At 73.0% G+C, this 57,671-nt stretch carries 48 protein-coding genes (1 of these 48 running past the window's edge); 20 read left to right on the top strand and 28 right to left on the bottom strand.

Annotation, left to right across the window (positions count from 1 at the left end):
- A protein-coding gene (locus ACQP12_RS33095) for a D-alanine--D-alanine ligase family protein (protein ID WP_433284039.1) crosses the window boundary here: on the bottom strand, positions 1–602 show its 5' portion. Its footprint begins 397 nt before the window's first position; the window shows 602 of its 999 coding nt (coding positions 1–602); it begins with the start codon at positions 600–602; its stop codon lies off the left edge, out of view.
- A gap of 7 nt (positions 603–609) precedes the next feature.
- The gene (locus ACQP12_RS33090; RefSeq protein WP_355054527.1) at positions 610–1,923 is read right to left on the bottom strand and encodes a PLP-dependent aminotransferase family protein; all 1,314 of its coding nucleotides are present in this window, start codon (positions 1,921–1,923) and stop codon (positions 610–612) included.
- A 294-nt stretch (positions 1,924–2,217) separates the two neighbouring features.
- Between ACQP12_RS33090 and ACQP12_RS33085 the strand changes: the two genes are divergently transcribed.
- Positions 2,218–2,883 (top strand): GNAT family N-acetyltransferase, encoded by a 666-nt coding sequence (locus tag ACQP12_RS33085; protein ID WP_357944161.1) that lies wholly within the window; start codon positions 2,218–2,220, stop codon positions 2,881–2,883.
- Between the two features lie 12 nt (positions 2,884–2,895).
- Here the strand turns inward: ACQP12_RS33085 and ACQP12_RS33080 are convergent, their stop codons facing one another.
- From ACQP12_RS33080 to murJ, 7 genes are all read right to left on the bottom strand, one after another.
- Positions 2,896–4,056, bottom strand: coding sequence for an N-acetylmuramoyl-L-alanine amidase (locus tag ACQP12_RS33080; RefSeq protein ID WP_433284036.1), 1,161 nt, complete (start codon positions 4,054–4,056; stop codon positions 2,896–2,898).
- Between the two features lie 188 nt (positions 4,057–4,244).
- A complete protein-coding gene (gene trxA / locus ACQP12_RS33075) occupies positions 4,245–4,568 on the bottom strand; it encodes a thioredoxin (RefSeq protein ID WP_073836974.1) in 324 nt (107 codons plus the stop codon).
- Between the two features lie 38 nt (positions 4,569–4,606).
- Positions 4,607–5,560: a thioredoxin-disulfide reductase gene (trxB, locus tag ACQP12_RS33070; RefSeq protein WP_433284034.1), complete on the bottom strand. Its 954-nt coding sequence runs from the start codon at positions 5,558–5,560 to the stop codon at positions 4,607–4,609.
- Positions 5,561–5,737: 177 nt separating this feature from the next.
- Positions 5,738–6,709: a hypothetical protein gene (locus ACQP12_RS33065; protein WP_433284032.1), complete on the bottom strand. Its 972-nt coding sequence runs from the start codon at positions 6,707–6,709 to the stop codon at positions 5,738–5,740.
- Positions 6,706–7,437 (bottom strand): RNA polymerase sigma factor SigM, encoded by a 732-nt coding sequence (gene sigM, locus ACQP12_RS33060; protein ID WP_433284030.1) that lies wholly within the window; start codon positions 7,435–7,437, stop codon positions 6,706–6,708. Before sigM ends, ACQP12_RS33065 begins: the two co-directional genes overlap by 4 nt.
- A gap of 43 nt (positions 7,438–7,480) precedes the next feature.
- The gene (locus ACQP12_RS33055; protein ID WP_357944175.1) at positions 7,481–9,094 is read right to left on the bottom strand and encodes a protein kinase family protein; all 1,614 of its coding nucleotides are present in this window, start codon (positions 9,092–9,094) and stop codon (positions 7,481–7,483) included.
- A gap of 430 nt (positions 9,095–9,524) precedes the next feature.
- The gene (murJ, locus tag ACQP12_RS33050) at positions 9,525–11,264 is read right to left on the bottom strand and encodes a murein biosynthesis integral membrane protein MurJ (protein WP_357944178.1); all 1,740 of its coding nucleotides are present in this window, start codon (positions 11,262–11,264) and stop codon (positions 9,525–9,527) included.
- 131 nt (positions 11,265–11,395) lie between these two features.
- Here murJ and ACQP12_RS33045 point away from each other — a divergent pair, with 131 nt between their 5' ends.
- Together ACQP12_RS33045 and ACQP12_RS33040 are read left to right on the top strand one after the other, a co-directional pair.
- The gene (locus ACQP12_RS33045) at positions 11,396–12,856 is read left to right on the top strand and encodes a CCA tRNA nucleotidyltransferase (protein WP_433284027.1); all 1,461 of its coding nucleotides are present in this window, start codon (positions 11,396–11,398) and stop codon (positions 12,854–12,856) included.
- A gap of 167 nt (positions 12,857–13,023) precedes the next feature.
- Positions 13,024–15,066, top strand: coding sequence for a S8 family serine peptidase (locus tag ACQP12_RS33040; protein ID WP_433284025.1), 2,043 nt, complete (start codon positions 13,024–13,026; stop codon positions 15,064–15,066).
- Between the two features lie 66 nt (positions 15,067–15,132).
- Here ACQP12_RS33040 and ACQP12_RS33035 read toward each other — a convergent pair whose 3' ends face one another.
- The 4 genes from ACQP12_RS33035 to ACQP12_RS33020 are packed head-to-tail and all read right to left on the bottom strand — an operon-like array spanning position 15,133 to position 18,824.
- Positions 15,133–16,638, bottom strand: a complete 1,506-nt coding sequence (locus ACQP12_RS33035; RefSeq protein WP_357944185.1) for a flotillin family protein — start codon at positions 16,636–16,638, stop codon at positions 15,133–15,135.
- 28 nt (positions 16,639–16,666) lie between these two features.
- A complete protein-coding gene (locus ACQP12_RS33030) occupies positions 16,667–17,209 on the bottom strand; it encodes a hypothetical protein (protein ID WP_433284023.1) in 543 nt (180 codons plus the stop codon).
- Between the two features lie 17 nt (positions 17,210–17,226).
- A complete protein-coding gene (locus tag ACQP12_RS33025; protein WP_433284021.1) occupies positions 17,227–18,318 on the bottom strand; it encodes a hypothetical protein in 1,092 nt (363 codons plus the stop codon).
- Positions 18,315–18,824 (bottom strand): SigE family RNA polymerase sigma factor, encoded by a 510-nt coding sequence (locus ACQP12_RS33020; RefSeq protein ID WP_433284019.1) that lies wholly within the window; start codon positions 18,822–18,824, stop codon positions 18,315–18,317. Before ACQP12_RS33020 ends, ACQP12_RS33025 begins: the two co-directional genes overlap by 4 nt.
- A gap of 70 nt (positions 18,825–18,894) precedes the next feature.
- Here ACQP12_RS33020 and ACQP12_RS33015 point away from each other — a divergent pair, with 70 nt between their 5' ends.
- Complete coding sequence (locus tag ACQP12_RS33015; RefSeq protein ID WP_357944195.1) at positions 18,895–19,374, top strand: methylated-DNA--[protein]-cysteine S-methyltransferase; 480 nt, start codon at positions 18,895–18,897, stop codon at positions 19,372–19,374.
- Between the two features lie 63 nt (positions 19,375–19,437).
- Here the strand turns inward: ACQP12_RS33015 and ACQP12_RS33010 are convergent, their stop codons facing one another.
- Together ACQP12_RS33010 and ACQP12_RS33005 are read right to left on the bottom strand one after the other, a co-directional pair.
- The gene (locus ACQP12_RS33010) at positions 19,438–20,517 is read right to left on the bottom strand and encodes an inositol-3-phosphate synthase (protein WP_357944603.1); all 1,080 of its coding nucleotides are present in this window, start codon (positions 20,515–20,517) and stop codon (positions 19,438–19,440) included.
- A 23-nt stretch (positions 20,518–20,540) separates the two neighbouring features.
- Positions 20,541–21,179 (bottom strand): PadR family transcriptional regulator, encoded by a 639-nt coding sequence (locus ACQP12_RS33005; RefSeq protein ID WP_357944197.1) that lies wholly within the window; start codon positions 21,177–21,179, stop codon positions 20,541–20,543.
- Between the two features lie 174 nt (positions 21,180–21,353).
- Here ACQP12_RS33005 and ACQP12_RS33000 point away from each other — a divergent pair, with 174 nt between their 5' ends.
- From ACQP12_RS33000 to ACQP12_RS32990, 3 genes are all read left to right on the top strand, one after another.
- A complete protein-coding gene (locus tag ACQP12_RS33000) occupies positions 21,354–21,800 on the top strand; it encodes a DUF5318 domain-containing protein (protein ID WP_433284016.1) in 447 nt (148 codons plus the stop codon).
- Between the two features lie 194 nt (positions 21,801–21,994).
- Positions 21,995–24,796 carry a transglycosylase domain-containing protein gene (locus tag ACQP12_RS32995; protein WP_433284014.1) on the top strand — a complete coding sequence of 934 codons (2,802 nt, stop codon included), beginning with the start codon at positions 21,995–21,997 and terminating at the stop codon, positions 24,794–24,796.
- Between the two features lie 122 nt (positions 24,797–24,918).
- Positions 24,919–26,478, top strand: a complete 1,560-nt coding sequence (locus ACQP12_RS32990; RefSeq protein WP_433284012.1) for a glycosyltransferase family 87 protein — start codon at positions 24,919–24,921, stop codon at positions 26,476–26,478.
- Between the two features lie 4 nt (positions 26,479–26,482).
- Here ACQP12_RS32990 and ACQP12_RS32985 read toward each other — a convergent pair whose 3' ends face one another.
- Together ACQP12_RS32985 and ACQP12_RS32980 are read right to left on the bottom strand one after the other, a co-directional pair.
- Positions 26,483–28,807, bottom strand: coding sequence for an ArnT family glycosyltransferase (locus tag ACQP12_RS32985; protein WP_433284010.1), 2,325 nt, complete (start codon positions 28,805–28,807; stop codon positions 26,483–26,485).
- A complete protein-coding gene (locus ACQP12_RS32980) occupies positions 28,804–29,586 on the bottom strand; it encodes a deoxyribonuclease IV (protein WP_433284008.1) in 783 nt (260 codons plus the stop codon). Before ACQP12_RS32980 ends, ACQP12_RS32985 begins: the two co-directional genes overlap by 4 nt.
- A 643-nt stretch (positions 29,587–30,229) precedes the next feature.
- On the opposite strand from ACQP12_RS32980, the gene rpsF reads away from it, so the two are divergent.
- The 4 genes from rpsF to rplI all read left to right on the top strand — a co-directional run bounded on the left by rpsF (position 30,230) and on the right by rplI (position 31,874).
- Positions 30,230–30,520: a 30S ribosomal protein S6 gene (rpsF, locus tag ACQP12_RS32975; RefSeq protein WP_046563719.1), complete on the top strand. Its 291-nt coding sequence runs from the start codon at positions 30,230–30,232 to the stop codon at positions 30,518–30,520.
- 81 nt (positions 30,521–30,601) lie between these two features.
- Complete coding sequence (locus ACQP12_RS32970; RefSeq protein ID WP_313723854.1) at positions 30,602–31,132, top strand: single-stranded DNA-binding protein; 531 nt, start codon at positions 30,602–30,604, stop codon at positions 31,130–31,132.
- Between the two features lie 41 nt (positions 31,133–31,173).
- Positions 31,174–31,413, top strand: coding sequence for a 30S ribosomal protein S18 (gene rpsR / locus ACQP12_RS32965; protein ID WP_007073789.1), 240 nt, complete (start codon positions 31,174–31,176; stop codon positions 31,411–31,413).
- Between the two features lie 14 nt (positions 31,414–31,427).
- On the top strand, positions 31,428–31,874 hold the full coding sequence (gene rplI, locus ACQP12_RS32960; RefSeq protein ID WP_357944216.1) for a 50S ribosomal protein L9: 447 nt from the start codon (positions 31,428–31,430) through the stop codon (positions 31,872–31,874).
- A gap of 84 nt (positions 31,875–31,958) precedes the next feature.
- On the opposite strand, the gene ACQP12_RS32955 is transcribed toward rplI, so the two are convergent.
- On the bottom strand, positions 31,959–33,578 hold the full coding sequence (locus ACQP12_RS32955; RefSeq protein WP_433284005.1) for a hypothetical protein: 1,620 nt from the start codon (positions 33,576–33,578) through the stop codon (positions 31,959–31,961).
- Between the two features lie 394 nt (positions 33,579–33,972).
- On the opposite strand from ACQP12_RS32955, the gene dnaB reads away from it, so the two are divergent.
- A complete protein-coding gene (dnaB, locus tag ACQP12_RS32950) occupies positions 33,973–35,376 on the top strand; it encodes a replicative DNA helicase (RefSeq protein WP_357944221.1) in 1,404 nt (467 codons plus the stop codon).
- Between the two features lie 18 nt (positions 35,377–35,394).
- Here dnaB and ACQP12_RS32945 read toward each other — a convergent pair whose 3' ends face one another.
- From ACQP12_RS32945 to ACQP12_RS32925, 5 genes are all read right to left on the bottom strand, one after another.
- A complete protein-coding gene (locus ACQP12_RS32945) occupies positions 35,395–36,078 on the bottom strand; it encodes a maleylpyruvate isomerase N-terminal domain-containing protein (RefSeq protein ID WP_433284003.1) in 684 nt (227 codons plus the stop codon).
- A gap of 83 nt (positions 36,079–36,161) precedes the next feature.
- A complete protein-coding gene (locus ACQP12_RS32940) occupies positions 36,162–36,539 on the bottom strand; it encodes a zf-TFIIB domain-containing protein (RefSeq protein ID WP_357944226.1) in 378 nt (125 codons plus the stop codon).
- A gap of 23 nt (positions 36,540–36,562) precedes the next feature.
- Positions 36,563–37,195: a phosphoribosyltransferase gene (locus tag ACQP12_RS32935; RefSeq protein WP_357944229.1), complete on the bottom strand. Its 633-nt coding sequence runs from the start codon at positions 37,193–37,195 to the stop codon at positions 36,563–36,565.
- Positions 37,192–38,547, bottom strand: coding sequence for a glycosyltransferase 87 family protein (locus tag ACQP12_RS32930; protein ID WP_433284000.1), 1,356 nt, complete (start codon positions 38,545–38,547; stop codon positions 37,192–37,194). The genes ACQP12_RS32935 and ACQP12_RS32930 overlap by 4 nt, the downstream gene beginning before the upstream one ends.
- 61 nt (positions 38,548–38,608) lie before the next feature.
- Entirely contained in the window at positions 38,609–41,125 is a 2,517-nt protein-coding gene (locus ACQP12_RS32925; protein ID WP_433283998.1) for a putative bifunctional diguanylate cyclase/phosphodiesterase, read from the bottom strand.
- A 538-nt stretch (positions 41,126–41,663) separates the two neighbouring features.
- Here ACQP12_RS32925 and ACQP12_RS32920 point away from each other — a divergent pair.
- From ACQP12_RS32920 to ACQP12_RS32900, 5 genes are all read left to right on the top strand, one after another.
- Positions 41,664–44,699, top strand: a complete 3,036-nt coding sequence (locus tag ACQP12_RS32920) for an AfsR/SARP family transcriptional regulator (protein ID WP_433283996.1) — start codon at positions 41,664–41,666, stop codon at positions 44,697–44,699.
- A 224-nt stretch (positions 44,700–44,923) separates the two neighbouring features.
- Positions 44,924–45,415 (top strand): cyclic pyranopterin monophosphate synthase MoaC, encoded by a 492-nt coding sequence (gene moaC / locus ACQP12_RS32915; protein WP_151464469.1) that lies wholly within the window; start codon positions 44,924–44,926, stop codon positions 45,413–45,415.
- The gene (locus tag ACQP12_RS32910) at positions 45,412–45,882 is read left to right on the top strand and encodes a MogA/MoaB family molybdenum cofactor biosynthesis protein (RefSeq protein ID WP_357944239.1); all 471 of its coding nucleotides are present in this window, start codon (positions 45,412–45,414) and stop codon (positions 45,880–45,882) included. Before moaC ends, ACQP12_RS32910 begins: the two co-directional genes overlap by 4 nt.
- Positions 45,883–45,919: 37 nt before the next feature.
- Positions 45,920–47,176, top strand: a complete 1,257-nt coding sequence (locus ACQP12_RS32905; RefSeq protein WP_433283993.1) for a molybdopterin molybdotransferase MoeA — start codon at positions 45,920–45,922, stop codon at positions 47,174–47,176.
- Positions 47,170–47,610, top strand: a complete 441-nt coding sequence (locus ACQP12_RS32900) for a molybdenum cofactor biosynthesis protein MoaE (RefSeq protein ID WP_433283989.1) — start codon at positions 47,170–47,172, stop codon at positions 47,608–47,610. Before ACQP12_RS32905 ends, ACQP12_RS32900 begins: the two co-directional genes overlap by 7 nt.
- 3 nt (positions 47,611–47,613) lie before the next feature.
- Here the strand turns inward: ACQP12_RS32900 and ACQP12_RS32895 are convergent, their stop codons facing one another.
- Both ACQP12_RS32895 and ACQP12_RS32890 read right to left on the bottom strand, forming a co-directional pair.
- Positions 47,614–49,050, bottom strand: coding sequence for a glycosyltransferase 87 family protein (locus ACQP12_RS32895; RefSeq protein ID WP_433283987.1), 1,437 nt, complete (start codon positions 49,048–49,050; stop codon positions 47,614–47,616).
- Between the two features lie 204 nt (positions 49,051–49,254).
- Positions 49,255–49,800, bottom strand: a complete 546-nt coding sequence (locus tag ACQP12_RS32890; protein WP_433283985.1) for a DoxX family protein — start codon at positions 49,798–49,800, stop codon at positions 49,255–49,257.
- Between the two features lie 135 nt (positions 49,801–49,935).
- On the opposite strand from ACQP12_RS32890, the gene ACQP12_RS32885 reads away from it, so the two are divergent.
- A complete protein-coding gene (locus ACQP12_RS32885) occupies positions 49,936–50,481 on the top strand; it encodes a GNAT family N-acetyltransferase (RefSeq protein ID WP_357944251.1) in 546 nt (181 codons plus the stop codon).
- A gap of 7 nt (positions 50,482–50,488) precedes the next feature.
- Here ACQP12_RS32885 and ACQP12_RS32880 read toward each other — a convergent pair whose 3' ends face one another.
- On the bottom strand, positions 50,489–51,724 hold the full coding sequence (locus tag ACQP12_RS32880; protein ID WP_357944253.1) for an ATP-binding protein: 1,236 nt from the start codon (positions 51,722–51,724) through the stop codon (positions 50,489–50,491).
- A gap of 135 nt (positions 51,725–51,859) precedes the next feature.
- The gene (locus ACQP12_RS32875; protein WP_357944256.1) at positions 51,860–52,615 is read right to left on the bottom strand and encodes an LppU/SCO3897 family protein; all 756 of its coding nucleotides are present in this window, start codon (positions 52,613–52,615) and stop codon (positions 51,860–51,862) included.
- A gap of 85 nt (positions 52,616–52,700) precedes the next feature.
- Here ACQP12_RS32875 and ACQP12_RS32870 point away from each other — a divergent pair, with 85 nt between their 5' ends.
- Complete coding sequence (locus ACQP12_RS32870; protein ID WP_433283982.1) at positions 52,701–53,708, top strand: EamA family transporter; 1,008 nt, start codon at positions 52,701–52,703, stop codon at positions 53,706–53,708.
- Between the two features lie 11 nt (positions 53,709–53,719).
- Positions 53,720–54,427: a prepilin peptidase gene (locus tag ACQP12_RS32865; protein ID WP_433283980.1), complete on the top strand. Its 708-nt coding sequence runs from the start codon at positions 53,720–53,722 to the stop codon at positions 54,425–54,427.
- Positions 54,428–54,442: 15 nt separating this feature from the next.
- On the opposite strand, the gene ACQP12_RS32860 is transcribed toward ACQP12_RS32865, so the two are convergent.
- Positions 54,443–57,634 carry a UvrD-helicase domain-containing protein gene (locus ACQP12_RS32860; RefSeq protein WP_433283978.1) on the bottom strand — a complete coding sequence of 1,064 codons (3,192 nt, stop codon included), beginning with the start codon at positions 57,632–57,634 and terminating at the stop codon, positions 54,443–54,445.
- Positions 57,635–57,671 lie beyond the last annotated feature (37 nt).

Here is a 57,671-nt window from a genome sequence, read left to right as displayed (position 1 = left end):
ACGTAGCGTTCCACCAGCGCCGTCTGGTCGTACGCGAAACAGCCGACCATGGCGGCCGGCAGCGACGTGGCGTCCCGGACCACGGCGGCGCCCAGTCCGGAGCCGCCCTGCGCGGGCTTGACCATCAGCGGCAGGCCCAGCCGGTCGACGATCCGGTCCAGGACGGCCACCGCGCCCAGTTCCGAGAAGCGGTCGTGCGGCAGCGCCACCCAGTCGGGCGTCGGGATGCCCGCCTCGCGCAGCACCGCCTTGGCCGAGGGCTTGTCCCAGGCGAGCCGGGACGCGCGGGCGTCGCAGCCGACGTAGGGCACGCCACAGAGGTCGAGCACACCCCGCAGGGAGCCGTCCTCGCCGGTGGCGCCGTGCAGGGCGATCACCACGGCGTCCGGCGGGTCGGCGGCCAGGGCGGGCAGCAGCGCCACGTCGGCGTCCCGCAGCTCGGCCTCCACGCCGACCGCGCGCAGCGCGTCGAGCACCCGCCGGCCGGACCGGAGCGAGACGTCCCGCTCGTAGGAGAGCCCGCCGGCGAGCACCAGCACGTGCAGCTCGTCGGTGGCGGCGGATCCGGTCACGGGAGTGTGCGCGGCAGGGCTGACGGACATGCGGGAATCATGCCAAGTCGGGACCGGGCGCGTCCGAGCCGCCCTGCCGGCGCCGCGGACCCGCCCCGCCGACCGCGCCGAAGACCTTGCGCATGGCGATCTCCTGCTCCATCACGCCGGCCAGCCGGCGGACGCCCTCGCGGATCCGCTCCGGCGGCGGGAAGGAGAAGTTGAGCCGCATGTTGCCGGCACCGGTCCCGTCGGCGTAGAACCCGGTGCCCGGCACGTAGGCGACCCGGGCGGCGACCGCCCGCGGCATCATCGCCTTGGAGTCGAGGCCGTCCGGCAGGGTCGCCCAGACGAAGAGACCGCCGGCCGGGGTGGTCCAGGTGGTGCCCTCCGGCATCAGGTCCGCGAGCGCGTCGAGCAGGGCGTCCCGGCGCTCACGGTAGACCTCGCGGTAGACCTTGAGCTGCTCCCGCCAGGGCATGGTGCCCAGGTAGGTCGAAACGGCGGCCTGCGCGTAGCCGCTGGGGCAGAGGATCTGCGCCTCGCTGGCGATGACCAGCTTGTCGCGGACCGCGTGCGGGGCGAGGATCCAGCCCACCCGCAGGCCGGGCGCGAAGGTCTTGGAGAAGGTGCTCAGGTAGAACACCCCGTCGCGCCGTCGGGCCCGCAGCGGCGCGGGCGCCTCGCCCTCGAAACCGAGCTGACCGTACGGGTCGTCCTCGACCACCAACAGCCCGGCGCGCTCGCAGATGTCGAGCACCCGCTCACGCCGCTCCTCGCTCAGCGTCACGCCGGTCGGGTTCTGGTAGGTCGGGATGGTGTAGAGGAACTTCACGCGCCGGCCGGCCCGGGCCAGGTCGGCGATGGCCGCCTCCAGCGCCTCCGGGATCAGCCCCTCGGCGTCCATCGGCACGTGCGCCACCTGGGCCTGGGCGGCCTGGAACACCCCGAGTGCGCCGACGTAGGTCGGGCCCTCGGCGAGCACCACGTCACCCGGGTCCAGGAAGAGCCGGGCCACCAGGTCGAGGGCCTGCTGCCCGCCGACGGTGACCACCACGTCCTCGGGCGAGGCGCCGCACGACGCGTCGATCCCCGACAGCGCCATCACCTCGCAGATCCGCTCGCGCAGCTCCGGGGTGCCCTGGCCGATGCCGTACTGCAGGGTGGTGGCGCCGTGTTCGGCGCCGAGCCGGCCGAGCATCTCGCCGACCGCGTCGAGCGGCAGCGCCGCGATGTAGGGCGCCCCACCGGCGAGCGAGACCACCTCCGGCCGGCTGGCCACCGCGAAGAGTGCCCGGATCTCGGAGGCCGTCATCCCCCGGACCCGCCGGGCGTACCGGTCGGTGTAGTCGTCGAGCGTCGTGCCGGTCATGACATCACCTCGATCGGGTGTCGGCGGGGCTGCCGCCCGGTGTGGTACCCGCGATGCCGGCAACCATGGCGGCGCGCGGAAGGCCGGTTGGTCGATCGTAGTCGGCGCCCGCCAGCACCGGGCCCACCGTGTGGGTACGTCCACATCCCGGACCGGCCCCTCTCCCCGGCTCGGGTGGGCGTTCGCGCGTCCTCTCCCGTAGCGTCGGGCGGGAGCGTACGATCGCTCGTCGGGGGCAGTAAGGCGGCGGGAGACCTCGGTGGTCTCCGCTCCGGGCCTATGGGTGGGGTGCTCATGTCGCGACGTCTGGTCAGTCTGACCCTGGACACGCTGGAGGACCTGCCCCGCTCCTGCCGGCAGTGCGTCTACTGGGAGCTCGACCCGGTCTCGGCCGAGCGCGCGTGCGCCGCCGGCGACCCGGGGCTGGAGAAGGAGGCCTGGGTCTCCCAGACGCTCCTGGAGTGGGGTTCCTGCGGCAAGCTCGCGTACGTGGACGGCATGCCCGCCGGTTTCGTCATGTACGCCCCGCCCGCGTACGTCCCGCGCTCGATGGCGTTTCCCACCTCGCCGGTCTCCGCGGACGCGGCGCTGCTGATGACCGCCAACGTGGTGTCGTCGTTCGCCGGGGGCGGCCTGGGCCGGATGCTGGTCCAGGGGGTGGCCCGGGATCTCACCAAGCGTGGGATCAAGGCGATCGAGGCGTTCGGCGACGCGAAGTTCGGCGACGACGGGGACAACCCGACCCGGGCCTGCCTCGCGCCGGCCGACTTCTTCCTCTCGGTGGGCTTCAAGACGGTCCGGCCGCACCCGCGCTACCCCCGGCTCCGCCTGGAACTGCGCACGGCGCTGAGCTGGAAGTCCGACGTCGAGTACGCGCTGGAGAAGCTCCTCGGCTCGATGAGCCCGGAGACGCTGCTCCGCCCGGTCCGCCCGGCTCCCGCCACCCGCTCGATGAGCTGAGGCCCGGGCGGCTCAGTCGACCACCGTGCCGGCGGCCACCACCGCCCGCAGCTCGCTCACGTCGATCGAGCCGGTGGGCACGTCCCGCTCGATCGGGTAGTACATCCGCTGCACGGCGGCGACGATCGCCTCGACCAGCCGGTCCCGGAACCGGGGGTCCACGAGCCGGTCGCGGTCGGCCGGTGAGGTCAGGTAGCCCACCTCGACCCGGACCGCGGGCATCCGGGTCAGGCGCAGCAGGTCCCAGGACTTGGCGTGGGTGCGGCAGTCCCGCAGCCCGGTGCGGGCCACGATCTCCCGCTGCACCAGCCCGGCCAGCCGCTCCCCGGTGGCGGAGGTGACGCCGTTGTCGGTGCCGTAGTGGTAGGTCGCCACCCCGTCGGCCGCCGGGTTGGCGTGCCCGTCGGTGTGCAGGGAGATGAAGACGTCGGCGCCGAGGGAGTTGGCCAGCTGGGCGCGGTCCGCGTCCGGCAGGCAGGTCCGTGGGGACGGGCCCCGGGTGAGCTGCACGCGTACGCCGGCCGCGGCGAGCCGCCCCTCCAGCCGGCTGGCCAGGTCGTGCACGAGGTCCGCCTCGGTCCAGCGCAGCGGGCCGTCGGGCACGACCACGCCCGGGTCGGTGCCGCCGTGCCCCGGGTCGATGACCACGGTCCGCCCGACCAGCGTCGGCCCGGCCTGCCGGATGGCGTCGGACTCGCGCAGCCACTGCGGCCGCCCGCCGACCACCTTCCGGCCGAGGCGGCGCAGCGCGTTGATGGTGTGCGGGCCGCACGTTCCGTCCGGTTTCAGCCCCATCTCCCGCTGGAACTGGGCGACGGCGCGGGAGGTGCGGATGCCGTAGATGGCGTCGGCGCGGCCCACGTCGTACCCCATCTCCAGGAGCCGTTCCTGGAGCGACCGGACGTCCTCGCCGATCAGCGGCTCGGGGACCGCGTGGTAGAGGGTGCGCGCGCCGAACCGCCAGCGGGCCGCGTCCAGCGCCCGCCAGGTCTCCGCGCCCACCCGCCCGTCCACGCTGAGGCCGCGGGACTGCTGGAACGCCCGGACGGCGCGCTCGGTCTCCGCGTCGAACTCCTCGCCTCCGCGGCCGGCCGGGAGCAACTCCAGGCCGGTGAGGACGGTGCGGATCTCGGCCACCGCGGGTCCCCGGTCACCGGGTCGGATCGGACGCACGACGACCCCCTCTGCACGGACGCTGGCTGGCCGGAGACTCCGACGGAGGTGCTTCCCCGCTGGGGACGCCTTACGGAGCGTACCGTGGCCGGTCACCGACGATCACGAATTCGCCACAGGTAAGGAACGCGGAACCCCCGTCACCCGGGATCGGGCGGACGGGGGTTCCGGCGGTGTCGGGCGTCGGCTCAGAGCGCCGACTCGATGAGCTTGACCAGCTCACCCTTGGGCTTGGCGCCGGCGATGGACTGCACCGGCTCGCCGTTCTTGAAGATGGTCAGGGTCGGCACGGACATCACCCGGTAGGTGCGCGCCGTCTCGGGGTTCTCGTCGATGTTGAGCTTGACGATGGTGACCTGGTCACCCATCTCGCCCGCGATCTCCTCCAGCAGCGGCGAGACCTTGCGGCACGGACCGCACCACTCCGCCCAGAAGTCGACCAGAACCGGCTTGTCGGACTTCAGCACGTCGCTCGCGAAGCTCGCGTCCGTGACCGCCTTGGTTGCTCCCACTATGAACCCCTCCTCCGGGACCTGTTCGTGAAAATCTTTCAGCCTTGCAGGGTGGCGATGAAGCGCTCGGCGTCCAGGGCGGCCGCACAGCCCGTGCCGGCCGCCGTGATGGCCTGCCGGTAGGTGTGGTCGACCACGTCACCGGCGGCGAAGACACCCGGGATGTTGGTCCGGGTGCTCGGCGCCTGCACCTTCACGTACCCCTCGTCGTCGAGGTCCACCTGGTCGCGGAAGAGCTCGCTGCGGGGGTCGTGACCGATCGCCACGAACACGCCGGTGACGTCGAGCACCTTGCTCTCACCGTTGTGCACGTTGCGCACCCGTACGCCGCTGACCTTGCCGTCGTCGCCGAGGATCTCCTCGATCACGCTGTTCCACTCGACCTTGATCTTCTCGTTGCCGAGGGCGCGAGCGGCCATGATCTTGCTGGCGCGGAACGAGTCGCGGCGGTGGATGATCGTCACCGACTCGGCGAACCGGGTGAGGAAGCTGGCCTCCTCCATGGCCGAGTCGCCGCCGCCGACCACCACGATGTGCTGGTTACGGAAGAAGAAGCCGTCACAGGTGGCGCAGGACGACACGCCGTGGCCCAGGTATTCCTGCTCGCCCGGCACACCCAGCGGGCGCCAGGCCGAGCCGGTGGAGAGGATGATCGCCTTGGCACGGTAGGCGGTCTCGCCCACCCAGACGGTGCTCACCGTGTTGGAGCCGACCTCGCCGGTGTCCTTCAGCTCGACCCGGGTCACGTCGTCGGTGAGGAACTCGGCGCCGAACCGCTCGGCCTGCTTGCGCATGTTGTCCATCAACTCGGGGCCGAGGATGCCGTCCGCGAAACCGGGGAAGTTCTCCACCTCGGTGGTGGTCATCAGCGCGCCGCCGGACTGCACGCCCTCGATGACCAGCGGCTTGAGGTTGGCGCGCGCGGCGTAGACCGCCGCCGTGTAGCCGGCCGGCCCGGAGCCGATGATGATCAGGTTGCGGACCTCGTCCACTGCCGTCTCCCGATGTGTGTGTTCGTCACCGGCGCGCACCGATGTCGATCCCGAGTGCCGACAGCTCAGCGACAGCGGCACCTGACTTGCAGAACGTCATCGTACGAAGCGGGGATTCCCGAGCCGGTCATCCGGTGGGTCACGTCACGTGGCAGACCCGCCCGGGTGACCGCGACCTCACCCTACCCGCGTGGTGAAGCGGGTGTCCGCGCCGGACCCGGGGACCCCGCACTCGGGTCCGCTCACCCAGGCCCACCGGGCGCCGCCCCCGTCCGTGAAGGTCACCACCAGCGCCGGGCTGCCCTGGAACCGGGCGTAATCGACCAGGTGGACGGTGAGCGGGCCGCCGCGGTGTTCCGCGCCGATCTCGGACAGGCAGGAGGCCAGCGCCTCGGGGCGGGCCAGCCGGTCCAGCCCGGCGGCCTCGAACACCCGCTGCCCCTCCGGTCCACCCCCGGAGTTCGCCTTGTCGCTCGCCGCCGCCGAGGGCCCGGCGACTCCGCCCGGGATCCGGGAGAGGGAGTCCGGGGTGTAGTCGGTGCCGCTGTGCAGGGCCGGACCGGTGGTCTGGAAGGGCCCGGCGGCCAGCGGAGCGGCCGCCTTGCCGTCGGCGCGGCTGCCCGCGCTGTCGGCCGCCCCGGTGATCCGGCCGGCGCCCGTGTCGACGAGGTGACCGATCCCGAACCCGACCGCGGTCACCGAGGCGGCGGCCAGCGCGACCGGTCCGGCGAGCCGCGTCCAGCGGCGGGCACGGCGCCCCGGCCCGGTGTTCCGGCCCGGCCGGCCCGTCCCGCCCGCCGGAAGGGTGCCCCGGCCGGGCTGTGCCGGCACGGCGGCCGGGGTCGAGGCCTGCTCGGGAGGGTCGGACGCCAGGTCGCCGGTGGGGGCCGGGCCGGCGCCGGCGAGCGCCGCCGTGATCCGGTCGGCCACGGCCTGCGGAAGCTCCGGGCCGGGCTCGGCGGCCCAGCCGGCCAGGTCCGCCTGGACGAGGTCGACGGCCCGGGCCAGGGCCTCGTACGCCTCGGTCCAGGCCGGGTCCCGCTCGACCAGCCGGGCGACGGTCGCCTGCTCCGGGGTGCCGTCCAGCGCCCCGCCGAGGTAGTCGGCGAGCAGGTCGTGGTCGACCTCGCTGAACTCCCGGGAAGTCACGTCTCCTCCTGGCTGGCATCCCGCCGGGACCGTCCCGACGTGGATCCGACGCCCTCGGGTGGCCGCGGGTTCCCACCGGTGACCCGCGGCACGTCCGCGACCTCGTCGGAGCCGGTCCGCAGATGCCCCAGGAGCACGGCCAGCCGGGCCCGACCCCGGGCGCACCGGCTCTTCACCGTCCCCTCGGCGACCTCGAGCATCCGGGCGACCTCGGCCACCGGATAGCCCTGCACGTCCACCAGGACCAGCGCCGCCCGCTGCTCGACCGGCAGCGCGGCGAGGGCCTGCCGGACCACCAGGGCGGTGTCGTGGTCCCGGGCCGGCGCGGCCGGCTCCACCCCGCCGGTGTGCCGGCCGGGCTCCCCGTCGGTGTGTACGCCGTCCGGCAGCGGGACCGTGGCGTGCGTCTGGCGCCGCCGGATCCGGTCCAGGCAGGCGTTGACCACGATCCGGTGCAGCCAGGTGGTGACCGCCGAGTCACCCCGGAACCGGGCCGCGGCGCGGTGCGCCGACAGCAGCGCGTCCTGCAGGGCGTCGGCGGCCTCCTCGCGGTCGCCGACCGTCCGCAGGGCCACCGCCCAGAGCCGGTCCCGGTGCCGGTGGAACAGCTCGGCGAAGGCGTCCCGGTCGCCGGCGACGTGCGCCCGCAGCAGGTCGAGGTCGGACACCCCGGCCGGCGGGCCGTCCCCGGTCGCCGGCTCGGGCGTACGCCCACCGCGACCCGCCATCACCACGTCCGGCGGAGGTGGTGCACCGGGTGCGGCGAACGGGTCACGAGCCCTCGACCGTCAGTTCCTGGACGCCGAGCTTCCAGCCGCCGCCGCTGTCCTTCGCGGGCAGCTCGGTGATCCAGAAGAGGAGGTACTGGTACTTCGCCTCCGGGTTGAACCCGTCGAAGACCATCGTGGTGCCGTCGTGGTCCTCGAACGGCTGCCCGATCCGCTCGGTGTAGGCCGCCACGAGATCCTTGTCGCCCGAGGAACTGGACGGGAACTCGCCCTTGCCCGCGCGCAGCTCGGCCGAGGCGCCGGTGGAGGACAGGGTGGCCTTGATCGACTTGACCGTGTGCGGGGCGCCGAGGTCGATCCAGATCCCCATGCCCTTCTTCAGACCGCCGAACTTGCCGTTGTTCCGGTAGCTGGCGGTCTCCCAGCCCTCGTTCGGGTCGCCGTCGATCACCTTCTCGGCGTTCCGCACCTCGGCGCGGTCCCGGCTCTCCGGGTCGATGATCCGGACGTCCTGGATGTTGAGCTTGCGGACCGGCGCGGCCGGAGCGGTGGTGCCGCCGGCGGGCGCGCTGCTGGACGGCTGCGCCACCGGCTCCTTGCCCGGGTCCTTGTCGTCGCCCAGGGCGCTGATCCCGATGAGCAGCCCGACCAGGGCCACCGCCAGCAGGGCGGCGATGCCCAGCGCGACCTTGCGGCCGCCGGCCGCGGCCAGCGGCGAGGGCTCGTCCTCGGTGTCGGCCGTGAAGCGCAGCGGACCGGCCTGCTGATCCAGGAAGTGCTCGTCGGCGGGGATGTCGAGCCGGTTCAGCTCGGCCGACAGGACGTCGGACGAGGGCGGGGCGATCTCCGAGTCGAGCAGGTCCATGGTGAGGTCGTCGAGGTACGCGGGCACCCCGGCGCGCACCTGCCGGGGCGCGGCGATGGCGCCGCCGGCGTCCCGGACGGCGTCGGGCAGGGCGGCGCGCCCGTGGCCGGCGGTGGCGCCGTGCAGCGGGGCCTCGCCGTGCGGCCAGTGGCCGGTCAGGGCGAAGTAGAGCACCCCGCCGACCGCCCGCAGGTCGTTCTCCTGGCTGTCCGCACCGTCGGTGCGCGCGTCGGCCAGCACCACGCGGCCGTCGTCGCTGATCATCACGGTGCCGGGGTGGACGTTGCCGTGCACCATGCCGGTGGCGTGCACGGCGGCGAGGGCGCTGGCGACGGCGCTGCCGATGGCCGTGGCCCGGGCCGGGTCCAGCGGACCGTCGGCGGTCACCATCTCGCGCAGCGACTGCCCGTCCACCCATTCGCGGACCACGTAGGCCCGGTCGGCCTCGTCGATCGCGTCGTAGACGCCGACCAGGTTGGGGTGGATCACCCGGCTGGCCGCGACGGCCGCCTGGAGCATCTCGGTGGCGGAGTCGCCACCCGGGTAGCGGAGGACCACCGCTACGGGACGGCGCAGCACGACGTCGACCCCGCGCCAGACCAGCCGGCCCGCGCTGTCGTTGTTGATGTGCTCGACCAGCTCGTACCGCTCGGCCAGGACTTCACCGACCGCGGGAGCACCGAAGGTCACGACCGGAGGAGAGGTCTCCTCCGCCTCCTGACCCTCGCCGACCTGGGTCACCCGTCCTCCCTCGGTGATCGTGTCGATCGATGGACCCGTGCTGCTGGGCATGTGGCTTCCCGCTCTGCCTTGGCTGGAACCGGCAGACCGGTGTCGACGCCCGCGTCGGCACCCGCCGTGCCCGTCGAGAGTGACCTTACCCGGGATGCCCGGTTCTCCGACATGTCATCTTCCCGCCGTAGCCGGTGGGACGCCAGTGACCGTGGGGATCGGTCGGGTGAACGGCCCGGCCGGGCCACGTCGCTGGGACACGCACGCTCAATCTAGATGTTGACGGCAAGTAGTCGGCGCAGGGGCGCACCGGTGTGGCGGCCTCCGTGACACCGGTGTGTTTCCCCTGCTCCCGCCGGTCACCCTCGGCCGTACGGTTGGTTGTCCACAGGCCGAGAGGCCCATTGGGCGGGGGAACCCTGAGTTATCCACAGCCGTATCCCCAGGCTGGTGATCGTCGTTCACCGTCCGTCATCGGTGCTGGTCGAGGTCACCGCCCGAGCCGGCGGCGGACCATCCCCACCACCTCGGTGATCTCGCCGATCCGCAACGCCATGGCCAGCCCGAGGTAGGTCACGCCGATCACCGCGCCGCCGATCACCAGTTGGACCGCGGCGGCCAGCCAGCTCAGGTGCGCCGGGTCGCCGGGAAGCAGCCGGACCACCAGCAGGCCGACCAGGGCCGCGCCCAGCGCGGCGATCACCACCCGGCCCATGGTCCGCATGATCCCGCCCAGCCCGATCCGGCCCACCCGGGGACGCAGCAGGAGCGCCGAGATCACCGCCGCCGCCACGTACGAGATCGCGTTGCCGAGCATCATGCCGGCCGCCGCGAAGGTGGCCGAGAAGGCGAGGAAGAGGCCGATCTGGAGGAGCACCCGCAGCGCCACGACCGGAATGTTGATCAGCGCCGGGGTCTTGGTGTCCGGCAGCGCGTAGAAGGCGAAGGTGAAGAGCTGGCTGATCGCGAACGGCACCAGGCCGATCGCCGCCACCAGCAGCACGGTCGAGGTGGCCACCGCGTTCTCGCCGGTGAAGGCGCCGTACCGGAAGATCACGACCGAGATGGGGCCGGCCAGCACCGCGTAGCAGACCGCGACGGGGGCGAGGACGGCGGTGACCATCCGGGTGCCGCGGGACAGGTCGGCGGTGACGTCGCGGAACCGGCCCTCGCCGGCGGCGGCGCTCATCCGGGGCATCAGCGCGGTGATGATCGAGACGGCGATGATGCCGTGCGCCATCATCAGCAGCAGGAAGACGTTGTTGTAGATCAGCAGGCCGGCGTTCTCCTTGCCGGCGGCCCGGGTGAGCAGGTTGACCACCACGAAGAGGCCGAGCTGGTTGACCCCGACGTAGCAGAACATCCAGGCCCCGAGCCGGGCCAGCTCGCGCAGGCCCAGCTCGCGGAAGTCGAACCGCCACTTCCACCGGAAGCCGACCTTGCGCAGCGCCGGCAGCAGGCCGGCGGCCTGCACCGCCACGCCGAGCAGCGTGCCGCCGCCGATCAGCAGGATCCGACCGGTGGTCATCTGGTCCGGCCGTAGCGCCTTGGCGCCGTGGACGCCGATGTAGAGGCCGAAGACGCCGATCACCACGAGGTTGTTCAGGATCGGCGCCCACATGGGTGCGGCGAAGTGCCCCCGGGTGTTCAGCACGGCGGCGATCAGCGCGCTCACGCCGGTGAAGAAGAGCATCGGCAGCATCAGGTAGGACAGGTCGTTGACCAGTCCCTTGTACGTGGCGTCCTTGCCGGCGGCGTAGATCGCGGTGAGCACCGGCGCGGAGACCACCGCCAGCAGCGCGGCGGCGGCCAACGTGAGCACCGCGAGGGTGAGCAGCCGCTGGGCGTACGCCTCGCCCCGGTCCGGGTCGAGCTTGCGGCGCCGGACCAGCACCGGGATCAGCACGCTGGTGAGCACGCCGCCGAGCAGGAACTCGTACACCTGGTTGGGCAGGAACTGGGCGGTGGTGTACACGTTGCCGACCGCGTTGCCGAGCGCGGCGCCGATCATCAGGTTGCGGATGAAGCCGGTGCCCCGGCTCACCAGGCTGCCGATCGCCATCACCGCGCTGTTCGCCGCGGCGCTGGTCTCCGCCACCACCTCCTGGGGCGGCGCGGTGGCCTCGACCCCCGGCTGGTTCAGCGGCTCCGCCGAGATGAAGGTGGCGCCGTCGTCCGGCGGCAGGCCGTCGCCGTGCGCGTTCGCGCTGCGGTAGAGCCCGCCGCTCATCTCCCAGCCTCCAAGGGGTACGCCAGAGCCGGCCTCGCTGGTCCCGCCCAACCGAAACCTTAGTCAACCCCGGCCCGTTACCCGCGCCCGGCGCAGGAGCCACGGCCCCGGCCCGATAGGCTGGCGATCCCATGTCCGAAGTCTCCGCCTCCCACGCCGCCGACCGCCGCGACCTGACCGCCGCGCAGCGCAACGCCGTCGCCGAACTGCTCCGCGTCTCGCCGGTCGCCGACGAGCTGGGCCGGCGTTTCGTCCAGGCCGGTCACGAGCTGCACCTGGTGGGCGGTTCGGTGCGGGACGCCCTGCTCGGCCGCCTCGGTGACGATCTGGACTTCTGCACCGACGCCCACCCGGACGAGACCATCCGGATCATCCGCGGCTGGGCCGAGTCGATCTGGGAGACCGGGCGGGAGTTCGGCACCATCGGCTGCCAGCGCGACGGGCTCCGGCTGGAGATCACCACCTTCCGCGCGGAGGCGTACGACCAGGTCAGCCGGAACCCCGTGGTCGAGTACGGCACGAACCTGGTCGACGACCTCAAGCGCCGGGACTTCACCGTCAACGCCATGGCGGTCAGCGTTCCCGAGCACCGGTTCACCGACCCGTACGGCGGCCTGGCCGACCTGGCCGCGAAGATCATCCGTACCCCCGGCACGCCGCAGGAGTCGTTCCGGGACGACCCGCTGCGGATGCTGCGCGCGGCCCGGTTCGCCGCCCAGCTGCGCTTCACGGTCCACCCGGACGTCCGCGCGGCGATGACCCGGATGGCCGCCGACCTGGACCGGATCACCGCCGAGCGGATCCGGGACGAGTTCACCAAGCTGCTCTGCGGCGCCGACCCGATCACCGGGTTGCGGCTGCTGGTCGACACCGGGCTGGCCGAGCGCTTCCTGCCGGAGCTGACCGGGCTCAAGCTGGAGATCGACGAGCACGCCCAGCACAAGGACGTCTACGAGCACACACTGACCGTGGTCGCCAACGCCATGTCGATGGAGGAGGACGGCTGCGACTTCGTGCTGCGGATGGCCGCGCTCATGCACGACGTCGGCAAGCCGGCCACCAAGGCGGTGGGCCCGGACGGCCGGGTCAGCTTCCACCACCACGAGGTGGTCGGCGCCCGGCTGACCAAGGCCCGGATGAAGGCCATGCGCTACCCCAAGGACGTGACGTCCCAGGTCGTCAAGCTGGTCGGCCTGCACCTGCGCTTCTACGGGTACGGCCGGGGCGAGTGGACCGACTCGGCGGTCCGGCGGTACGTCACCGACGCCGGTGACCTGCTGACCCGCCTGCACAAGCTGACCCGCTCCGACTGCACCACCCGCAACCGGCGCAAGGCGGCCCAGCTCGCCGCCGACTACGACGCGCTGGAGGAGCGGGTCGCCCGGATCGCCGCCGAGGAGGATCTGGCTCGGGTCCGTCCCGACCTCGACGGCAACGCGATCATGGAGTTGCTCGGCGTGCCGCCGGGGCCGGTCGTCGGGCGCGCCTGGCAACACCTCAAGGAGCTGCGGCTGGAGCGCGGCCCGCTGGAGCGGGACGAGGCCGAGGCCGAGCTGCTGCGCTGGGCCCGGGAGCAGGGCGTCCTCGGCTGAGGGCTGACGACGATACGCCGGCGTGTCGACCGAACGGTTGACGCGCGACGGTAGATGTCTCCCGCATGATGTTGGTCATCACCGGCCTCCCCGTTCGAGGGTGAGGCGGTTCTGATCGCATCCGCCCGTCCGGTCCGGACGGTCGCTGGACACGGGGAGAACTCTCAGTGAGACACCACGGCGCGCTGCGCCGCTCTGCCCTCGTGGGGCTCGCCCTCACCTCGGCAACCTCCATCATCTGCGCCGCCAGCGGCGGCCCCGCGCTCGCCGACCCGGCCGGCCCGAAGCGTGCTCCGGTCCGGGGCGCCGACGCGGCCGAGGCGGTCCCCGGCCGCTACATCGTCGTCCTGAAGGACGGCAGGGCCAGCGCCGCGAAGGTGCGGTCCGCCGCGTCGGCGCTCGCCGGTGAGCACGGCGGCACCGTCCGCCGGGTCTTCGGAAAGGCGCTGCACGGCTACTCCGCCAGCATGGACCGCCGGCAGGCCGAGCGCCTCGCCGCGGATCCGGATGTCGCGTACGTCCAGCAGGTGCAGCGCGCGTCGGCCACCGGCAGCCAGAGCGGCACGCCGTCCTGGGGCCTGGACCGGATCGACCAGACCACGGCGAAGGCCAACGGCGTCTACACCTACCCGGCGACCGGGGCCGGCGTGACCGCGTACGTCATCGACACCGGCATCGACATCACCCACCAGGACTTCGGCGGGCGGGCCAGCTACGGCTACGACGCCATCGAGAAGGACGACGTGGCCCAGGACTGCGACGGTCACGGCACGCACGTCGCCGGCACCATCGGCGGCACGAAGTACGGCGTGGCCAAGGACGTCAAGCTCGTCGCGGTCCGGGTGCTGGACTGCGAGGGCAGCGGTGACAGCGAGCAGGTGGTCGCCGGCATCGACTGGGTCACCGCGCACGCCACCGGGCCGGCCGTGGCCAACATGAGCCTCGGCTTCAGCGTCACCGACCAGGCCGTCAACGAGGCCGTCGCCGGCTCCATCGCCTCCGGCATCACGTACGCCGTGGCGGCCGGCAACAGTTGGCGGGACGCCTGCGGTGTCTCCCCGGCGAGCGTGCCGGCGGCCATCACGGTCGGCGCCACCGACCAGGTCGACTTCCGGGCCTGGTTCTCCAACTACGGCCCCTGCCTGGACACCTTCGCACCGGGCACCGGCATCGTCTCCGCCGCGATGGGCACCACCGACGGTTCGGTGGCGATGAACGGCACCTCGATGGCCTCCCCGCACGTGGCGGGCGCCGCCGCGCTGCTGCTCGAGGCGCATCCGACCTGGACCCCGCAGCAGGTGCGGGACGCCGTCGTCACCACCGGCGTGGGCGGCGCCGTGCACGACACCATGGGCTCGATCGACCGGCTCCTGCACGTCGGCACGGTCCCGACGGCCCGCGCCTCGTACGGGCTCAAGGCCCGGGTCAACGGCCGCTATGTGACCGCGGAGAGCGGCGGCACGAAGCCGCTGATCGCCCGGGGCACCACCATCGGGGCCTGGGAGAAGTACGACGTGGTCGACGCCGGCAGTGGCCTGGTCGGGCTGCGGGCGCGGGCCAACAACATGTTCGTGACCGCGGAGAGCGGCGGCGCGAAGCCGCTGATCGCCCGGTCCGCCTCGATCGGCGCCTGGGAGACGTTCCAGATCGTCGACAACACCGACGGCACGATCAGCCTGAAGGCGACCGTCAACGGCCGGTACGTCACCGCGCCGAGCACCACCTCCCCGCTGATCGCCAGCAAGACCGCCATCGGCACGGCGGAGAAGTTCGACTTCGACGCGCCGGCCCCGGTCGTCGGCATCAGGTCGCTGGCGAACAACAAGTTCGTGACCGCGGAGAGCGGCGGCGCCAAGCCGCTGATCGCCCGGTCCGCCAGCGTCGGGGCCTGGGAGAAGTTCGAGATCGTCAGCGCCGGCGACGGTTACGTCGGCATCCGGTCGCTGGCGAACAACAAGTTCGTCGTGGCGGAGAGCGCGGGCGCCAAGCCGCTGATCGCCCGGTCGGACTCGATCGGCGTCTGGGAGACGTTCGACTTCCTCGACTACAACCCGGACGGCTCGATCTACCTCCGGGCGGACATCGACGGGCAGGCGGTCACGGCTGGCAGCACCGGCGCCAGCGAACTCATCTCCAGCCGCACCATCGACTGGGACAGCGGGACCCTGGGTCTCGGCATCGGCGAGAAGTTCGTCGTCGCGGTCATCTGACCGTCCACATAACGGCGCCCGCCGGAGTCCCCAGCAGGGGAAACCGGCGGGCGCCGTCGTGTCAGGTCACGGGGTGACGGTGGTGCCGTCCACGGTGTTCTTGCCGTTCGTGTGCGCGCTGCCCAGCTTGGCGAGCAGCCCGGCCAGGTCGATGCCGGTGAGGTCGCTGCCGAGCTGGAGGCCCTGCGCCACGTTGCCGGCGACCGACTTGGTCAGCGACGACGCGCCGTCGGTGGAGATGACGGTCATCTTGTCGATCGCGCCGATCGGGGCGCTGGCCGCCTCGACCACCTGCGGCAGCACCTTGACCAGCAGGTCCAGCACCGCGGCCTCACCGTACGCGGCGAACGCCTCGGCCTTGCGCGCCATCGCGTCGGCCTCCGCCTGCCCCTTGGCCAGGATGGCCGCGGCCTCGGCCTGACCCTCGCGCTCGACGGCCTCGGCGATCGCGGAACGCCGGCGCTGCTCCGCCTCACCCTCCTTGGCGCCCTCGATGGCGTTCGCCTCGGCCAGCGCGGCCCGCCGGGCCCGCTCGCCCTCACCGGTGAGCCGGGCCTGCTCGGCGGCGGCCTGGGCGGCGGCGATGGTGGCCTGCCGCTGCGCGTCCGCGTTGAGCACCGCCGCGTTGCGGGCCGCCTCGGCCTCCTGCTCGACCTTGTAACGGGCCGCGTCCGCCGGCTTGCGCACCTCGGTGTCGAGCTGGCGCTGCTTCAGCTCGGCGTTGCGCTCGGCCACCTTCTGCTGCTCGGACAGGATCGCCTGGTCCCGCTCGGCCTGGGCGAGGGGGCCGGCCGCCGCCGACTTCGCCTTGGCCGCGTCGATCTCGGCCTGGATGGCGGCCTGCTTGAGCGACAGGTTCCGGTTCGCCTCGGCGATCGCCTCCTCGGCGAGCAGCCGCTCCTGCTCGGCCTGCTGCCGGGCCCGCGCCTCGGCGATGGCCGCGTCCTTGAGCACCCGGGCCGCCTCGGGCCGGCCGAGGTCGGCCAGGTAGGACCCCTCGGCCAGGATGTCCTGGAGCTGGAAGGTGTCCAGCACCAGGCCCTGGTTGGTCATCGAGTGCTCGGCCTCCTCGGCGACCGCGCTGGCGAACGCGGCCCGGTCCCGGATGACCTCCTCGACGGTGAGCCGGCCGACGATCGAGCGCAGCGCGCCGGCCAGCACCTCCCGGGTGAAGTCCTCGATCTCGTCCTGCTGGTGCAGGAACCGCTGGGCGGCCGCGCGGATGGCGTCCTCGGTGCCGCCGACCTTGACGATGGCCACGCCGTGCAGGTCGGTGCGGATGCCCTGCTTGCTCACCGCGCCCTTGATGCCGACGTCGATCCGCCGGCTCGACAGGTCGAGGGACTGGAGCTTCTGCACGACCGGCAGCACGAAGACCGAGGCGCCGAGCACGACCTTCTGGCCCGACATGTCGGTGGACCGGATGCCGTCGGCGGACTGGGTGGTCCGGCCCTTGCGGCCGGTGACGATGAACGCCTCGTTCGGGCCGGCCACCTTGATCCGGGACAGCACGAAGAGGACGAGGACGACGGCGAGGAGGACCGCGCCGCCGATGGCGACGAGCAGGGGCATGGTGAGGTCCCGTCTGTGCTGGGGGAATTCAGTAGGTTTCGACGTGCACGCTGGTCTCGCTGAGCGCTTCGACCACGAAGATCCGGGCGCCGACCGGGATGGGTCCGTCGGCGCGGGCGTTGAGTTTGACCGGCTGGCCGGCGAGGCGTACCCGGACCTCGCCGTAGCCGTTGGCGGGGACCGGGGTCACCACCAGGCCGATCGCGCCGGCCAGGTCGTCCCGGGTCGGCGTGGCGTCCGTGCGCATGTTCCGGGCCGCGCGGCTGAGCCGGGCCGCCAGCCAGGCGGTGGGCACGGCGGCGAGCACGCCACCGGCCGCCGCCGCCGCGATCATCCCGGGGGTACGCCCACCGAGCAGCTCGTTGACGATCGCGGCGCCGAAGCCGAACGCGCCGGTGAACCCGGCGACCGCCTCCAGCGACACCGGCCCGTCGACGTCCGGATGGCCCAGGTGCAGCACGCCCGACCCGAGCAGGGCGAGCGTCAGCACCCCGACCCCGACCCCGCCGATGATCAGGAAGATGAGCGTCCCCGTGGCCACGACCTGCACGGTATCGACGCCGTGCAACATCAACGATCGCTGAACGGTCAGCGGGGAGCGACACTCACCTCAAGATCGATCAGCTGCTTCGGCAGTGGCTGGCGGACCAGTTCCCGGCCGGCGGTGTCGGCGAGCACGAAGTGCCGCTGCCCGTACGGCCACCGGTAGAGGAGTCGGTCGTCGGTGACCCAGACGACGTCGGCGGTGGGCAGCGGGTTCACCACCCGGCCGGTCGCCGTCTCCACCAGCAACGGCTCGGTCAGGCCCTGGACGACCACGAACTTCCCGTCCGGCGACCAGGCGTCCGGACCGGCCGGCCCGCCGGGCATGGTCACCAGCCGGGTGGGCCGGCCGTCGTCGACCGACAGGAGTTGTACGCCCTTGGCGAGGTCCCGGGGCCAGCTCTCCGAGCGCCGCTTGCTCAGCGTCAGCGCCACCTCCCGGCCGTCCCGCATCCAGGTGAACTCGCAGGTGTCCGCGCAGGGCCAGCCGAGGAGACCCACCGGATGGGTCTGTCTGGTGCCGTCCAGGTGCAGCACGATGAAGCCGAAGTGGTCCAGCTGGTGGGTGGTGAACAGCAGCCGCTGCCCGTCCGGCGACCAGCGCGGCACGGACAGCGCCCGGCCCACCTCGTACCAGCGGGTCTTGCCGCTTGCCAGGTCGAACAGGCCGACGTCCCTGGGCCGGTCGTCGTCGCGGACCGCCACGAGCGAGCCGGTGGGCGCCGGGAAGATGCCGTCGTAGCGGTCGGTGGCGAAGTACCGGCCGCGGCTGCGGTCCAGCAGCACCCCGCCGCCCGACCCGCCGGCCGCCTGCGCCCTGGTCACCACCCAGTCGCCGGGCAGCACCAGCGGTTTCCCGGCCCAGTCCGGGCCCGGGGTGGGTCGCGCGGCCGGCGACGGGATCGTGGTCACCGACGGCGTCGCGGGTGGCGGGGTCGGCCGGGGGCGGAACAGCACGAACGGCAGGGTCACGGCGGCCACCGCGACCAGGGCGGCGGCGGCCGCCGTGGCGCGGCGCCGGCGGCGCAGCCGGCGACCGCGGCCGAGCGCCCGGACGGCCAGGTCCGGGGCGGGGCCGGCATCGTCCGCGAGCTCGCGTACGGCCGCCCGGAGGGTCTCGTCCAGCGACGTGCTCATCGGGTCACCTCCGCTCGGCTGGTCCGTTCGTCCAGCCCCGGCACCAGCTGCCGTAGCTTGGCCAGCGCCTTGGCGCTCTGGCTGGCCACCGTGCCGCTGCGGCAGCCGAGCAGCGCGGCGGTCTGTTCGACGCTCAGGTCCTCCAGGTAGCGCAGAGTCAGCACGGCCCGTTGCCGGGGCGGCAGCGCCCGCAGCGCGTCCCGCAGGAGCAGCCGCAGGTCGCTGTCCTCGCCGGTCGCCGCCCGCTCCGGCAGCTCCGCCAGCGGCACCTCGGGGCGCCGCGCCCGGCGCCGCCAACCGGAGACCTGGTCGTGGTAGAGGATCCGCTTCACGTACGGCTCCGCGTCGCCGCGGATCCGGGGCCAGCGGGCGTACGCCTTGGCCAGCGCGTTCTGAAGCAGGTCCTCCGCCGCGTGCTGGTTCCCGGCCAGCGCGTACGCGACGCGCAGCAGGGCCGCTCCCCGTTCGTTGACGAACGCGGTGAACTCCCCGTCGACCTCTGCCACCGCCCACCTCCGTAGCTCAGACGCCCGGGGCGGGAGGAACTTTGCCTCATGGCGCGGGACAATGGGCGACATGCGTTGGACCGTGCTCGACTCGCCGATCGGGGAGTTCTCCGTCGGCACCGACACCGAGGCAGTTCGCGGGGCGCACTTCGGCCGGGTGGCGTCGGCGACGGACGAGCCCGGCGACGAGGTGGCCCGGCGGGCGGTGGCCGAGCTGCGGGCGTACTTCGCCGGTGAGCTGACCGGGTTCACCGTGCCGGTGGTGGCGCCGCGTGGCTCGGAGTTCGAGCGCGCGGTCTGGCGGGAGATGACCCTCATCCCGTACGGGGAGACGAAGACCTACGGCGAGGTGGCGAGGGCGGTCGGGGATCCGGGGGCCGCCCGGGCGGTCGGGGTGGCCTGCAACCGCAACCCGATCCCCGTGATCGTGCCCTGCCACCGGATCGTCGGGGCGGGCGGCAAGCTGGTGGGCTTCGGCGGCGGGCTGCCGCGCAAGGTGACCCTGCTCGAACTCGAAGCGGCCGTGGCGCTGCGGCGCGCCTGGTCCTGAGGTACGCCGAGGAAGAAGGCCGGGTCCGCGCGGACCCGGCCTTCTCTCGGTGTGCTCAGCGCGTCAGCGCTCGACCTCGCCGGCGATGAACGCCTCGACGGCGGCGTGCGCGTCGTGGTCGGCGTACTGCTTCGGCGGGGACTTCATGAAGTACGAGGAGGCGGAGAGGATCGGGCCACCGATCTTCCGGTCCAGCGCGATCTTCGCGGCCCGGACGGCGTCGATGATGACACCGGCCGAGTTCGGGGAGTCCCACACCTCGAGCTTGAGCTCGGCGTTGAGCGGGGTGTCACCGAAGGAGCGGCCCTCCAGGCGGATGTACGCCCACTTGCGGTCGTCCAGCCACGGCACGTGGTCGGACGGGCCGATGTGCACGTCGCTCTTCTGCATCTCGTGCGGGATCTGGGAGGTCACCGACTGGGTCTTCGAGATCTTCTTCGAGACCAGGCGGTTGCGCTCCAGCATGTTCATGAAGTCCATGTTGCCGCCGAAGTTGAGCTGGTACGTGCGCAGCAGCTCGACCCCGCGGTCCTCGAAGAGCTTCGCCAGGGCGCGGTGCACGATGGTGGCGCCGACCTGGCTCTTGATGTCGTCACCGACGATCGGCAGGCCCGCGTCCTCGAACTTCTTGGCCCACTCGGGGTCGGACGCGATGAAGACCGGCAGGGCGTTCACGAACGCGCAGCCCGCGTCGATCGCGGCCTGGGCGTAGAACTTGTCGGCCTGCTCGGAGCCCACCGGCAGGTAGGAGACGACCACGTCGACCTGCGCGTCGCGCAGCGCCTTGACCACGTCGACCGGCTCGGCGTCCGACTCCTCGATGATCTCGCGGTAGTACTGGCCCAGACCGTCGAAGGTCGGACCGCGCTGCACGGTGACGCCGGTCGGCGGCACGTCGCACAGCTTGATGGTGTTGTTTTCGCTGGCCACGATGGCCTCGGCGAGGTCCATGCCCACCTTCTTGGCGTCCACGTCGAACGCCGCGACGAACTTCACGTCGGAGACGTGGTAGTCGCCGAAGGTGACGTGCATGAGACCCGGGACGCGGTCGTTCGGGTCGGCGTTCCGGTAGTACTCCACGCCCTGCACGAGGGACGAGGCGCAGTTACCCACACCGACGATGGCGACGCGGACGGAGCCCATAACGTCTGCCTCCTTCTTCTTCATCACGGCCGCTCTTTCCTGGACTCTCCAGGCGGGGGCGGGCTGTCGTTTTCTCCTCGGCCGCCGGCCGTCCCGGGTTGGGGGACCGTCGGGGCCCGGCCGGAGCGCTCGTTGGCGATGAGCTCCTCCAGCCAGCGGACCTCGCGCTCACAGGCGTCGAGCCCGTGGCGTTGCAGTTCCAGGGTGTACGCGTCGAGCCGCTCGGCCGCCCGGCCGAGCACGTCACGAAGGCCTTCGCGACGCTCCTCGATCTTTCGACGACGACCTTCCAGGATCCGGAGCCGGGTGGCCTGGTCGGTCCGGGCGAAGAACGCGAAGTGCACGCCAAAGCCCGTGTCGTCGTACGTCTCGGGTCCAGCCTGCGCTATGAGCTGGGCGAAGCGTTCCTTGCCCTCCGCGGTAATGGTGTAGACCACCCGACCGCGTCGGCTGGTCAGCGCGGGAACCTCCTCGGCGGTGGCGGGTGTCTCGTCGGCTTCGGTGATCCATCCCGCCGCCTGCAGCCGGCGCAGGGTCGGGTAGAGCGAGCCGTAGCTGATCGCCGCCCGGATCGCGCCGAGCTTGGCGGTCAACTCCTTGCGCAGCTCGTAGCCGTGCATCGCAGCCTCCTGCAGGAGACCCAGGATGGCGAACTCGAGCACGGGCCATCCCTTCTTACCCCTGGCGCGGAGCGGTAACCGCCGCGATGTATCGAACCGATACATCGCACGTTAGCGGAGACGCATGATCAGGGCAAACCCCCGAATTCGAGGTTCTGCCGTCACGGATCGTGACGGTGGTCGCCTCACCCCGCCGGACCGCGTACCCTTTCCCGCATGCGTACGCAGCGCCAGGTCGTCGACTACTCGCTCCAGAAGCGAGCGGTGCTGCGTGAACTTCTCACCGGGCGGATCGGCACCTACGACGTCTGCGACGCCTCGCCGTACCTGAAGAACGCCGCCCGCTTCCACGGTGAGCCCACCGATGAGCGCTGCCCGATCTGCCGCAGTGAGAACCTCATCCACGTCCACTACATTTACGGCGACGAACTCAAGCAGTCGGCCGGCCAGGCGCGCACCCGGGCGGAGTTGCCGGTCCTGGCCATGACGCTGCGTGAGTTCCAGGTGTTCGTGGTGGAGGTGTGCCCCGGCTGCGACTGGAACCATCTCGTCGAGCAGTACCTGCTCGGCCGGGACGGGCTGGCCGGCGGCACGGAGGAGGCGGTGCAGCAGGAGACCGCGGCCGGCTCCACCCCTCGGCGAAGGCGAGAGGCGCAACGGTGAACCTGGCTGTCCCGATCGATCCCGGCCCGACTCCAGGGCGGGGCGACCGACAGCTACTAGGTCTGATTGATCCGAATAGGTCGGATTTGACGCCTGCGCCCGGGCGCGCCCGGGGTGTAGCGTCTCGTGTTCCATCTCACGGCAACCCGGTGGCGGCGCGCCCGCGCCCCACCGCGACCGGCAGGGTGTGAGGAATGAACTACGGCGATCCCAGTTCTTCGCGTGGGCGGGCCCAGATCCCGGGCCCGAACGGCGAGCCCGGTTCTCCCCGGAACTCGCACGGGAACGGCTGGTCCTCCGGGTCGGAGGGCGCTGCCTCGGCCCGGGCCTCCGTGACGCCGCGCGGCTCCGCGTCCGGCGGCCGGGCCTCGGTCGGCGGCGCCGCCGGCTCGGCCTCCGTGGGCCGCCCCGGGCGGGCCTCGGTGCCGATCTCCCCGGCGCCCGGTGTCTCCGGGCGCGCGGGCGCGGGCCGTGCCTCCGTGCCGATCTCCCCGGCCGGCCCGGCCGGACGCGCCTCGGTGGGCGCGGCGAGCGTCGGCAGCGCGGGGCGGGCGAGCGTGGGCTCCGCGGCGGTGGGTGGCCGCGCCTCGGTGGGCCGGGCCGGCTTCGCCGGCGGTGGCCCCGGTGGCCCGGGCGGCCCGACCGGTCCCGGCTCGGGCGGCCGCGGTGGCCGTGGTGGGGATCCGGCCCGGGCCAAGAAGCGCCGGCGGATGAACATGATGATCGCCGGGTTCGCCGTCTTCATCATGCTCGCGGGCATGGGCGTGGTCGGCTTCACCTGGTATTCGCAGAAGGTGCTGCTCCCCGAGGACACCATCCCGCCGCTGTCGACGACCATCTACGACCGCACCGGCAAGACGGCCATCGCCAAGATCGGCGACCAGAACCGGCAGCTCGTGACGATCGAGCAGATCCCGGACTGGGTGCAGCACGCCGTCGCCGCGGCCGAGGACCGGAACTTCTACCGGCACTCGGGTGTGGACTACAAGGGCATCGCCCGGGCCGCCTGGAACAACATCAGCGGCGGCGACAAGCAGGGCGCGTCGACGATCACCCAGCAGTACGCCCGCAACGCGTTCGACAACCTGAACCAGGACACGTACGGCCGCAAGGTGAAGGAGGCGATCCTCGCCTCCAAGCTGAACGACAAGTACGACAAGCGCGTGATCATGCAGCACTACCTGAACGTGATCTACTTCGGCCGGGGCGCGTACGGCATCCAGGCGGCGGCGCAGACGTACTTCAAGAAGGACGTCTCCAAGCTGACCGTGGCGGAGGCGGCCGTGCTCGCCGCGCTCATCAAGCAGCCCGAGCCGAGCGCCACGCACAAGGGCTACGACCCGGCGATCAACCAGCAGGCCGCGCTGGACCGGTGGAACTACGTCATCAACGGCATGATCACCGAGAAGTGGCTCGACGCGGCGAACATGCCGCCGCACCCCACTGAATACCCGACCAAGACGCTGCAGAAGCCGTCGAAGAACAACGGCGGCGGGTTCGGCATCGACACCCCGTACGGCAACATCGTCAACTACGTCTCGCAGGAACTGCGCGAGATGAAGCTCTGCACCGACAACGAGGCCGAGGTGACCGAGAAGATCCCGCTCTGCGCGAAGGCGCTGAGCCGGGGCGGTTACAAGATCACCACCACCATCGACAAGAAGATGCAGGAGGCGGCGGTCGAGGCCGCCCAGCCGTCCAAGAAGGGCTCGGAACTCAACGGGCATCCGAAGAACCTGATGGCCGCCGTGGTGTCGATCGACCCGAAGACCGGTCGGGTGCTCGCCTACTACGGCGGGGACAACGGCACCGGCACCGACTACGCCGGTAAGAACGTGGACAACGGGGTGATCTCCGGAGGGCACTCGCCGGGTTCAAGCTTCAAGATCTACACCCTGGCGGCGGCGCTCAAGGCGGGCATCTCGATCAAGTCGCGGTGGAAGGGCTCGGCGTTCACCCCGAAGGACACGAAGTTCAAGGTCAGCAACGCCGGCGCCGACCGGGTCTCCTGCGGCGACTCCTGCACCCTCGAACTCTCAACCCTCAAGTCGCTGAACGTGCCGTTCTACTACATCACCGAGCAGATCGGCCCGGACAAGGTGCTCGACATGGCCAAGCAGGCCGGCGTCACCACGATGTGGCGCACCGACACCAACCCCGCCAAGGCGTACGACCTCACCAAGGCCGACCCCAAGGACCTGGCCCCGTCGCCCTTCTTCAACGTGATCGGCTACGGCCAGTACCCGATCACCGTGCTCGACCACGCCAACGGCGTGGCCACCTTCGCCAACCAGGGCGTCTACAACAAGGCGCACTTCGTGAAGCTGGTGCAGAAGCAGAACCCGGACACCGGCAAGTGGGACACGGTCGGCGGGGAGAAGCTCAAGGGACAGCAGCGGATCGACAAGGACATCGTCGCGGACGTCACCTCGGTGCTGGAGCAGTACCCGGGCCAGGTGAACCGGCGGCTCGACGACGGTCGCAAGGCCGCCGAGAAGACCGGTACCTGGGAACTCGGCGACCCGAAGCACCCCTTGGACAACGGCGATGCCTGGATGATCGGCTACACGCCGCAACTCGCCACCGCCGTCTGGGTCGGCAACAAGGGCGCCCGCAAGGCGATCGAGGACAAGAACGGCAACAAGATCAGCGGTGCCAAGATGCCGGGTGCCATCTTCCAGCGCTTCATGAACGACGCGCTCAAGGGCGAGGAGAAGGTGGACTTCCCGCCGGCCGCGCACGTCGGCAAGGACGATGCGGGCAACGGCACGGCGCCGCCGCCGGAGGTGCCGCTGCCGGGCCAGCCGGGCCAGCCGGGCTGTGACCCGCTGGGCCTGTTCTGCCCGGATGGCAACGGCGGTAACAACGGCGGCGGCAACAACGGCGGCGGCAACAACGGCGGCAACACGGGGCCGGGCCTGCCGCCGGGACCGGGCAACACCGGTGGCCGCGGTGGTGGCCTGCTACCGAGCACACCACCGACCCGGACATACTGACGCCCACGGCCTCATGACGGCGGCCGGACCACCTGGTCCGGCCGCCGTCGGCGTTTCGCGTGGCGGAATTTGTGCGTACGAGACGGGACGGCGGGGCCCGGCGTACGGCAGGATGCCTCTCCATGAGCACCCAGTCGACGGCAGGCATCGACGAGAACGGGTCCGACCGGCACCTCCAAACCGGCGCGTCCGAGGCCGCGCCGCGGCCCGGAGCCGTCATGGACCACCCGTCCCGCTCGGACGGCTTCGTCCGTGGCGCCGCCGAACTGATCGGCGGCCCGCTGGGCGACCATGCCGTCGCCCTGGACCGGCCCCCGGGCCGGGAGGGCCGATTCTGGACCGCGGCCCGGATCGTGCTGGCCCTCGTCTGCCTGACGCTCGCCCTGCACTGGGTGCAGAAATCCCCCTGCCAGGACGGCGCCTGGCAGAACAACGTCCAGTACACCCGGATGTGCTACACCGACGTGCTGGCGCTCTACTACGCCGAGGGGCTCAACGAGGGCAAGGTCCCCTACGCCGACCACCCGGTGGAGTACCCGGTGCTGACCGGCTACTTCATGGGCGCGATCGGCCTGCCGGTGCACGCCCTCGGCGTGGACAACCCCGGCATCAACCAGGGGCAGTGGTTCTACAACCTCAACGCGCTGGTGCTCAGCGCGCTCGCCGTCGCCACCGTCGCGGTCATCCTCAGCCTGCGCCGCCGACGACCATGGGACGCGGCCCTCTTCGCGCTCTCACCGGCGCTGGTGCTCACCGCCACCGTCAACTGGGACCTGCTCGCCGTCGGGCTGGCCGCGTTCGGGCTGCTGGCCTGGGCACGCCGCCACCCCGCCACCGCCGGCGTGCTGCTCGGCCTGGCCGGGGCGGCGAAGATGTGGCCGCTCTTCCTGTTCGGCCCGATCCTCGTGCTCGCCCTGCGCGCCGGGCGCATGCGAGCCGCGCTCACCGCCACCGCCACCGGCGCGGTGGCCCTGATCGCGGTCAACCTGCCGGTGGCGATCCCCTACCGGGAGAACTGGGAACGCTTCTTCGATTTGAACACCACCCGGCCGATCGACTGGGGCACGCTCTGGTACATCGGCCGCTACCTGGACGGCAGGATCAGCCCCTCCGCACCGGGTGACCTCGGGCCCTTCGAGTGGCTGAACGCGCACATCTCCACCCTCAACTGGCTGTCGTACCTGCTCTTCGGGCTGGCCTGCCTCGGCGTGGCCGCGCTGGCGCTGCTCGCACCGCGCCGCCCGCGGCTCGCCCAGCTGGCCTTCCTGGTGGTCGCCGCCTTCCTGATCTTCAGCAAGGTGTGGTCCCAGCAGTTCGTGCTCTGGCTGCTGCCGCTCGCGGTGCTCGCCCGGCCGCGCTGGGGCGCCTTCCTGGCCTGGCAGTTCGCCGAGGTCTGCTACTTCGCCGCCTTCTACGGCGAGCTGCTCGGCGCGGCCACCACCCGGCCGGTCTTCCCCGAAGGGGTCTTCGTGCTGGCGGCCAGCCTGCGCCTGATCACCGTCGTGGTGCTCTGCGGTTTCGTGATCCGGGACATCCTGCGCCCCGAGCGGGACGCGGTGCGGGACACCTACGCGGACGACCCGGACGGCGGGGTGCTCGACGGCGCGCGGGACGCACCGTGGTACCAGCGGTGGCGACACGGCACCGCTGCTGATCACCCCGCCGAGCCGGTGACCGCCTGACCGGTCAGAGGCGGTAGACCACCGCGTCGCCGACCTCTTCCCGGGTCACGCCCAGCCCGTCGACCGGCCGGTCGAGCATCCCCTCCCAGGGGGTGCCGCCGAGCCGGTCACGGAGCACCACCACGTTCTTCACGCCCAGCCGCCGCAGGTAGTCGACGCTGCCGAAGTCGGGGAAACTGACCGTGGCATCGCGCACCTGGGCCTGGGAGTTCGGGGTGAAGCCGCTGCCCCCGTTGACCATTCGCTGGAACCGGTCGGTCGACCAGAGCATCACCGGCTGGTCCAGGTTCTGGCTGCTGGGCAGCACCAGCATCGGCCCGTCCACCGTCCGCATCACCGCCGGCTGCCGCGGCACCACCGGGTGCGGGGTGACGTTCAACCCCTCCACCACGACCAGCAGCAGCGGCACCAGGGTGGCCAGCCGCAGCCACGGACCCGGCCACGGCGGGACCCGCTCGGCGGCGAGCTCGCGTACGCGGGCGCAGAACGCGGTGACGGCGCCGGCCGCGAGCAGGCCGAGCAGCAGCGTGGTCCACAGCATCATCCGGCCCGGCGTCCGCAACCCGTTCCAGCCCGGCAGGTGCTCGAAGAGCGGCACGTACGTGAACCGGCCGCCGAAGAACCGGGTGCCCATGCCCAGCGCCATCGTCAGCAGCACCCCGGCCAGCAGGAAGAGCCGGTGGCGGACCCGCCAGACCGAGAAGAAGAGCCCGCCTGCGGCCAGCGCGTAGAGCGCGAAGCCGGGCAGCAACGTCATCTCCGGGTGCCAGGGCAGCACGGCCCGGGCGCCCTCGTGCAGCTCACCCCAGACCCGCGATTCCGCCGGGGCCGTGAAGAACCCGCTGGCCGGCGGCGAGTAGAGCTGGATCTCGCCCAGCGTCCGCGCCGCGTTCGGGTGCAGCTCCGACACCGTGAAGTACGGCACGGCCAGCAGGGCGCCCACCGCGGCGAAGACCAGCCCGCCGAGCAGGTCGGCCAGGAACAGCCGCCAGCCGAACGGGTGCTTCACCCAGCGCCGCCGCGCGAACCAGACGGCCGCCGCGACCAGCACGATGCCGGCCAGCAGGTACGCGAACGGCAGTCCGATGCCGAAACCGAGGCTGAGCTGCCAGGCGGCCACCAGCCAGCCCGCGAACGCCCAGCCGGCGTGCCGACGCCGCGGCCGGTAGCCGTGCCGCAGCGACCAGCCGTGACCGCGGGCGAGCATGGCCAGCGCCAGCGGGATGCCGCCGTTGGAGATGATGTGCAGGTGCCCGGCCTGGGCCAGCAGCCACGGCGCGTACGCGTAGCTCGCCCCGGCCACCGCACCGGCGATCCGGCCCGCCCCGAGCTGCCGCGCCAGCGCGTACGCCCCGAAGGTCGCGAGGGCGTGTGCCAGGACGAACAGGATGTTGTAGCGCAGCAGGGCGTCCTCGGGGCCCACCCCGATCATGCCGGCCGGGGCGTACCCGAGCAGGGTGTCGGAGAAGGCGAAGCTCCACGACTCGGGGAAGAACGTGTTCGAGTTCCACAGTTGCGCCGGGTCGGTCAGCAGGATGTGGCCGGACCAGGCCAGCTGCCACGACTGGAGGCTCGGGTCCCAGTAGTCCTGCGGCAGGGTGTAGCGCGGGTAGCGCAGCGTGGGCCAGGTCATCAGCGCGGCCAGCGCCAGCGAGGCGACGGCGGCCAGCGTCCACTCGTGCACCAGGAACCGGCCCACCGCCCGGACGATCCGCCGGGGCCGGGTGAGCACCGGATCCGGGGCGGGACCGAACGCCGTCCAGGGATCGGCAGGCTTGTCCCCGGCCTTGGCTGTCTCCGCCGTGCCGGTCCCGGCCTGTCTTCCGGTTCCGGTCTTGTCGGTCCCGCTCTTGTCGGTCCCGACCTTCCCCGTCTCGGCCTTGTCGCCGCTTCCGGTCTTGTCGTCGGTCGTGGCCTTGCCGTCGGTCTTGTCGTCGGTCGTGGCCTTGCCGTCGGTCTTGCCGCCGGTCGTGGCCCTACCGTCGGTCTTGTTGTCCGTCGTGGCCTTGCCGTCGGCTCGGGCAGCGCCGTCCGCGGCGGCCGCCTCCGCGGCGTCCCGGTCGGCCTTGTCACCGCTGCTCGCGGTTGCGGCGGCGCTCTCGGCGCGGTCACCGCCCCGCCCCGCCTCGGCGGCCGGCGCCGGCCCGTCCCCGGGGGCCGGCTCCGTGGTGCCGGTCCCGTCCGGTGCCGCGCCCGCCCTGGCGCCCTTCTTCCGAGCCCGCCGACGGGCGGTCGTCCCCGGCTTCGCGTCGGACGCGGTGTCGCCGGTGGCCGGCTGCGGCGCGCTGTCGGCCCGGCCGCCGGTCGCGTCGGACTGCTCGGTGGTCATGCCGTCGGGCCCAACTGCCCGCGCAGGAACGCGATGTCGGCCGCCTGGCCCTCGGCGCCGCCCGGTGTCTCCACGATCACCGGCGCGCCCGCCGCCCGGATCACCGCGACAACCAGCTCCGGGTCGATGGTGCCGCCGGTCAGGTTGTCGTGCCGGTCCTGACCGGAGTTGAACGTGCCCTTGGAGTTGTTCGCGTGGATCAGGTCGATCCGGCCGGTGATCGCCTTCACCCGGTCGACCAGCCCCAGCAACTCCTCGCCCCCGGCGTGCGCGTGACAGGTGTCGAGGCAGAAGCCCACCTCGTAGTCGCCGAGCGTGTCCCAGAGCCGGGCCAGCGCGTCCAGGTGCCGGGCGCAGGCGTTGTCGCCGCCGGCGGTGTTCTCGATCAGGATCGGGAGCGGGAAGCCGCCGGAGTCCGCCGCGTACGCGAAGGTCTTCCGCCAGTTGTCGAAGCCGACGGCGAGGTCGTCACCGGCGTTGACGTGGCCGCCGTGCACGATCAGTCCCTTGGCGCCGACCTCGGCCGCGGCCGCGGCGTGGCCGAGCAGCAGCTTGCGGCTGGGGATGCGGATCCGGTTGTTCAGCGTGGCCACGTTGATGACGTACGGCGCGTGCACGTAGAGGTCGACGTCGGCGGCCCGCAGGCGCTCGGCGTCCGCACGCGGCTTCGGGGCCTTCCAGCCCTGGGGATCGGCGAGGAAGAACTGCACCGCCTCGGCGTCCCGGGCGGCCGCCTCGGCCAGCGGGTCGGTCGGATCGACGTGGGCTCCGATTCGCATGCACGGCAGCCTACGTCGCGCCTCCGACGCACGGGGTTCCCGCGCGCGGGGGTTCCGTGGTACGGATCGCGTCACCACCCGGCCCGGTGGTCGTTGTCCGAGGTGGGATCGATGGTCGACGCTCCGGCCGCACGCGGGTCCACAGCGCGTACGGCGAAGCGGAGGCCCCCGGCAACGGGACGCCCCGCCGTGCGGCCCGGCACGACGGGGCGGGATCCGCTCGTCACACCTGAAGGCCGCCGCAGAACCAGTCCGGCGAATTCCTCCATTTCCCCCAAGAGGTGACGAGAGCCGTTGTATGGTCAGACCAGGTAACAACACGATAAAGCTCCGCGGGGCGTCCTCGATCCAACCTCATCGGTGTGGTCGTTCCTCCCCAGGTCCCACCCAAGGAATGCGGACGGGACGCCCCGCGGCCCTGTGGACAGGGGTCCACCTTCCGGTACGCGACACCGGAGGTGGGCCCCTGTCGCCGCGCCCGGACGCCGTGGCCGACCGGCCCGGGCATGATCGTCCGGACCGGGTATCCTGGTCCGGTTGTCCGCGTCCGGCCGGGTTCCCCCGGCTCCGGTCACGGCAGCGACGCACGACCTCCTGCCACGGAAGGACCGTGGCCGCTTAGCCCACAGGAGGTGAGCACGTCTTGCGTCATTACGAAGTCATGGTGATCCTCGACCCCAGCCTCGAGGAGCGCACCGTCGCCCCGTCGCTCGACACGTACCTGAACGTGATCCGGACCGCGGGTGGCTCGGTGGAGAAGACCGACGTGTGGGGCCGCAGGCGCCTCGCGTACGAGATCAACAAGAAGGCCGAGGGCATCTACGCCGTCATCGACCTCCAGGCGTCGCCGGAGGCCGTGGCTGAGCTGGACCGTCAGCTCCGACTCAACGAGTCGGTGCTGCGCACCAAGGTCATCCGGCCGGAGATGCGCTAAGCATTCAACCCCGGTTCGCCCGGATCAGCCTCATCGGCTCTGTCGCACGGCTCTGAGAGCCTGTACGGCGAGATCTGATGAGTGCGCGAGGAGATGGTCATGGCAGGAGACACCACCATCACGGTCATCGGCAACCTGACCGATGACCCCGAGTTGCGGTTCACCCCGTCGGGTGCGGCGGTCGCCAAGTTCCGGGTCGCTTCGACGCCCCGGTTCATGGACAAGACCACCAACGAATGGAAGGACGGCGAGCCGCTCTTCCTCTCGTGCACGGTCTGGCGGCAGGCCGCCGAGAACGTCGCCGAGTCGCTGCAGCGCGGCGCCCGCGTGATCGTGTCCGGCCGGCTGCGTCAGCGGTCGTACGAGACGCGCGAGGGTGAGAAGCGCACCGTCATCGAGCTGGAGGTCGACGAGATCGGCCCGTCGCTGCGCTACGCCACGGCGAAGGTGCAGAAGATGTCCCGCTCGGGTGGCGGCGGTGGCGGCTTCGGTGGTGGTGGTGGCCAGGGTGGCGGCGGAGGCAACTTCGACGACCCCTGGGCCTCGGCTGCGCCGGCTCCCTCGCGCGGTGGTTCGGGCGGCGGAAACTTCGACGAGGAGCCCCCGTTCTAATGGCGCCGAGCGCCCGCGATCGCAAACCAGGAGCAAGAGCAATGGCCAAGGCTGCGGCACTTCGCAAGCCGAAGAAGAAGGTGAACCCGCTCGACAAGGACGGGATCACCTACATCGACTACAAGGACACCGCGCTGCTGCGCAAGTTCATCTCCGACCGCGGCAAGATCCGCGCTCGACGGGTGACCGGCGTTACCTCGCAGCAGCAGCGGCAGATCGCCCGTGCGGTCAAGAACGCCCGCGAGATGGCGCTCCTGCCGTACACGGCCACAGCCCGCTGAGAGGAGGCACCGACATGAAGATCATCCTGACTCAGGAGGTGTCCGGCCTCGGTGCCCCGGGCGACATCGTCGAGGTTAAGGACGGCTACGGCCGTAACTACCTGCTGCCGCAGGGCTTCGCGATCGCCTGGACCAAGGGCGCGGAGAAGCAGGTCACGGTCATCCAGCGGGCCCGCGCGGCCCGCGAGATCCGCGACCTCGACCACGCCAACGAGGTCAAGGCCCAGGTCGAGGGTCTGAAGGTCAACCTGAAGGCCCGCGCCGGCGACGGCGGCCGGCTGTTCGGCTCGGTCACCCCGGCCGAGATCGTCGACGCCGTCAAGGCGGCCGGCGGCCCGACCCTGGACCGTCGTCGGCTGACGCTGCCCAGCACCATCAAGTCGCTCGGCGCCTACCCGGTCAGCATCCGGCTGCACCCCGAGGTGACCGCCAAGTTCGACCTGAACGTGGTCAAGGGCTGACACCCGACAGCACAACGGAAGGGCCCGCACCGACACCCGGTGCGGGCCCTTCCGCATGTCCGAGGGCGGACGCCGCTCCCGGCGTCACCCGATCGGCTGGCCCGTCACCGCACTGATCACCACGGTCGAGAGCCCGCCGCCCACCACGGCCGCCGCCAGCGCCACCGTCGCCGACCGCCAGGTCGTGCCGACCCGACGCAGCACCACCGCCACCACGAGACTGCTCAGCAGGGCCAGCCCGAACCGCGGCGCCCCCGCCACCAACGAGGCGATGGCGTGCGCCCGCTGCGAGTCGCAACCGCCCCCGGTGATGTCCGTGACGCACCCGGCCGGGGGCTGCCCGTCGAGGAACAGCAACCCGACGATGAGCAGCAACGCCGGCACCAGATAGCACGAAGCCGTGTAGAACAGCGACCGCAGCGGACCACCCGGATCCGGGCCGAGCAGGTCGTCCTCCAGCGGGCGCCCCCACGATCCGCCGCCCACCGGCTCCACCCGCCGTCGCAGCGTCGACGCCCCGGCCCGCCCCGCCACCACCGGCTCCACGGGGCGACGGCGGGGCGCCGGACGCGGCGCGGGTGCGGCGACCATCGGCGACCGCGGGGCCGACGACGGCGTCTCCGTCCAGCGGGGATCGTCACCGGCCAGCCGCGTCCCGGACCAGAACGCCTCGGCCCGCTCCGGCGACGCCCAGCCCTCCCGGACCGGCACCGGCGGCGCCGTCCGGTCCCACTGGTCGACCTCCGCGTACCGCTCGCCGGCGCCGGCCTCCCGGACCCGGTCCCACGGGCCGGTGTCGGCCTGCCGGTCCCACTGGCCGGTGTCCGTGAACCGGTCCCACTGGCCGGTGTCCGTGAACCGGTCCCACTGGCCGGTGTGCTCCGTCCGGTCCCAGCGGCTCTCCGCCTGATCCCACCGGCCGGCGGTGGCCGAACGCCCCCAGGCGTGCACGCCCGACGCGTCCCACGGGTCGACCGCCGGCTGCTCCGCGGGATCCGGCTCGGCCACCCGGCCGCGCTCCCACGGATCCGCCTCCGGCCGCGACCAGGAATCCGCCTCCGGCCGCGACCACGAATCCGCCTCCGGCCGCGACCAGGAATCCGCCGTCGTGCGCCGGCTCCGCCGGGTCGGCCGCTCGGCTTCCCGCCGGTCGCCGTCGTCGCCCGACGCGGGCGCCTCCTCCAGCCCCGACCAGGTCACCTGCGGCCGCCGGGTCGCCGCGCGACGCGGCCGGCTCCGCGGGGCCACCCCGGAAACCGGCTCGCCCTCGAAACCGTCGGCCCGCCGGCTCCCGACGTACCCCTGATCCTGCGGGTTGTCCAGGGTCCACTCGGCGGTGTGCTCGGACACGGGGCCGGCGCCGATGGCGCGCAGGTCGCGACGGTCGTCCTCGCGGCGCCAGCCGGTGTCGGCCCGCCAACCCCCGCCCGAGTACGGCGGCTCGACGTCCTCGTCGTCGTCGCGTGCGGCGTGCCGACCCCCGCCGTCGGCCCGACGGATCCCGGACTCCAGCGCCCACCGGGGAAGATAGGCGTCCACCGGCTCGTCCTGGCCGCGCTCGACGGCGCGCCGCCGACTCGGCGTGCGGTAGCTCTCGGGGGCGGACGACACGACCGGGAGCGGACCGGCGGGAGCGTCCCAGGAGGCGCTCGGCCGGCGCTCGCGCGGGCTGCCCTCCCCGCTTCCCCAGTCCCGGTTTCTCACGGCGGGAGCGTGACCCTTCTCGACCGAAAGTGCAATCCGCAGTCCAGGTGTAGCCGTTCGCAGAGATAGTACGGGACGAACGGCGCCCAAGCTCGACCTGAAATCTTCCGTCCACAGGGTGGGGATCGCGAAACCGCAGGTCAGCGCCGAGCGAGCCGAAATTCCCCATCACTTATCCACACCCTGTGCACACCCTGCGCACATGCCTGCCCACCGGCGTCCACAGGTTGTCCCGAGGCTCGTCCACCGGTGCTGTTGAGTGGCTGACCTCGGGTTCCGTATCGTGGTCCCCCGACCGTCCGGGCGATGGCCCCCGATCGACCGGAGGGTCGTCGGAATTTGTCATACCCCGGCGGTAGAGCTGGATCCGATCCGACGCAGCAAGGGGGGACCCGTGTCGGTCACCGACGAGACGCGCTCGGAGCGGCCCGGGGGGCCACCGCCCGCACCACAGCAGCGGGACGGCCAGTTCGAGAAGACCCCGCCCCAGGACGTGGCCGCCGAGCAGTGCGTCCTCGGTGGCATGCTGCTCTCCAAGGACGCCATCGCGGACGTCGTCGAGATCCTCAAGTCGAACGACTTCTACCGCCCGGTGCACGCCACCATCTTCGACGCGATCCTCGACATCTACGGCCGGGGCGAGCCGGCCGACCCGATCACCGTGGCCGCCGCGCTCGCCGACTCCGGCGACCTGGCCCGGATCGGTGGCGCGCCCTACCTGCACACGCTGATCGCCAGCGTCCCCACGGCCGCCAACGCGGCCTACTACGCCCGCATCGTCGGCGAGCGGGCGGTGCTCCGCCGGCTGGTCGAGGCCGGCACCCGGATCGTCCAGCTCGGCTACGGCACCGGCCAGGGCGGCAGCCGCGACGTCGACGACGTCGTCGACCTCGCCCAGCAGGCCATCTACGAGGTCACCGAGAAGCGGGTCAGCGAGGACTTCGCCGTCCTGGCCGACATGCTCCAGCCGACCCTCGACGAGATCGAGGCGGTGGGCGCGCAGGGCGGGGTGATGACCGGTGTCCCGACCGGGTTCAGCGACCTCGACCGCCTGCTCAACGGCCTCCACCCGGGGCAACTAATCATCGTGGCGGGCAGGCCCGGTTTGGGAAAATCAACCGCATCTATGGACTTTGCCCGAAATGCTGCTATTCGCGCCAACCAGGCGGCGGCGATCTTCTCCCTGGAAATGAGCAAGGTCGAGATCGTCATGCGACTCCTCTCGGCCGAGGCGCGCGTACCGCTGCACGTGTTGCGCAGCGGCCAGCTCTCCGATGACGACTGGACCAAGCTGGCCCGGTGCATGGGCGAGATCAGCGAGGCGCCGCTCTTCGTCGACGACACGCCGAGCATGAACCTCATGGAGATCCGGTCCAAGGCACGGCGACTCAAGCAGAAGCACGACCTCAAGCTGATCGTGGTCGACTACCTCCAGCTGATGACCTCGCCGAAGCGCACCGAGAGCCGGCAGCAGGAGGTCGCGGACCTGTCCCGTGGCCTGAAGCTGCTGGCCAAGGAGGTCGAGTGCCCGGTGATCGCGGTCAGCCAGCTGAACCGTGGCCCGGAGCAGCGCACCGACAAGCGACCCCAGTTGTCGGATCTGCGTGAATCGGGATCGATCGAGCAGGACGCCGACGTTGTCATCCTGTTGCACCGCGACGACTACTACGACAAGGAGTCGCCGCGCGCCGGGGAGGCGGACCTGATCGTCGCCAAGCACCGAAATGGACCGACTGACACGATCACGGTTGCCGCCCAGCTGCATCTTTCGCGCTTCGTCGACATGGCGATCGTCTGACCCGTACCGGCGGAGCGGTCAGCCGAGCAGGGGGAACCAGCCGGCGGCCTCGCCCAGCTCCAGCCGGTCGCGGTCGGTGAGTGGCACCCGGCCGGTGGCCTTGAGCAGGTAGTCCCGGTCGTCCCAGCCGGTCGGCCGGACGGCGTCGTCGCTGAGCAGCCCGTCCACCGTGGCCACCGCCACCCGGGTGGGGGCCTCCGCGGGGAGCGGTGCGCCGGGCAGGTCCACCACCAGGTCGAGGTGGTGGATGACCGCCTCGGTGGTCAGGGTGGCGAGGAAATCGGGTACGCGCAGCACGTGCCCCTGCGTGGTCAGGTGCCCGTCGGGGTCGGCGGCGGCGGCCGCCCGGACGGCGGCGGGCGCGGTGTCGGACCAGATGCGCACCACGCCGGTGGGCCGGTCGAAGGCGGCGGCGGAGCGCCGCGCCCACCAGGCGTGTTTCGTGCTCGCCTCGTCGTCGCCGCCCGGGGTGAACGCGCGCCAGTAGCTGACGTCGTCGACGTCGGCGGGCCCGGGTGCCGGGCTGGCGAGGGCGACCAGCGCCCGTTGCGCGTCGCAGAGCACGTGGAAGAGCAGGTCGGCGACGAGCCAGCCCCGGCAGCGGGTGGGTCGTTGCAGGCCGGCGTCGTCGAGTGGGGTGACGACGGCGGTGATGCCGTCGTACGCCTGCGCCAGCGCCTCGTGCGGCCGGATCGCGGTCATGCCGTGCAGCCTGCCACGGTGTGGCGGAGTCGGCACGACGGTGACGCCGGGCCGGTGGGTCCACCGGCCCGGCGTGGCGAGGGTCAGTCGAACAGTTCGCCGAGGAAGCCGCCGTGCTTCTTCTTGCGGCGGTAGTGGCCGTGGTAGCCGTAGTGCTGCTGGCCGTACGCGGGCTGCGCGTAGCCGTGGCCGGGCGGGGGCGGCGGCGGGACGGCGCCGTAGCCGGGCTGGTGGGGAGCGGCGGCGGGCGGTGGCGGCGGGGGCGGGGTGTAGCCGCCTCCGGCCGGCGCGGCCTGGCGGGCGCCGTGCTGCTGGTTCCAGTTCGCCTCGGCCTCGAACAGTTTCTCGAGTTCGCCGCGGTCGAGGAAGATGCCGCGGCATTCGCCGCACTGGTCGATGATCACTCCGCTGCGCTCGTACTGGCGCATCTCTCCATGGCATTTGGGACAGGTGAGCTGCATGACACCGAAGGTACCCGGTGAAATCACGCGGTGGCGGTGAGCGCCTGAGTCACCTCGTCGTCGGCGACCTCGTGGAAGTCGTCGTAGTAGGCCCCGACGGCGGCGAAGTCGGGCGGGACCTGGGGGCAGATCACCTGGTCGGCTTCGGCGGCGAGCATCTCGTACGCCTGGTCCGAGCCGACCGGCACGGCCACGACCACGCGGGCGGCGCCCAGGTGGCGGGCCACCTGCACGGCGGCGCGGGCGGTGGCGCCGGTGGCCAGCCCGTCGTCGACGATGACGGCGGTGCGCCCGGCCAGGTCGAGCTGCGGGCGGCCACCCCGGTAGAGCTGCTCGCGGCGGTCCAGTTCGGTCTGCTCCCGCCGGCGTACCTCGGCGCGTTCGTCCGCGTCGATCCGGTCGGCGACCATGTCGTTGAGCACCTGCACCCCGCCGGGGCCGAGCGCGCCGTACGCCACCTCGGGGGCCCAGGGCATGCCGAGCTTGCGGACCACCAGCACGTCCAGCGGCGCGCCGAGCCGTTCGGCGATCACCTGGGCGACGGGTACGCCGCCGCGGACCAGCCCGAGGACGATGACGTCGGGTCGCCCGGCGAGGTCGCCGAGCCGGTCGGCGAGCATGCGTCCCGCCTCGGCCCGGTCGCGGTAGGTGGTCATGCCTCAGGTCTACGCCTTCCGGCCGGGTCGTGCCGGCCAGTTGCCGGGATAGGCGGTCCGGTGACGACCTCGGGGCGGCGCTCGGTGAGCGCGAGGGCGGGGGCGAGGACCAGCAGGGCGATCGGGTAGAGCAGGTAGCCGAAGCGGGTGGAGGGCATCAGCAGGATCGCGGCGAGCAGCCCGTACCCGCAGATCAGCGCGGTGGCGGCGGCGGTGCGCGGCGGGCGGCGCAGTAGCCGGACGGCGATCACGACCGCGACGGCGGCGAGCAGCGCGGCGGCGACCAGCCGGCCGGCGGGCAGCGCGCTCGCGATCAGGTGGCCGGGGAACGGGGACTGCGCGGGGCTGGTCACGAGCCCGTGCCCGAGCGGGAAGCGCAGCACGTTCTCCACGAGGGCGTCGCGGTCGACGAGCAGCACGGGCAGCAGGGCGAGGACCGGCAGGCCGAGGGCGCCGAGGGCGGTGCGCAGGCCGGCCCGGCGGGTGACGGCCCAGCAGACCAGCACGACCGCCACCGGCAGGGCGAAGAGCTTCAACGCGCCGGCCGCGCCGACCGCGAGGCCCGCGCGGCCGGGCCGGCCGGCGGCGGCGAGTGCGAGGGCGAGCAGGCAGAGCGCGAGTACGGGTAGGTCGTCGCCGCCGGTGGCGAGGGTGAGCGCGCAGATGGGCAGGACGGTTACGGCCTGCGCGGCGCGCAGCACGGCGGCGGCGGGGCGGGGGCCGGTGGGGCCGGCGGTGGTCCGGAGGGTGCGCACGGTGGCGGCCAGCACCAGCGCGGTGACGAGGGCGAACCAGACCCGCGCGTCGGTCCACCAGGCGTCGGCGGCGGCCCGGGGCAGCCCGAACAGCGCCATCCCGGGCTGGTAGGGGGTGTAGCCGAGCAGTTGCTCGCCGGCGGGCAGGGCGGCGATCGCGTCGTGCCCGAGGTAGGGGGTGCCGTGCTCGGCGAGCCGCGTGCCGGCGTGCTCGACGACGATCACCTCCTCCTGCGCCCGGTCCGTCCGGCCGCCGGCCCGCTGGACGCTCTGGACGACCACCGGCAGCAGGGCCGTGGTGGCCCAGGCGAAGCCGGTGACCGCCCAGCGGGCGGGCAGCCCGGCGAGGGGGGTGCCGGGACGCCGGCGCCGGGCCAGGAGTTGAGCGGTTGCGGCGAGCGCCGCCAGGGCGTAGCCGATGGTGGCGAGGGTGCCCCAGGCGCGGTGCGGCAGCAGCGTGGAGGTGGCGGCGGTGACCGCGGCGAACAGGGCGGAGACGGCGTAGAGGCCCACGTCGAGGGCGAGGCCGCCGGCGGCGGTGTCGATCGCCTGCCAGCGGCGGAGGGCGGGGGCGGTCCGGTCGGCGTCGGCGGTCACGCGGGCCAGTCTGGCAGACGGGCACGGCGTCCCCGCTGCGGATCTTCGCGGGCGGCGGTGGTCAGGGGGTGGCGGCGCGGTTGCGCCCGCCGCCGGTGCGGCGGCCGGGCAGGCGGATCACCGCGCCCGCGTCGTGCAGCGGCGGCGCGAGGGCGCCCGGGCGACCGCCGGCTCCCCGCTGGAGGGCGGCGAGCAGCGTGCCGGAGGGCAGCGGCCGCGCGAACAGGTGGCCCTGGCCGGCGGCGCAGCCCAGCTCCCAGAGCGCGCGCCGCTGCGGCTCGCTCTCCACGCCCTCGGCCACCACGGTCAGATCGAGGCTGCGGCCCAGGTCCAGGGTGGAGCGGATCACCGCGGCGGCCTCGGTGGCGCTCTCCATGGCGGTGACGAAGCTCCGGTCGATCTTCAGCTCGTGCACCGGGATCCGGGAGAGCAGCGAGAGCGAGGAGTAGCCGGTGCCGAAGTCGTCCAGGGCCAGCCGTACGCCGGAGTCACGCAGCCGGCTGAGCACCCGGTCGACCACGTCGAGCTGGCTGAGGGTGAGGGTCTCGGTCAGCTCCAGCACCAGCCGGTCCGGCGGCAGGTCGTGCGCCCGCAGCCGGGCCAGCACCGCACCGGGGAAGCGGGCGTCGAGGAGGCTGCGCGGTGACACGTTCACCGAGACCGGCAGGTCGAAGCCGGCGTCCCGCCAGGAGCCGGCCGCGATCAGCGCCTGGTCGAGGATCGCCTCCGCGAAGGCGGGCAGCAGCCCGGAGCGCTCGACCGCCTCGATGAAGCGCAGCGGGTCGATCATGCCGTGCGTCGGGTGGTGCCAGCGGGCCAGCGCCTCCGCGCCGATCACCTCGCCGCTGCCCAGGTCGACGAGCGGCTGGAAGTTGACGGTGAACTCGTGGTCGGCGACCGCCCGGGGCAGCTCGCCGCCGAGGGTGAGCCGACCCAGGTCGGCGGTGTCGCGGGTCGGTGCGTACGTGGCGATCCGCTGGCCGGCCCGCTTGGCCTGGTACATCGCCACGTCGGCGCGGCGCAGCAGCTCGGGCATCCCCCCGCTGGCCGGAGCGACCGCGATGCCGCCGCTGGCCTCCACGCTGATCCGCATGCCGTCCAGGTCGAGCGGCTCGTGCAGCGCGGCGAGCAGCGCCTCGGCCCGGTGCGCGGCGACTGCCGGGGCGGGCAGGCCGCGCAGCAGCACGGCGAACTCGTCGCCGCCGAGGCGGGCCACCAGGTCGTCGGGGCGGGCCGCGCCGCGCAGCCGGTCGGCGACCTGCGTCAGCACCCGGTCGCCGGCGCCGTGCCCGAGGGTGTCGTTGACCTCCTTGAAGTGGTTGAGGTCGATCAGCACCAGGGCGGTGACGCCCTCGGCGTGCCGGTTGGTGAGCTGCTCGGTGCCCTCGTCGAGCAGGTGCCGGCGGTTGGAGAGCCCGGTGAGCGCGTCGTGGGTGGCGGCGTACGCGTGCTCGTCGGCGATCCGGGCCAGTTCGGCGTACGCCTGGGCGTTGCGGACGGCGGTGCAGAGCGCCGAGGCGAAGGTGCGCAGGGTGTACTGCTCGCGCTCGGACAGCTCGACCGGCCCGGCGAACCGCAGCCGCAGCACGCCGAGGTCCACCGCCCGGTCGTGTCCCTCCAGCGCGACGGGCATGACCCTGCCGTCGACCGTGCTGGGCTCGGGGGTCGCCCCGTCGTACGCGATGCCGCCGGCGTTGCCCCGGACCGTGCGCCCGCGGTCGCGCAGCTCGATCTCGACCTCGTCGGCCGAGAAGAGCTCGGCGGCCTCGGTGACGGCGGTGGTCAGCACCTCGTCGAGGTCGACGACGTTGAGCGCGTCGGTGGCCCGGGCGAGCCGCTGCCAGGCCTGCTGCTCGGTGCGGGTGCGGACCCGCGTCGAATAGGCGAGGTGCAGGCTGAGCACCAGCGGCGGCACGGCGAGCAGCAGCCGGGGGTCGGCCCGGAGGATCAGCACCGTGGCGGCGGCCACCACGAACCGGACGGCGAAGCCGCCGATCCGCAGGTCCAGGTCGCTGCGGAACTGCCGGAGGATGCGGGTGCCGGAGGCGAGTGCGATGACCGGCATCGCCAGGAGATCGTCGAGGAGCGCCGCGGCCAGGTAGACGATGCTCAGGGTGCCGATGAGGCTGCCGATCGGTGGCGACGAGCCGGGCCAGTGGAGGAATCCGGCGACGGCCACCGTGCCGCCGGCGATCAGCACGTTCTTGCCGATGCCGAACGCCGCCTTGATGGCGGGGAGACGTAGGACCGCGGAGGCGCCGGCCACGCCCAGTACCGTGCTCACGACGACCCATGAGGGCGGGGTGATCGCGAGACCGATGACGATGGCGGTCTCGACCCACGCGATGGAGTGGGTGGTCGACCGGATCCGGACGGATGTCTTGACGATCCCGCCGACCGCGATCATGAAGGTCAGCGTGACGAACGTGGCCACGTCCCGGACGGAGCTGGGCGGCGTCCGCACCAGGAAGGCCGTCGCGGCGATCGTCACCGTGGACGCGAGGACGACGATGAGACCGACGAGCGTCAGCAGGTGCCGATCGGTCTCAACATCGCGTCGTCCGTCGGTGCGGCTCACCCAGCTCCAGTGACTGAACGGCTGAAGCCTGGACCGGCATCAACCAGCAGGTTCGATGCCAGGAGCCTACCGCGAGGGGTTCTCGGGGTGAAGTCCCGCAGTTTCAGTGCCACTCGCTGCCGCGCATAGCCTGACTCCTTCCGACTCTTTCGAAGCGTTCGAAGGTTCCTTCAGAACCTCGAATGCAGCTTAGGAGCAGGAGGTGTCCAGTCAGAAGATATAAATGTCGGTATGCGCGATATTAGCCAACACTGTGGCGTTATATGACGTTCTGTCCACGACCGTTGTGCGGAGCGGAGTGGCTCCTATCCCGCATGTGCCTGCCCGGTAGCCGAGCGCGACCGCGTAGCTGTGGAACTTGCACCTCGCTTGCCAGACTGGACAGTTGCTCGCTCATTTTCAACCTCGCTTCGGTCGAGGGTCCGAACCGGAATGGGCGACGCACTCGCGTAAATACCCGGTAGCAGCTCGGTGGCCCGCGGGGACGTAGAATTCGGATGCGATCGATTGAGGTGCACTAAATCCGGAGTCGGCCAGCGTGGATATTCGAGTCCTGGGTGGTCTCGTCGTACGGACCGAGGACGGGTATCTGCATCTCGGCACACCGAAACAGCAACTCGTGTTCGCCATGCTCGCCTTGGAGGTGGGCCGGCTGGTCACCCTGGACGGGCTGGTGGACGAGCTCTGGCCGGAGGAGCCGCCACGATCCGCCGTCCCCAACGTGCGGACCTACGCCGCGAATCTCCGACGGAGCCTGGAAGCGGCGACCGCCGGGCGGGTGACAGTCGCCCGGGAACACGGCGGCTACCGCCTCGAAGCCGAGCCGAGCCAGGTCGACCTGGTCCGCCTCACCGCCGGGTGGCACCAGGCGCGTGAGCTGGCCGAGGCGGGGGACCGGCTCGGAGCTGCCTCGTTGCTCACGGACGTGATCGGAGCCTGGTCGGAGCCGCTGCTGGCCGGGCTGCGACCGGGTCCCACCCTGGCCGCGCGGCGTGAGGCGGTGGACCGCGAGCGGCAGGCGGCCGTGGAGCTGTTCGCCGAACTGCGACTGGGGAGCGGCGGCGCCGACCTGGCCCTCCCGCTCCTGCGTGCCCACGCGTCGCGGCATCCGCTGCGGGAACCCGCCCAGGTCCTGCTCATGCGGGCGCTCATCCGGACCGACGACCTCAGCGAGGCGCTCGCCGTCTACCAGGCCACGCGCGACGCGCTCGCCGAGCAGCTCGGTGTCCCGCCCGGGCCCGAGCTGGAACGACTCCACCGCGCCGCGCTCGACGCGCGGCGAGCACGGCGCAGGTCCGGGGGCGGCCGGGTGGAGGCTGTTCCGAACGGACGGAGCGCGGATGCCGGCCGAGGACCGAACTGGCTGCCACGGGTGGTGACCGACTTCGTCGGGCGGCGGGAGCTGGTCGAACGGATGCTCGACGACATCACCACCGGCCACGAGACGGGACCGGTGGTGCGCGTGATCGACGGCATGGCGGGCTGCGGCAAGACGACCCTCGCCGTGCATCTCGCCAACCGTCTCGCCGACCGGTTTCCGGGTGGGCAGCTGTTCATCGACCTGGGTGGCCACGCGGAGGGAGCGCCGGTCCCGCCCGCGTCCGCGCTGGTCACCCTGCTCCGCCAGGTGGGTCTGCCGGCCGGTCGGATCCCCGGGGAACTGCCGGACCGGATCGAGATGTGGCGGCGGGAACTCGCCCACCGCAGGGCCGTGGTGGTGCTCGACAACGCCGCGGACAGCGCCCAGGTCGAGCCCCTGCTGCCCGTCACCGGGCGTGCCGTGGTCCTGGTGACCAGCCGGCGCCGTCTCCTGGCGCTCACCGAGCGGCCCTCGGTGTCGCTTCCCGTGCTCTCCGAGCCCGACGCGCTTGCCCTGCTCACGACCCTTGTCGGGAAGCAGCGGGTCCAGGCCGATCCCGGCGGCGCGGCGGAGATGGTCCGCATCTGTGGCGGGCTCCCGCTCGCCATCCGGCTGGCCGGCACCCGGCTGGCTCACCGCCCGGCCTGGAGCATGTCCGACATGGCCCGCCGGCTGGCGGGGAAGCCGGCGTTCCTTCCTCGGTTGCGGGCCGAGGCGCGAACCGTGGTCGAGGCATTCGCCGAGTCGTACGAGCCGCTCGGTGACTCCGCCAAGCGCGTCTTCCGGTCCTTCGGACTGGTGGCCGGGGGCCACCTCGACACCGCGATGGTCGGCGCGCTCACCGACCTGTCACTGGACGAGACCGCCGACCTGGTCGACGAACTGGTGGACCGGCACCTGGTGGAGGAGATCGCCGACGGGCGTTACCGCCTGCACGACCTGATGCGGCAGTACGCCTTCGAACTGTCGCTCCAGGCGGATCCGGAACCCGTGCGCAGAGCGGCGGCGGAGGGCCTCCTCGACCACGTCCTGCACTCGGTCGTGGTGGTCTCCGCGCCGATGGAGGAGAAGCGCCTGGTCGACCTGCAGCTCCGCCTGAAGGCACCACTGCGTCCGGATCTGCTCGCGGCGCGGCTGCCCGGTGACCTGGAGTGGCTGGAGGAGCACCGCCTCAACCTGAACTCCCTCGTCCGGCAGGCCGCCCGCGAGGGCCACGAGGCGCTGGCGTGGCGGCTGGCCCGCGCGGCCTGGCGGTTCTTCTACATGCGCAGCTACTTCGACGACATCTCCGCCACCCATGGCGAAGGACTTGTCGCGGCAAGCCGGGCGGGCGATCGGCACGCCGTCGCCCTCATGCACAACTACCTCGCCTCGGCCTGCGTCCGCACGGGCGCCTACCAGGAGGCGTCGGCGCACCTGCACGAGGTGGTGTCGATCCGCGCGGAACTCGGCGACGTCGAGGGCACCCAACGCGCCCGGGTCAACCTGGGCGTCGTGTACTGGCTCACCGGCCGCATCCGGGAGGCGCTCGACATCAACCGGGCAGCGGTGCGAGCGAGCGTCCCGGACAGCCTGCCCGTGCTGCCCAACCTGGGCCTCACCCTGCGGTTCCTCGGCCGGTACGACGAGGCCATGGCGGTCCACCGGCTGCAGCTCTTCGTCGCCCGGGTCAGAGGGGACCAGTTCCACCTGTCCAACGCGCTCGGTCATCTCGGCGGCGTCCGCTACCGCGCCGGGCAGAGCGCGCAGGCGGAGCGACTGCTCCGGGCCTCCCTGGCGCTGCAGGACCGCACCGGCAACGGCTTCGCGCGGGCGGAGACCCTCAGCCACCTGGCCGGGACGTACCGGCAGCTCGGCCGGCTGGGAGACGCCCTCCGGCACCACCACGCCGCGATCGAGACGGCGGCCAACTCGGGCGAACGCCACGTCCAGGCCGAGGCCCGCAACGAACTGGCCGTGACACTGCGGGCCGTCGGGCGGCAGGAGGAGTCGGCGGCGATGTTCCGCCAGGCGCTCGACATCGCCACCCGCATCGCCCACCCCTATGAGCAGGGCCGTGCGCTCAGCGGCCTCGCCGAGCACCTGGCGGACACCGATCCCGAGGAGGCGCGCCGGTACCGGCAGCGGGCCCTGGTGGTCTTCGAGCGGATGGGCGTGCCTGAGCAGCACGAGATCCGCCAGCTGCTGGCGGAGGTCCTGCCACATCGGGCCTGAACCGGTTTATCGATTTCTTATCGCACGACCCGTTAGCGTCGCCGCCATGTCGGCCAACGGGGGCGGTTCACTTCACGGGGGACCCGGCCGACGAGGCCCCCGCCGTCGTATTTCCCCCCAGCGAATCGACGGCGGGCAGGTGCGGGTGGGGTGCCGTGCGCGCCCCTCCCCGCCGACGGCCCGGAGCGCGCGTCCGGTCGTACCGGACGGATAGGCTCGCGGCCGTGACCGAACCCGCGCAGCTCACCCACGTCGACCCGGCCGGCGCGGCCCGGATGGTCGACGTCTCCGCCAAGCCGGTCTCCGGCCGGCTCGCGGTCGCCGCCGGCCGGCTCCGCACCACCGCCGAGGTGGTCGACCTGCTGCGCCGCGACGGCCTGCCCAAGGGAGACGCCCTGGCCGTCGGCCGGCTGGCCGGGATCATGGGGGCCAAGCGGACCCCCGACCTGATCCCGCTCTGCCACCCCATCGCCCTGCACGGCGTCACCGTCGACCTGCGCCTCACCGACGACACCGTCGAGATCACCGCCACGGCGAGGACCGCCGACCGGACGGGGGTCGAGATGGAGGCGCTCACCGCGGTGGCCGTCGCCGGGCTCGCCCTGGTCGACATGGTCAAGGCCGTGGACCCGGCGGCGTCCGTGGACGCGGTCCGGGTGCTCCGCAAGGAGGGCGGAAAGACCGGCGAGTGGGTCCGGCCGGAGGACCGGCCGTGATCCGCGCCCGGGTGATCGTCGCCTCGAACCGGGCGGCCGCCGGCGTCTACGCGGACACCAGCGGCCCGCTGCTCGTCGCCGGCCTGCGCGAGTTGGGCTGCGAGGTCGACGAGCCGGTGGTGGTGCCCGACGGCGAGCCGGTCGGCGCGGCGCTGCGGGCGGCCCGCGACGAGGGCGTCGACGTGGTGCTGACCAGCGGCGGCACGGGCGTCACCCCGACCGATCGCACCCCCGAGGCGACCCGCCCCCTGCTCGACTACGAGATCCCCGGCATCGCCGAGGCGATCCGGGCGCACAGCCGTGACGCGGTGCCGACGGCCGCGCTGTCGCGCGGGCTGGCCGGGGTGGCCGGCCGGATGCTGGTGGTCAACCTGCCCGGGTCGCGGGGCGGGGCGAAGGACGGGCTGGCGGTGCTCGGGCCGATCCTGGCGCACACCGTCGACCAGCTCCGCGGCGGCGACCACTGACCGGACGCCCCCGCCGCGGCGGCGCTAGGCTCGCCGGATGAGCACGGAAACCGCAGCCGCCGCGGCCGAGGTCGCCGCGCCGCCGGCCGGGTGGGACGAGGCCCGCTCCCGGGTGTACGCGGTGGGTCTCGCCGCCGCGCTCCCCACGGTCGGCCGGCCGCTCGCCGACGCCGACGGGCACACCCTGGCCGAGCCGCTGACGACGCGTACCGACCTGCCCGCGTTCCCGACCTCCAGCGTGGACGGCTGGGCGGTGCGCGGGGACGGCCCGTGGCGGGTGGTCGGCCGGGTGCTCGCCGGGCAGACCCCGCCCCCGCTGGAGGCCGACGGCAGCACGGTGGAGATCGCCACGGGTGCCATGGTCCCCGAGGGCACGACGGCGATCCTGCGGATCGAGGAGTCGACCCGGGGCGCCGACGGCCGGGTGGCCGGCACGCCCCGCCCGGCGCCGGAGTGGCGGGAGCCGGGCGAGGAGGCGTACGCCGGGGAGGAGCTGCTGCCCGCCGGCACGCCCGTCGACCCGGCGGTGATCGGCCTGGCCGCCTCCTGCGGGCACGACACCCTGCCTGTGCGCCGCCGGCCCCGCGCCGCGCTGCTGGTCTTCGGTGACGAGCTGCTGACCGCGGGTCCGCCGGGGGCCGGCCGGGTCCGCGACGCGCTCGGCCCGACGGTGCCCGCCTGGCTGCGCCGCTACGGCTGCCAGGTGAGCCCCACCGACGTGGTGGGCCCGGTGGCCGACACCCTCCCCGCCCACGTGGCCGCGCTGCGCGCCGCGCTCGCCGACGCCGATCTGGTCTGCACCACCGGCGGCACCATGCACGGCCCGGTCGACCACCTGCACCCGACGCTGGAGGCGCTCGGCGCCGACTACGTGGTGAACACCGTGGCGGTGCGGCCGGGCTTCCCGATGCTGCTGGCCCGGCTGGTCGACGGCGACGGGCGGGTCCGCTTCGTGGCCGGCCTGCCGGGCAACCCGCAGTCCGCCGTCGTCGCGCTGGTGTCGCTGGTCGCGCCGCTGCTCGCCGGCCTGCAGGGCCGGTCGATGCCGGTGCTGCCGCAGGTCACGCTGGCCGAGCCGGTCGCGGGACGGGGTGACTACACCCATCTCGCCCTGGTGCGGTGGGACCGGGTGGCCGGCACCGCGCACCCGGTCCGCCACGTCGGCTCGGCGATGCTGCGCGGCCTGGCCGGCGCGGACGGCTTCGCGGTGATCCGGCCGGGCACGAGCGGCGCGGCGGGCGACCGGGTGCCGCTGGTGCCGCTGCCGCTGACCCCCGGGGAGCGGGCATGGTGAGCGCGGGGAGTGTGGGCGGTGTGGTGCTCGGCGCGGTGACCGACCGGCCGCTGGATCTGGCCGCGCACGAGGCGGCGGTCGCCGACCGGCGGGCCGGTGCGGTGGTCTCGTTCCAGGGCGTGGTCCGCGACCACGACCACGGCCGGACGGTCCTGCTGCTGGAGTACGAGGGCCACCCGACCGCCGAGGCCGTGCTGCGCGAGGTGGCGGCCGAGATCGCCGCCGAGCCCGAGGTGTACGCGGTGGCCGTGTCGCACCGGATCGGCCCGCTGGAGATCGGTGACGTGGCCCTGGTGGCCGCGGTCAGCACCGCGCACCGGGCGGCGGCCTTCGCGGCCTGCGCACGACTGGTCGACGAGGTGAAGGCGCGGCTGCCGATCTGGAAGCGGCAGGTGTTCGCCGACGGCACCGAGGAGTGGGTGAACTGCCCCTGACGCTCAGCGTCGGCCGGCGGGCTGGGCCGCCCGGGTGAGCCGGTCGTGGTAGAAGGCCGGCTCGGCGCCGGGGCGCCAGGGCAGGGCCGCGACCAGCACGATCAGGGCGACGGCCAGGGAGTTCTCCATGAGCGCGCCGAACAGGCCGTCCTGGTAGTGCGACACCTCGGGGAGCTGGTGCTCGTACGGCCAGATCGGTGAGATGAGGAAGAGCAGGTAGAGCCCGAGCGCGCCGACCCCGTGCCGGAGCCCGGTCAGGGTCGGGTACCAGATCGGCGGGCGCAGCGCCGGCACCCCGGCGGCCGGGGGTGTGCCGGTTCCCCGGGGCAGCAGGCCGCGGCTCGCCTCGCGGCGGCGTACGGTGGCGTCGGCCAGCACGATGATCGCCGGGATGACCCAGACCAGGTGGTGTGACCAGGAGATCGGGCTGATCACGTTGGCGGTGAGGCCGACCAGGGTGAACGCGGTCAGCTCGTCACCGTCGGCGCGGGCGCTGACCGCCCGGGACAGCCCGAGTGCCAGCATGAGCACCGCGAAGGCCAGCCAGAGCAGGCCGGGTGTCTCGATCGAGTCGTAGAGCCGGGCCAGCAGGCCGGCGAGCGACTGGTTGGCGGTCATGTCCGCCGCGCCGACCCGCTCGGTCTGCCAGAGCACGTTGGTGAAGTACGTCCGCGACTCCGCGCCGACCAGCCCGAACGTCGCGATGGTCACGCCGATGGTGGTGCCGACCGCGGTCAGCGCGGCCCGCCACTGCCGGGTGATCACCAGGTACGCCACGAACAGCGCCGGGGTGAGCTTGACCGCGGTGGCCAGCCCGATGCCGACCCCGGCCCAGGTGCCGCTGTAGACGAACCGGGCCAGCGCCGAGTCGGCGGTCTCGTGGTGGGTGCCGCGCCGGGCCCGCCAGCGCAGGCCGACCAGGTCCGCCATGATCAGCGCGAACAGCAGCAGGTTGACCTGGCCGTAGCCGAGGGTCTCCCGGGACGGCTCGATGGCCACGGCCAACGGGGTGGCGATGCCGACGGTGAACCAGAGCGACCAGCCGAGCCGGTCGACGATCGGGCGCAGCAGCGCGGCCAGGACGACGGCCAGCGCGGCGATGCTCGCCAGGGCGTTGAGCCCGCCGGCGGCCTCGATCGGCAGCCAGGACATCGGCAGCATGGCCAGGGCGGCGAACGGCGGGTAGGTGAAGCCCAGGGTGGTGGAGGGGGCGATGAAGTCGTACAGCTCGTTGCCGCTCGCCCACCACACCACGGCACCGTGGTAGATCTTCATGTCGAAGAAGTTGTAGGGCCGCCCGAAGGCGCCGATGGCGAGCCAGGCAGCGTAGGCGACGGCGGCCACGATGCCGGTCCGCACGACGGTCCGGCGGTCGATCCCGCGCGTGACGCGCTGGATGGGAGCGAGGCGGTCCGTCCGTCTACCGACTGTCGTCGGCATGGCGTGGCCACCCCCGTACCAAGGTCGTCCTGCCCGTCCAGGTCCAGCACGGAGCCTAGAACGGCGCCTCACGTTGCTGCCTCCCGCGTTATGCGACCGTGTCCGATCCCACACGTGTTTTTGACATTTCCACCGCGTTAACGGGTCTCGGACGGTTCAGGTGATTGGTGGCCTTGCGGGGGGTGGTGGCCGTATTGATGCAGGTCAGCCCGGGATTCGGCGGGCGGTGGCCGCCGAGCGTACGGCGATCTTCGCCTCCCGGCGGGCGGTCCGGACCGCGCGCTTCACGGAGCGGCGCGAGTGGTTGATCCGGTGGCCGGTGCGCCAGCGGAGCCCGGGCTTGCCCTCGGTGTCGGCGGCGGCGAGGAGGAGACCGCCGAAGAGCCCGAGGTTCTTCAGGAAGTGGACCTGGTTGTTGTTCCGCGCCGTCGGGTCGTCGTTGTTCCAGAAGGGATGGCCGGCCGCGGTGGTCGGCACCAGCGTGGCGGCGAGGACGAGCGCGGCCGGCCGGGTGAACCTGCCGGTCGCCAGCATGAGCCCGGCGGCCAGCTGGGTGGCCGAGTTGGCCCGCACCAGGGTCGCCGTGTCGGTGGGGATGCGGGGGTTGATGTTCTGGAGCAGCGGCGTGACCTTGTCGGTGATCGGCTGCGCGGCCGGGACCAGCCGTCCCGGATTCCGCAGGTTGCGGGCGCCGCTGACCACGAAGATGCCGCTCAACATGACGCGGGCGAGGGAGCGCACGGGCTTCATGGCTCAGTCATACCCCGTCGCGGGCCCCGCCACCCCTGCAACACCCGAAAGGGATCGGCCGACGTGGACGTCCAGAGCGTACCGATTTCAGCGACCGTCGCTGATGGACCGGTTCCGGACGGTAAGGTCGCGCGGGTGACGACCCTGCGACTCCGACCTGAGGACCCGGCGGATGAGGAGCCGGTCGCCCGGGTGCTGGCCGCCGCGTTCGCCCGCCCCGACGTGACCACCCCGCCCGAGGTGGGGCTGGTCGAGGATCTGCGACGCAGCGACGCCTGGATCCCAGAGCTGGCCATGGTCGCCGAGTACGGCGGCGAGGTGGTGGGCTACGCGCTGCTCACCCGGGTGCAGGTGCGCACCGACGGTGGCGCCTGGCCGGCCCTGGCCCTCGGCCCGGTGGCGGTCGCCCCGCACCGGCAGCGGATCGGGCACGGCGCGGCGGCGGTGCAGGCCGCTCTCGACGCGGCGACTGAGCTGGGCGAGCGGCTGGTGGTGGTGCTGGGCGACCCGGCGTACTACCGCCGGTTCGGGTTCGGCCGGGCGGACCGGCTGGGGTTGACCAGCCCGTGGTCGGGGCTGGGTGAGCCGTGGCAGGCGCTGGTGCTGCCGCCGTCCACCAGCGACGAGCCGCCGCCCCCGACCGGGGAGGTGGTCTTCCCGCCGCCCTGGTCGAAGGTCTGATCCGTGGTCAGGCCGGCTGGGTGCGCAGGTAGCGGCCAAAGTGCGGGACGGTGAAGGCGACCGTGCCCCGCTCGCCCGAGTAGATCAGGCCCTTCTTGATCAGTGCGTCCCGGGCCGGCGAGAGGCTGGCCGGCTTGCGACCGAGCGCCCGCGCGATCTCCGCGGTGGGCACGGCGGCGTCCATGTCGTCGCGGCCGCTGTCCTCCCCGTCCACCAGCGCGAGCGTCGCCATGGCCCGCATGTACTCGCGCTCGGCCGGGGTGGCCCGCTCGAACCGCGAGCCGAAGAAGCCCACCGCCAGCTCCGCCTCCGCCTCGGGCGCGGCGACCCGGACGTCCGCGGCGGTGACCGGCGAGCGGGGCGCGTGGTCCCAGGTGGCCTTCCCGTACGCCTGGACGAAGTACGGGTAGCCGCCGGACTTCTCGTAGAGCAGGTCGAGGGCCTTCTGCTCGTACTCGACCTCCTCCCGCTCGGCCGGGGCGCAGAGCGCCTGGTCGGCGGCGATCCGGTCCAGCCGGTCGATCCGCTGGTAGCGGAAGAGCCGCTCGGAGTACGACTTCGCGGCGCTCAGCACGGCCGGCAGGTGCGGCAGCCCGGCGCCCACCACGATCAGCGGCGCGCCGAGCTGCGACAGCTCGTGGCAGGCGGCGCAGAGCGCGGAGACGTCCTCCGCGCCGAGGTCCTGCATCTCGTCGATGAAGATGGCGATGCCGGTGCCCACGTCGGTGGCCACCGCGGCGGCGTCGGTGAGCAGCTCGACCAGGTCGATCTCGATGTCGCCGGAGTCGGCGCGGCCGCTGCTGGCCGGCACGTCGATGCCGGGCTGCCAGCGGTCACGCAGCTTCGGGGCGGCCCCGCCGCGCCCGGCCGGGGCGGCGCGCTGGGCGAACGCCTTGAGCACCCCGAGGAAGGCGTCGATCCGGTCGGGGGCACGGTGCCGGGGGGCGAGCTCGCGGACCGCCATGTGCAGGGCGGCGGCGACCGGCCGGCGCAGCGACTGGTCCGGTCGGGCCTCGATCTTGCCGGTGCCCCAGAGGTGGTTGATCGCCTGCGAGCGCAGCGTGTTGAGCAGGACGGTCTTGCCGACGCCGCGCAGCCCGGTGAGCATCAGGCTGCGTTCGGGCCGGCCGCGGGCGATCCGTTCCAGCACCACGTCGAAGACGTCCAGCTCCCGCCCCCGCCCGGCGAGTTCGGGCGGGCGCTGACCGGCGCCGGGGGCGTACGGGTTGCGGACCGGATCCACGAATCGCACAGTATCGGGCCGTCTAGCGGCGGGGCTAGACATGCGTAGATGCGACTACCGCGTGTCGGGCGTCGAGACAAAACTAGGGCTGTCTAGCATCCACGCTAGACAGCCCTAGTTTTGTCTACGGTGGTCCTACCGCCGCTTGAGGCAGAGCACGAAGTCGAGGGTGTCGAGCCGGCTGTCGAAGAAGTACCAGTCGGTGTAGCCCTCGACCTTGGCGCACTTCGACTCGGCGTCCTTCTTGCCGCTGGTCGACCCGTCGATGCGGCGCAGCACCTGGTAGGTCTTCGCGGCGCACTCGGTGATCACCAGCTTCGGCTCGGCGGAACCGCCCTCGTTGGCGACGCACTGGCCCGCCTTCACGAAGCGCGGGTCCGTCGAGGAGGCCGGGGCCGGCGGGGTGGTGGGCGCGTCGGCCGGCTCGCCCGCGGCCCCGGTCGGGCCGGCGGCCGGCGCGGAGGCGGACGCCGTCCCGCTCGGGGTGGCGTCGTCCCGCCCGAGCATCCAGTAGGCCCCCGCGCCGCCCAGCAGCAGCACCGCCAGCACGACCAGGACCACCAGCAGCGGCCCCTTGCCGCGCTTCGGCGGCGTCGGCTCGGCGTACGGCGGCTGGCCGCCGTAGCCCGGGTCGGCCGGGTAGCCCTGGTAGGGCGGGGCGGCCGGCGGGCCGGCGTTCCAGGCGGGACCCGGCTCGTAGCGCGGGGTCGACTGGTCGTAGCGCTGGGCGGGCGGCTCGTAATGCCGGGTCGGCGCCTCGTCCCAGCCCCCCGGCTGCCCGCCGTAGCCGGGGTCGTAGCGCGGATCGGCCGGGGGAGCGTAGCCGTCGTCGGGGCGCCGCCCACCCCACGGCTCGGGGGAGCCGCCGCCCGGTGGTCCGAAGTTCGACATGAACGCCCTCCTGCGTAGCCAGTGCTGAGAGGCCGGCCACCAACAGGGGACGCCGACGCCGTGGTCACCGTAGCGTGGTCCACCGATGAGCTCACGCCCCACGAGTGCGACGCCCGCCGTCGACCACGCCGCCGCCCCGGCCCGCCCCGCGCTGATCTGGACCGCTCTGGTCCTGGTCTACGTGTTCTGGGGCTCGACCTACCTGGGCATCCGGGTCGCGGTCGAGTCCCTGCCGCCGCTCACCTCCGCGGCGATGCGGTTCGCCGCCGCCGCGGCGGTCCTCGCCCTGGTGCTGCGGCTGCGCGGCGGACCGGGGGCGCTCCGCGTCGGCCGCCGGCAGCTCGGCTCGGCCGCGCTGGTCGGGGTGCTGCTGCTGGCCGGCGGCAACGGCCTCGTGGTGCTCGCCGAGTCCGGCCCGGAGGGGACCGCGCTGCCCTCCGGCATCGCCGCGCTGCTGGTGGCCACCGTCCCGCTCCTCGTGGTGCTGCTGCGGACCCTCGGCGGCGACCGGCCCCGGCCGTGGACCTTCGCCGGCGTCGCCCTCGGCTTCGTCGGTCTCGTGCTGCTCGTCCTGCCGAGCGGCGGGCCGGGGGGCGTGCCGCTGGTCGGCGCGCTGACCGTCGTGGCGGGGGCCGTCAGCTGGTCCGTCGGCTCCTACCTGTCCGGGCGGATCCGGATGCCCGACAACCCGTTCGTGGCCACCGTCTACGAGATGGTCGCCGGCGCGGCGGCGCTCGCCGTGATCGCCACCGTCCGGGGCGAGCTGCACGGCTTCTCCCCCGCCGAGGTGACCGGCCGCTCCTGGGCGGCGCTGGCCTACCTCATGGTGGCCGGCTCGCTGGTCGCCTTCACCGCGTACGTGTGGCTGCTGGCCCACGCCCCGATCTCCCTGGTCTCCACCTACGCGTACGTGAACCCGGCGGTCGCGGTGGCGCTCGGCGCGCTGCTCGTCGCCGAGCCGGTGACCCCGCAGGTGCTGCTCGGCGGCGCGGTGATCGTGGCCGGCGTCGCCGTGGTGGTGAGCACCGAACGACCGCGCCGGTCCGCGGCACGACCGGTCGACGGGGCGGCCCCGGAGCCGGCCCGCCGGTAACGTCCCGGCCCGTGTCGACCGGGCTGGTGGCGGGTGCCGCGCTCCTCGGCGCGCTGGCCGGCCGGGCCGCCGTCCCGCTGGCCCACCGCTTCGTCGAGGGTTCGGCCGCCCGGTCCGATGGGCCTGCGGATCACGTCGGACCTCACGGCGACCCGGCGCGGTCGGCCCACGGGCGCCGGGCCGCGCTGTCGAAGGTCGGCCGGGGCGCAGCGGTGTCGGCCGGTGCCGTGGTGTTCGGCGGGCTGGCCGCCGCGCGCGGCGCGGAACCGGCCCTGCCGGCTCTCCTGCTGGTCGCGGCGGTCGGGCTGGCCCTCGCGACGGTCGACCTGGCCTGTCTCCGGCTGCCGAACCCGCTGGTCGGCGCGGCGGCGCTCGGTGGTGGGCTCGGCCTGGTCCCGGCCGCACTGGTCCACGGCACCCCGGAACGCCTGCTCACGGCCCTCGCCGGCGCGGCCGTCTCCTTCGCCGCGTACGTGCTGCTCGCGTTGCTACCCGGCGCCCGGCTCGGCTTCGGCGACGTCAAACTCGCCGCCGCGCTCGGCCTGCCGCTCGGCTGGCTCGGCTGGCCGACCCTGGGCGTCGGGCTGCTCCTCCCGCACGTGGTGAACGGGGTGGTCGTCCTCGCCCTGCTCGCCGCCCGCCGGGTCCGCCGGGACACCCCGCTCCCGTTCGGCCCGGCGCTCCTCGCCGGCGCCTGGCTGGCGGTACTGCTCGCCTGAGCGTTCCGCCCGCGGTCAGATCAGGCGGAGCTGGCGGTCCCTGGGGCGGCGGGGTTCGGTGTCGCCGAAGCGCTCGAACAGCCCCGGGTCGATCACGTCGAGGAACGGGGAGGGGCGGCACTCGCGCTCCGACCCGTGCCGCGTACGCCGGGCCGCGTGGCTCACGTAGAGCCGGTCCTGCGCCCGGGTCAGCCCGACGAAGAAGAGCCGCCGCTCCTCGGCCACCGCGTCGTCGTCCGGCTCCTGCCCGGGCCAGCGCAGCGGCAGCAGCCCGTCCTCGGCGCCGACCAGGAAGACCACCGGGAACTCCAGCCCCTTGGCCGCGTGCAGGGTGAGCAGGGTGACCGCCTCGGCGCGCGGGTCGAGGGCGTCCACCTCCGCCCCGGTGGCGAGTTGGGCCAGGAACAGCTCCAGGTCGTCGCCGCAGCGCCGGGCCAGCGGGGTGAGCAGGTCGACCGCCGTGCGGACGTCCTCGGGGCGTACCGCGCCGGAGCCGTCGAGGGTCGGCACCGCGAAGCGCTCCGCGAGGAGCTGGCCGGCCAGGCGTACCCGGGCGGCCAGGGAACCGTCCAGCCCGGCGTGCCGCAGCTCGCGGGCGATGGCCGTCACGCCCGGCCGGTCGCGCAGCCGGTCGTGCGAGCGCTTCTGCACCGGGATGTTCGCCCGGGCCAGCGCGTCCACGATCGGGGCGGCCTGCGAGTCGGTGCGGTAGAGCACCGCGATGTCCGAGAAGGACAGCGAGGTGGCCCGCCCGTCGATCCGGCCCGAGTCGAGCGAGCGGTGGGAGAGGCCGCCGACCAGGTCGTCGATGGTGCGTACCAGGAAGTCGGCCTCGTCCGCGACGGAGGTCGCGGCGTAGCGACCGACCAGCGGGGCCTCCGGGTCGAGCCGCGCCGGGTCGAGGCGCCGGCCGCGGACCAGCGACGACGGCGCGATGGCCTGCACGGCGGCGGCCAGGATCGGCGCCGACGAGCGGTAGTTGCGGTTCAGCCGGACCAGCCGGGCATCGGTGAAGTCCTGGGAGAAGCGCAGGAAGTAGCCGACGTCCGCGCCCCGGAACGAGTAGATCGCCTGGTCGGGGTCGCCGATCGCGCAGAGGTTGCCGTCGGCGGGGCTGAGCAGCCGGAGCAGGTCGTACTGGACGGCGTCGACGTCCTGGTACTCGTCGACGAAGATCCACTTCCAGCGCTCGCGGTACTCCCGGACCAGCTTCTTGTCGCCCTTCAGCAGCGCCACCGGCAGGGTGAGCAGCTCGTCGAGGTCGACCAGGTCCCGCTTGCGCAGCAGCGCGGCGTACCGCTCGTCGTCCTCGCCGGCCTCCGCGCGGGCGGCGGCCCGGTCGGCGTCGTCGGCGATCCGGAAATCCGCCGGCAGCCCCGCGGCCGGCGCGTTCTCCCGCAGGATGGTCAGCCCCAGCGAGTGGAAGGTGCCGACGGTGACGTCCTCGGCCACCGGGCCGAGCAGCCCGTCCAGCCGGTGCCGCAGCTCCTCGGCGGCCCGCCTGGTGAAGGTGATCGCCAGGCACTGCTCCGGGAAGACGTTCAGCTCCGCGCAGAGGTACGCGATCCGGTGGGTCAGTGTCCGGGTCTTGCCGGTGCCCGGGCCGGCCACGATGAGCAGCGGGCCACCCGGCGCCGAGGCGGCCACCCGCTGCATGGCGTCGAGGCGGTCCAGCAGGCCGGTGCCGACCTCCTCCATCCCGGCGAGCATCGGCTCGAACGGCTCGTGCGGGGAGGGCGCCGGCGCGATCGGTGGCGGGGGCGGCGGCGCCGGCTTGCGCTTGGGCTCCGCCTTGACCGCCGCCGGGCGCCGGGCCTTCGGCTTCGCCGCCGGCTCCGCGGGCCTCCGCTGCGCGGGCACGGGTACGTCGAAGAGCGTGTCCTGGCCGGTCGACCCGCCCGAGCCATCCAGCTCGGTCGGATCGAACAGGGTGATCACGCCGTACTCGCCGTCGTAGCCGGGGACCCGGCGCACCTCGCCGCGGCGCAGCCGGCCGATGCCCTCGGCGAGCAGCTCACCGCCGACCCGGCCGATCTCGTCCAGCGGGGTACGGGTGAGGATGTCCAGCTCCGGGCCGAGCGCGGCGATCAGCTCGTGGAGCTTCCCCTCGACCTTCTTGGAGCGGGCGCCCACCCGGTTCAGCTCGCCGAGGATCTCGGCCAGCGGCACCAGGTGGGTCACCTCCCGAGCGTGCGCCGGCCGGTGCCCCTCGGGCCGGTCGGCCAGCTCCGCCACCCGGCTCAGTACGCCCACCGTCAGCGGCTTCCCGCACTCCGGGCAGCGCCCGCCGGCCTCCCGGGTGCGTTCCGGGGACCAGTTCACTCCGCAGAGCCGGTGCCCGTCGGCGTGGTACTTGCCCTCCTCGGGGAAGAACTCGATGGTGCCGGCCAGCCCGTCCCCGGTGCGCAGCGCCTCGCGGATGGCGAAGTAGTCGCGGGCCGAGTCGAGGACGGTGGCCTCCCGGGCCAGGGCCGGCGGCGAGTGCGCGTCCGAGTTCGACACCAGCTGGTAGCGGTCCAGGCTGCCGACCCGCCAGTTCATCTCGGGGTCGGAGGACAGGCCGGTCTCCACGGCGAAGATGTGCTCGGCCAGGTCGGCGTAGCAGTCGGCGATGGCGTCGAAGCCGGACTTCGAGCCGAGCGCGGAGAACCAGGGCGTCCAGATGTGCGCCGGCACCAGGTAGCCGTCCGGGCTGGCCTCCAGGGTGATCTCCAGCAGGTCGCGGGAGTCCAGCCCGAGGATCGGCCGGCCGTCCGAGCCCAGGTTGCCGATCCGCCCCAGCGCGGCGTTGAACCGCGCCACCGCGTCCAGGTCCGGCAGGTAGATGAGGTGGTGCACCTTCCGGGTCCGGTCGTCCCGCTTGTAGATCGTGGAGATCTCCACGCTGAGCATGAACCGGACCGGGTCCGCCTCCGCCGCGCTGGCCAGCCGGGGCGGCAGCCGCCGGGCGATGTCCCGCTCCGCCTCCGGGCTCAGCCGGTAGAGGCCGGGCTCGGCCGGGTGCAGGGTCTCGCGGAGGTGGTCGTACCAGGCGGGGTGGGTGAAGTCGCCGGTGCCGAGCACGCCGATGCCCTTGCGTCGGGCCCACCAGCCGAGGTTCGGCAGGGTCAGGTCACGGCTGCACGCGCGCGAGTACTTCGAGTGGATGTGCAGATCCGCGACGAACGACGGGAGGCCACCGGAGGGTACGGCGCTGAACGGAGGCACGCCGCATCCTGTCACGCCCGGTCCCCCGGCCGCCCGC

The sequence above is a fragment of the Micromonospora sp. CA-244673 genome (assembly GCF_050948395.1).
Taxonomy (GTDB): Bacteria; Actinomycetota; Actinomycetes; order Mycobacteriales; family Micromonosporaceae; genus Micromonospora.
This window is presented reverse-complemented; position numbering and strand designations above follow the sequence as displayed.

Excerpts from the sequence above, each read along its gene's own strand:
- ACQP12_RS32980 (WP_433284008.1), bottom strand. The coding sequence starts at position 29,586 with ATGCGAATCGGAGCCCACGTCGATCCGACCGACCCGCTGGCCGAGGCG.
- ACQP12_RS32900 (WP_433283989.1), top strand. The coding sequence starts at position 47,170 with ATGGTGAGCGCGGGGAGTGTGGGCGGTGTGGTGCTCGGCGCGGTGACC.
- ACQP12_RS32995 (WP_433284014.1), top strand. The coding sequence starts at position 21,995 with ATGAACTACGGCGATCCCAGTTCTTCGCGTGGGCGGGCCCAGATCCCG.
- ACQP12_RS33010 (WP_357944603.1), bottom strand. The coding sequence starts at position 20,517 with ATGGGCTCCGTCCGCGTCGCCATCGTCGGTGTGGGTAACTGCGCCTCG.
- ACQP12_RS33030 (WP_433284023.1), bottom strand. The coding sequence starts at position 17,209 with ATGTTGCACGGCGTCGATACCGTGCAGGTCGTGGCCACGGGGACGCTC.
- ACQP12_RS33000 (WP_433284016.1), top strand. The coding sequence starts at position 21,354 with ATGCGTACGCAGCGCCAGGTCGTCGACTACTCGCTCCAGAAGCGAGCG.
- murJ (WP_357944178.1), bottom strand. The coding sequence starts at position 11,264 with ATGAGCGGCGGGCTCTACCGCAGCGCGAACGCGCACGGCGACGGCCTG.
- ACQP12_RS33085 (WP_357944161.1), top strand. The coding sequence starts at position 2,218 with ATGTCGCGACGTCTGGTCAGTCTGACCCTGGACACGCTGGAGGACCTG.
- ACQP12_RS32935 (WP_357944229.1), bottom strand. The coding sequence starts at position 37,195 with ATGACCACCTACCGCGACCGGGCCGAGGCGGGACGCATGCTCGCCGAC.
- rpsR (WP_007073789.1), top strand. The coding sequence starts at position 31,174 with ATGGCCAAGGCTGCGGCACTTCGCAAGCCGAAGAAGAAGGTGAACCCG.
- ACQP12_RS33045 (WP_433284027.1), top strand. The coding sequence starts at position 11,396 with ATGTCCGAAGTCTCCGCCTCCCACGCCGCCGACCGCCGCGACCTGACC.
- ACQP12_RS33055 (WP_357944175.1), bottom strand. The coding sequence starts at position 9,094 with ATGCCCAGCAGCACGGGTCCATCGATCGACACGATCACCGAGGGAGGA.
- ACQP12_RS33090 (WP_355054527.1), bottom strand. The coding sequence starts at position 1,923 with ATGACCGGCACGACGCTCGACGACTACACCGACCGGTACGCCCGGCGG.
- ACQP12_RS32905 (WP_433283993.1), top strand. The coding sequence starts at position 45,920 with ATGAGCACGGAAACCGCAGCCGCCGCGGCCGAGGTCGCCGCGCCGCCG.
- sigM (WP_433284030.1), bottom strand. The coding sequence starts at position 7,437 with ATGGCGGGTCGCGGTGGGCGTACGCCCGAGCCGGCGACCGGGGACGGC.
- ACQP12_RS33015 (WP_357944195.1), top strand. The coding sequence starts at position 18,895 with ATGCGTTGGACCGTGCTCGACTCGCCGATCGGGGAGTTCTCCGTCGGC.
- ACQP12_RS33025 (WP_433284021.1), bottom strand. The coding sequence starts at position 18,318 with ATGAGCACGTCGCTGGACGAGACCCTCCGGGCGGCCGTACGCGAGCTC.
- ACQP12_RS32895 (WP_433283987.1), bottom strand. The coding sequence starts at position 49,050 with ATGCCGACGACAGTCGGTAGACGGACGGACCGCCTCGCTCCCATCCAG.
- ACQP12_RS32985 (WP_433284010.1), bottom strand. The coding sequence starts at position 28,807 with ATGACCACCGAGCAGTCCGACGCGACCGGCGGCCGGGCCGACAGCGCG.
- ACQP12_RS33035 (WP_357944185.1), bottom strand. The coding sequence starts at position 16,638 with ATGCCCCTGCTCGTCGCCATCGGCGGCGCGGTCCTCCTCGCCGTCGTC.
- ACQP12_RS32890 (WP_433283985.1), bottom strand. The coding sequence starts at position 49,800 with ATGAAGCCCGTGCGCTCCCTCGCCCGCGTCATGTTGAGCGGCATCTTC.
- ACQP12_RS32990 (WP_433284012.1), top strand. The coding sequence starts at position 24,919 with ATGAGCACCCAGTCGACGGCAGGCATCGACGAGAACGGGTCCGACCGG.
- ACQP12_RS32945 (WP_433284003.1), bottom strand. The coding sequence starts at position 36,078 with ATGACCGCGATCCGGCCGCACGAGGCGCTGGCGCAGGCGTACGACGGC.
- ACQP12_RS32875 (WP_357944256.1), bottom strand. The coding sequence starts at position 52,615 with ATGTCGAACTTCGGACCACCGGGCGGCGGCTCCCCCGAGCCGTGGGGT.
- ACQP12_RS32940 (WP_357944226.1), bottom strand. The coding sequence starts at position 36,539 with ATGCAGCTCACCTGTCCCAAATGCCATGGAGAGATGCGCCAGTACGAG.
- ACQP12_RS32870 (WP_433283982.1), top strand. The coding sequence starts at position 52,701 with ATGAGCTCACGCCCCACGAGTGCGACGCCCGCCGTCGACCACGCCGCC.
- rplI (WP_357944216.1), top strand. The coding sequence starts at position 31,428 with ATGAAGATCATCCTGACTCAGGAGGTGTCCGGCCTCGGTGCCCCGGGC.